General features: G+C 57.8%; 45 protein-coding genes. 29 read left to right on the top strand and 16 right to left on the bottom strand.

The window, feature by feature from the left end; all coding sequences use genetic code 11:
• Positions 1–111 precede the first annotated feature (111 nt).
• The 9 genes from BRAGE_RS57190 to BRAGE_RS0131260 all read right to left on the bottom strand — a co-directional run bounded on the left by BRAGE_RS57190 (position 112) and on the right by BRAGE_RS0131260 (position 10,544).
• The gene (locus BRAGE_RS57190; protein ID WP_231164221.1) at positions 112–297 is read right to left on the bottom strand and encodes a hypothetical protein; all 186 of its coding nucleotides are present in this window, start codon (positions 295–297) and stop codon (positions 112–114) included.
• 790 nt (positions 298–1,087) lie between these two features.
• Positions 1,088–1,633: a tetratricopeptide repeat protein gene (locus tag BRAGE_RS50360; RefSeq protein WP_051378206.1), complete on the bottom strand. Its 546-nt coding sequence runs from the start codon at positions 1,631–1,633 to the stop codon at positions 1,088–1,090.
• Between the two features lie 106 nt (positions 1,634–1,739).
• Positions 1,740–3,857: a type III secretion system export apparatus subunit SctV gene (sctV, locus tag BRAGE_RS0131295; RefSeq protein ID WP_027563365.1), complete on the bottom strand. Its 2,118-nt coding sequence runs from the start codon at positions 3,855–3,857 to the stop codon at positions 1,740–1,742.
• A gap of 8 nt (positions 3,858–3,865) precedes the next feature.
• Positions 3,866–4,288, bottom strand: a complete 423-nt coding sequence (locus BRAGE_RS0131290) for a histidine kinase (protein ID WP_027563366.1) — start codon at positions 4,286–4,288, stop codon at positions 3,866–3,868.
• 2 nt (positions 4,289–4,290) lie between these two features.
• Positions 4,291–4,830 (bottom strand): hypothetical protein, encoded by a 540-nt coding sequence (locus BRAGE_RS0131285; RefSeq protein ID WP_027563367.1) that lies wholly within the window; start codon positions 4,828–4,830, stop codon positions 4,291–4,293.
• A 32-nt stretch (positions 4,831–4,862) separates the two neighbouring features.
• Entirely contained in the window at positions 4,863–5,753 is an 891-nt protein-coding gene (locus tag BRAGE_RS0131280; RefSeq protein WP_027563368.1) for a SctD/MshK family protein, read from the bottom strand.
• A 418-nt stretch (positions 5,754–6,171) separates the two neighbouring features.
• The gene (locus BRAGE_RS55155; RefSeq protein ID WP_035730287.1) at positions 6,172–6,468 is read right to left on the bottom strand and encodes a hypothetical protein; all 297 of its coding nucleotides are present in this window, start codon (positions 6,466–6,468) and stop codon (positions 6,172–6,174) included.
• Between the two features lie 866 nt (positions 6,469–7,334).
• A complete protein-coding gene (locus tag BRAGE_RS0131265; RefSeq protein WP_028146449.1) occupies positions 7,335–9,134 on the bottom strand; it encodes an HrpF/NolX family T3SS translocon protein in 1,800 nt (599 codons plus the stop codon).
• Positions 9,135–9,842: 708 nt separating this feature from the next.
• On the bottom strand, positions 9,843–10,544 hold the full coding sequence (locus BRAGE_RS0131260) for a secretin N-terminal domain-containing protein (protein WP_027563371.1): 702 nt from the start codon (positions 10,542–10,544) through the stop codon (positions 9,843–9,845).
• Positions 10,545–10,735: 191 nt separating this feature from the next.
• Here BRAGE_RS0131260 and BRAGE_RS56125 point away from each other — a divergent pair, with 191 nt between their 5' ends.
• The 11 genes from BRAGE_RS56125 (at position 10,736) to BRAGE_RS0131210 (ending at position 19,829) form a co-directional block, all read left to right on the top strand.
• The gene (locus BRAGE_RS56125; protein ID WP_159073962.1) at positions 10,736–11,257 is read left to right on the top strand and encodes a nodulation protein NolB; all 522 of its coding nucleotides are present in this window, start codon (positions 10,736–10,738) and stop codon (positions 11,255–11,257) included.
• Between the two features lie 17 nt (positions 11,258–11,274).
• On the top strand, positions 11,275–12,129 hold the full coding sequence (sctJ, locus tag BRAGE_RS0131255; RefSeq protein ID WP_035731807.1) for a type III secretion system inner membrane ring lipoprotein SctJ: 855 nt from the start codon (positions 11,275–11,277) through the stop codon (positions 12,127–12,129).
• A 19-nt stretch (positions 12,130–12,148) separates the two neighbouring features.
• Positions 12,149–12,769, top strand: coding sequence for a hypothetical protein (locus BRAGE_RS0131250; RefSeq protein WP_027563373.1), 621 nt, complete (start codon positions 12,149–12,151; stop codon positions 12,767–12,769).
• On the top strand, positions 12,766–13,383 hold the full coding sequence (sctL, locus tag BRAGE_RS0131245) for a type III secretion system stator protein SctL (RefSeq protein ID WP_027563374.1): 618 nt from the start codon (positions 12,766–12,768) through the stop codon (positions 13,381–13,383). The genes BRAGE_RS0131250 and sctL overlap by 4 nt, the downstream gene beginning before the upstream one ends.
• Before the next feature lie 2 nt (positions 13,384–13,385).
• Positions 13,386–14,738, top strand: a complete 1,353-nt coding sequence (gene sctN / locus BRAGE_RS0131240; protein ID WP_027563444.1) for a type III secretion system ATPase SctN — start codon at positions 13,386–13,388, stop codon at positions 14,736–14,738.
• On the top strand, positions 14,714–15,250 hold the full coding sequence (locus BRAGE_RS0131235; protein ID WP_027563375.1) for a hypothetical protein: 537 nt from the start codon (positions 14,714–14,716) through the stop codon (positions 15,248–15,250). The genes sctN and BRAGE_RS0131235 overlap by 25 nt, the downstream gene beginning before the upstream one ends.
• A gap of 57 nt (positions 15,251–15,307) precedes the next feature.
• Positions 15,308–16,363 (top strand): type III secretion system cytoplasmic ring protein SctQ, encoded by a 1,056-nt coding sequence (sctQ, locus tag BRAGE_RS0131230; protein ID WP_035730284.1) that lies wholly within the window; start codon positions 15,308–15,310, stop codon positions 16,361–16,363.
• Complete coding sequence (sctR, locus tag BRAGE_RS0131225; RefSeq protein WP_027563377.1) at positions 16,356–17,021, top strand: type III secretion system export apparatus subunit SctR; 666 nt, start codon at positions 16,356–16,358, stop codon at positions 17,019–17,021. Before sctQ ends, sctR begins: the two co-directional genes overlap by 8 nt.
• Position 17,022: 1 nt before the next feature.
• Positions 17,023–17,298, top strand: coding sequence for an EscS/YscS/HrcS family type III secretion system export apparatus protein (locus BRAGE_RS0131220; RefSeq protein WP_027563378.1), 276 nt, complete (start codon positions 17,023–17,025; stop codon positions 17,296–17,298).
• 681 nt (positions 17,299–17,979) lie between these two features.
• Positions 17,980–18,795, top strand: coding sequence for a type III secretion system export apparatus subunit SctT (gene sctT, locus BRAGE_RS0131215; protein ID WP_027563379.1), 816 nt, complete (start codon positions 17,980–17,982; stop codon positions 18,793–18,795).
• On the top strand, positions 18,792–19,829 hold the full coding sequence (locus BRAGE_RS0131210) for an EscU/YscU/HrcU family type III secretion system export apparatus switch protein (RefSeq protein WP_027563380.1): 1,038 nt from the start codon (positions 18,792–18,794) through the stop codon (positions 19,827–19,829). Before sctT ends, BRAGE_RS0131210 begins: the two co-directional genes overlap by 4 nt.
• Positions 19,830–20,020: 191 nt before the next feature.
• On the opposite strand, the gene BRAGE_RS53545 is transcribed toward BRAGE_RS0131210, so the two are convergent.
• From BRAGE_RS53545 to BRAGE_RS57185, 4 genes are all read right to left on the bottom strand, one after another.
• A complete protein-coding gene (locus BRAGE_RS53545; protein ID WP_035730277.1) occupies positions 20,021–20,653 on the bottom strand; it encodes a CpaD family pilus assembly lipoprotein in 633 nt (210 codons plus the stop codon).
• 10 nt (positions 20,654–20,663) lie between these two features.
• Positions 20,664–22,076, bottom strand: coding sequence for a type II and III secretion system protein family protein (locus tag BRAGE_RS0131200; protein ID WP_051378561.1), 1,413 nt, complete (start codon positions 22,074–22,076; stop codon positions 20,664–20,666).
• 69 nt (positions 22,077–22,145) lie between these two features.
• Complete coding sequence (locus BRAGE_RS0131195; RefSeq protein WP_027563383.1) at positions 22,146–22,835, bottom strand: response regulator; 690 nt, start codon at positions 22,833–22,835, stop codon at positions 22,146–22,148.
• A gap of 1,957 nt (positions 22,836–24,792) precedes the next feature.
• Positions 24,793–24,957, bottom strand: coding sequence for a hypothetical protein (locus BRAGE_RS57185; protein ID WP_231164222.1), 165 nt, complete (start codon positions 24,955–24,957; stop codon positions 24,793–24,795).
• A 1,319-nt stretch (positions 24,958–26,276) separates the two neighbouring features.
• On the opposite strand from BRAGE_RS57185, the gene BRAGE_RS0131185 reads away from it, so the two are divergent.
• Positions 26,277–26,717 carry a VirK family protein gene (locus BRAGE_RS0131185; protein ID WP_027563384.1) on the top strand — a complete coding sequence of 147 codons (441 nt, stop codon included), beginning with the start codon at positions 26,277–26,279 and terminating at the stop codon, positions 26,715–26,717.
• 550 nt (positions 26,718–27,267) lie between these two features.
• Here BRAGE_RS0131185 and BRAGE_RS0131180 read toward each other — a convergent pair.
• The gene (locus BRAGE_RS0131180) at positions 27,268–29,523 is read right to left on the bottom strand and encodes a hypothetical protein (protein WP_027563385.1); all 2,256 of its coding nucleotides are present in this window, start codon (positions 29,521–29,523) and stop codon (positions 27,268–27,270) included.
• A gap of 2,326 nt (positions 29,524–31,849) precedes the next feature.
• Here BRAGE_RS0131180 and BRAGE_RS55150 point away from each other — a divergent pair.
• From BRAGE_RS55150 to BRAGE_RS0131120, 11 genes are all read left to right on the top strand, one after another.
• On the top strand, positions 31,850–32,242 hold the full coding sequence (locus BRAGE_RS55150; RefSeq protein ID WP_141263292.1) for a hypothetical protein: 393 nt from the start codon (positions 31,850–31,852) through the stop codon (positions 32,240–32,242).
• Between the two features lie 23 nt (positions 32,243–32,265).
• Positions 32,266–33,588, top strand: a complete 1,323-nt coding sequence (locus tag BRAGE_RS0131165; RefSeq protein ID WP_231164223.1) for an NtaA/DmoA family FMN-dependent monooxygenase — start codon at positions 32,266–32,268, stop codon at positions 33,586–33,588.
• A gap of 101 nt (positions 33,589–33,689) precedes the next feature.
• Positions 33,690–35,312 (top strand): ABC transporter substrate-binding protein, encoded by a 1,623-nt coding sequence (locus tag BRAGE_RS0131160; RefSeq protein ID WP_035730273.1) that lies wholly within the window; start codon positions 33,690–33,692, stop codon positions 35,310–35,312.
• Positions 35,284–36,273: an ABC transporter permease gene (locus BRAGE_RS0131155; RefSeq protein ID WP_027563388.1), complete on the top strand. Its 990-nt coding sequence runs from the start codon at positions 35,284–35,286 to the stop codon at positions 36,271–36,273. The genes BRAGE_RS0131160 and BRAGE_RS0131155 overlap by 29 nt, the downstream gene beginning before the upstream one ends.
• Positions 36,274–36,275: 2 nt before the next feature.
• Complete coding sequence (locus tag BRAGE_RS0131150) at positions 36,276–37,133, top strand: ABC transporter permease (protein ID WP_231164225.1); 858 nt, start codon at positions 36,276–36,278, stop codon at positions 37,131–37,133.
• On the top strand, positions 37,134–38,858 hold the full coding sequence (locus BRAGE_RS0131145) for a dipeptide ABC transporter ATP-binding protein (protein WP_027563390.1): 1,725 nt from the start codon (positions 37,134–37,136) through the stop codon (positions 38,856–38,858).
• Between the two features lie 885 nt (positions 38,859–39,743).
• A complete protein-coding gene (locus BRAGE_RS0131140; RefSeq protein WP_027563391.1) occupies positions 39,744–41,225 on the top strand; it encodes a pentapeptide repeat-containing protein in 1,482 nt (493 codons plus the stop codon).
• Between the two features lie 194 nt (positions 41,226–41,419).
• The gene (locus BRAGE_RS0131135) at positions 41,420–42,301 is read left to right on the top strand and encodes a pantoate--beta-alanine ligase (protein WP_027563392.1); all 882 of its coding nucleotides are present in this window, start codon (positions 41,420–41,422) and stop codon (positions 42,299–42,301) included.
• A 320-nt stretch (positions 42,302–42,621) separates the two neighbouring features.
• On the top strand, positions 42,622–43,863 hold the full coding sequence (locus BRAGE_RS0131130) for a cytochrome P450 (RefSeq protein WP_027563393.1): 1,242 nt from the start codon (positions 42,622–42,624) through the stop codon (positions 43,861–43,863).
• Positions 43,864–44,125: 262 nt separating this feature from the next.
• The gene (locus tag BRAGE_RS0131125) at positions 44,126–44,479 is read left to right on the top strand and encodes a hypothetical protein (protein WP_027563394.1); all 354 of its coding nucleotides are present in this window, start codon (positions 44,126–44,128) and stop codon (positions 44,477–44,479) included.
• Positions 44,480–45,055: 576 nt separating this feature from the next.
• Positions 45,056–47,308: a hypothetical protein gene (locus BRAGE_RS0131120; RefSeq protein ID WP_027563395.1), complete on the top strand. Its 2,253-nt coding sequence runs from the start codon at positions 45,056–45,058 to the stop codon at positions 47,306–47,308.
• Between the two features lie 1,897 nt (positions 47,309–49,205).
• On the opposite strand, the gene BRAGE_RS0131110 is transcribed toward BRAGE_RS0131120, so the two are convergent.
• Positions 49,206–50,543 (bottom strand): MFS transporter, encoded by a 1,338-nt coding sequence (locus tag BRAGE_RS0131110; protein ID WP_430642262.1) that lies wholly within the window; start codon positions 50,541–50,543, stop codon positions 49,206–49,208.
• Between the two features lie 424 nt (positions 50,544–50,967).
• Here BRAGE_RS0131110 and BRAGE_RS50315 point away from each other — a divergent pair, with 424 nt between their 5' ends.
• The 6 genes from BRAGE_RS50315 (at position 50,968) to BRAGE_RS57170 (ending at position 56,448) form a co-directional block, all read left to right on the top strand.
• The gene (locus BRAGE_RS50315) at positions 50,968–51,180 is read left to right on the top strand and encodes a hypothetical protein (RefSeq protein WP_141263290.1); all 213 of its coding nucleotides are present in this window, start codon (positions 50,968–50,970) and stop codon (positions 51,178–51,180) included.
• 423 nt (positions 51,181–51,603) lie between these two features.
• Positions 51,604–53,727, top strand: a complete 2,124-nt coding sequence (locus BRAGE_RS0131100; protein ID WP_027563397.1) for a prolyl oligopeptidase family serine peptidase — start codon at positions 51,604–51,606, stop codon at positions 53,725–53,727.
• An 865-nt stretch (positions 53,728–54,592) separates the two neighbouring features.
• Positions 54,593–54,892, top strand: coding sequence for a zincin-like metallopeptidase domain-containing protein (locus BRAGE_RS53535; protein ID WP_283808070.1), 300 nt, complete (start codon positions 54,593–54,595; stop codon positions 54,890–54,892).
• Positions 54,893–55,817: 925 nt separating this feature from the next.
• Positions 55,818–56,021, top strand: a complete 204-nt coding sequence (locus BRAGE_RS57180) for a HipA N-terminal domain-containing protein (protein ID WP_027563399.1) — start codon at positions 55,818–55,820, stop codon at positions 56,019–56,021.
• On the top strand, positions 55,973–56,326 hold the full coding sequence (locus BRAGE_RS57175; protein WP_245161737.1) for a HipA domain-containing protein: 354 nt from the start codon (positions 55,973–55,975) through the stop codon (positions 56,324–56,326). Before BRAGE_RS57180 ends, BRAGE_RS57175 begins: the two co-directional genes overlap by 49 nt.
• On the top strand, positions 56,326–56,448 hold the full coding sequence (locus tag BRAGE_RS57170) for a hypothetical protein (protein WP_433994935.1): 123 nt from the start codon (positions 56,326–56,328) through the stop codon (positions 56,446–56,448). The genes BRAGE_RS57175 and BRAGE_RS57170 overlap by 1 nt, the downstream gene beginning before the upstream one ends.
• A gap of 294 nt (positions 56,449–56,742) precedes the next feature.
• Here BRAGE_RS57170 and BRAGE_RS0131070 read toward each other — a convergent pair whose 3' ends face one another.
• Positions 56,743–57,420: a cyclic nucleotide-binding domain-containing protein gene (locus tag BRAGE_RS0131070; RefSeq protein ID WP_027563400.1), complete on the bottom strand. Its 678-nt coding sequence runs from the start codon at positions 57,418–57,420 to the stop codon at positions 56,743–56,745.
• Positions 57,421–57,671 lie beyond the last annotated feature (251 nt).

The raw sequence follows: 57,671 nt of genomic DNA, 5'->3' as shown, positions 1-57,671 counted from the left end.
AGAAATCATTGATCAAGAATTATATGGCGAAGGGCATGAGATGCGAGGCTGACCTCCCTAAAGTCGATTTGGCCAATGACATCGGTTATCTTCGTGTAGAGCCTGTGCGCTCTACATAAAGTCATATTCATCATCATGCGAATCGTTGGCGGGCTTTGCCGCACTCTCGGTACACCTGGCGTTGCCGCTATTGTCTTCAGTTGCGGCAGGATACAAAGGCGGTTTGCCCGCTCGTTGCCATTTGCATCCTTTGTTTTTCCATTTGTCCTCCTTCTTGGTGGGATCAAGCACCGTCATTGAGTCACTTACCTCAACAAGCCAAACGCTGCTGCGCGGGCTTTCGCTTCCGGATTGAAAGAGTGAGAGAGGACGAGCGGTTCGTTGCCGTCGATCCGGAGCTCATGTTCAAGCAAGATATCGCCCGCGTTATCGACAAGCGGATGAGTAGCCCGGAAACTCGTTTATTGAGGTGAGTCCGTCTCACCCGGGAAATTGTTCGCGCCGATCATTTTTTGCGCTTGAACAGCTCATTCGGGCGATCTCCGGCTTCCGTTCTCAGGAGCCCGGCGCTCGTGTTCACGAGCTGATAGGTGAAATATCGCGCTTTCACCGAACCAGACTTCGTGCCGAAGCAAAACGCAGTTCCATTGTGCGTTTAGCCTTTCAGGAACCCGAGCTAGACTATCGCTGCGGGTTCGCAGCCATATGCCCGATGTGTCCGCCATAAAACTCTGGCAGCTTGTTCCCGATTGAAGATCTTGATCTCAACCACTAGTGGCTCGTCGACCAGTGCGTATGGCGGGACTGCAGTCGAAAATGAACCAGAGGAGAAACTCGATGGCGCCGAATTCAGGAATGAGAGTATATCCGGCGAAATGTTGGCGATGCGCGTAGTACCGGTCATTAGTCGCGCGTTCTCATTTCATGGGCCTCGGAAGCGCATTTGATATCGGATAAATTTCTGGTGCGCTGAAACATGAAGCCTCCCATTTGTATCGACGAGTTCGCGGGGGCTGCTCGCCGATTGAGTGTTCCGCGTTGATGGTAAGCCTAGCTGTCGGCATGCTGATAGCTAAGCATCAAGACGTTACCATTCCGATCCGCTCCCGCATGGGCTCGTTCGAGATAGCGCCGCGAAGTGCGGGCCGTCCGCCTGCAGTGCTGGGTCGGCGCCGCCGGTCTCCGTCTTACCTTCAAGAGCGAGGGACAGTTTGAAGTTATTGCGCAGCATCGGGTTTGCGGGTTCCGCTGCGAGACCTTGGCGGTAAAGTTCTTGGGCCTCCCGATGTCGGCCCTCGTGATCGAGAACAACTGCTTTGGCATTCAATGCGCGCAGGTCGCCAGGGGCTGCCAATAAGATCCCGTCGAGCACCTCAAGCGCATCATTCGGGCATTTGCGTGCCAGCAAAGCCCGCGCAAGAGGAATCGCGGCATCAACATTATCCGGTCGTTGCTTCAGCGCATCGCGCAAAGCCTTCTCGTCAGCATCCCGACCGAGGGCGAGAGCGATGCGCTCGCGCATAGCTGGATCGACCTCCTTGGCCCCGACCAGCTCTGCCGCAGACGTCGGCTGCTGTGAAAGACCCGACTTGTGCGAGTCAGCGCAACCCGCGAGCAGCACAATGGCAAGCATGGGAAGAAAGGCCGAGCACGAATGGCGACGAATGTTACGCCAGCGCCGCAGAACGTTAATCTTACATGAATTCATAAGCGACCTTACGACCCCAAACCTGTGCTCGTCAGCCGGCCGTAGGGAGGAGGTCACGATGCCCTCCTGTAGGAGTCTTGTCCTTGCCAGGCGCAAGTTTGACGGAGCCAATCGGCTGGACGGTGAAATCCGAGGCGAGATCCTGATAGGAGAGAACAGGTAGGTCTATTCCATTGCGGGTGAGAAAGCCGCGGACGAAGCGCCGGATATCCATCGATCCCAGGATAACTGGCTGGTTCTGACTACGTGCGATGCTCGAATGGATCTGGCGAAATTGTGAAAGCAGCATCTCGCTTTGCCGATCCTCCAAAACGAGATAGGGACCGACAGCGGTCTCGCGCACGGCATTGCGCACGATATCCTCGGTCTCGCGCTCGACGATAAAAGCCGCCACAACACGATGGGCGTTGGCGTAGCGGTGACAGATCTGCCGCTTCAGAGCGGAGCGCACATATTCGGTGAGCAGTACGGCATTTTGTTCCCGTTCGCTCCATTCTGCAAGCGCCTCCAAAACCAAACGGGTGTTCCGGATCGGGATGCCCTCGTCCAACAAGCGACGTAGGACGTCCGCGATGCGAGGGATCGGTGTCGTGCGCAGAACCTCTTTCACCAGATCGGCATATTCCTGCTCCATCCGGCCAAGCAACTGACGCGTTTCCTGAATGCCCACCAGGCGCTGTGCATAGCGCGTCAACGTTGACTGGACGCGCAAGGCGATGATTTCGCTCGGACGGTGGTGCCCTATTCCGGCGGCGTGGAGAGCAGGCGCATGGACTTGTTTGATCCAGATCCGATTCGTGTCTGGGTCGTGCCAAAAGGGGATCCCGCTCAAATCAATGTTCGCCACGTCGTCATTAAGTAAGAGTTGTGTAGGGTCAATGGCGCCCTCTTCCACGGGCACTCCTTCGACATCCACCCGGAATTGCAATTGGGCCAGGTGCTTTGCGCTTTGGGCGGGAATGCGTGGAATTGTGATGCCAAGATCAGCTGAAACCAGTGCCGAAACCCGGGCGACGCACTGCTCGAGTTCCCCTACGTCGATTGCCTGCAACAGGCTCGGCGCTAGCAACAGCGTAATTGGAAGTGCCTCCGCGGGCACGGCTTGCTTCTGACCCTGTGCGGAAGCGGGAGCCGAACCGGTGGGACCGGCGCCGGCTTTGGGAGCGGTCTTGCCCTCTTGCACGCCAACCTTGACAAAGCTGGCGGCGGAGAAGAGCGCGGCCAGTATGACAAAGGGGGGCAAAGGGAAGCCAGGAACGAGCCCCATCACAAGCAAGACACAGGAGGATAAGCGTAGCGCTTGTGTGCTGGCCGTAAGTTGGTTGACGATATCGGCGCCGAGATTGAGTTTGGAAGGACCGTTGACACGAGTAACAATGGTTGCTGCCGTAATTGACAGCAGCAGAGCCGGAATCTGCGAAATGAGCGCATCACCGATCGTCAGGATGGTGTATTGATGCATCGCCTCCTCGAGGGACATGCCCTTGGAGAGTGATCCGATCGTGATGCCACCCAGCATGTTGATGCAGATGACTATAAGTCCGGCTATGGCGTCGCCCTTCACGAATTTCATAGCGCCGTCCATCGCGCCGTGCAGTTGGCTTTCTCGCTCCAGCGCGCCGCGCCGGCTGCGGGCTTCGTGCTGATCGATATGGCCGTTGCGCAGCTCCGCGTCGATTGCCATCTGCTTGCCCGGCAGCGCATCGAGCGTGAAGCGCGCCGATACCTCCGCCACCCGTTCGGCGCCCTTGGCGAGAACCATGAACTGCACCATGGTCACGATCAGGAATATGACAATGCCGACGGCGATGTTGCCGGATATGACGAAATCGCCGAACGTATGGATGATGCTGCCGGCATCGCCCTCGGCTAGGATCAGTCTCGTCGTTGCAACAGTAAGAGCGAGACGAAAGACGGTGGAGATCAGGATGACGCCCGGTAGGGACGAAAAGTCGAGCGGCGTGTTGAGATACAGGGCTACCATCAACAGCAATATGGCAAACCCTAGATTGAAGCCGATCAGCATATCGATCACGATGATCGGGATCGGCATGATCATCATTCCGATCGCCAGAAGAAGCATCATCGCGACCATCAAGTCCGGGTGAGCCGGCGCGCGCGTGATGAGATTTCGTAGAAGGTTGGCCATGAGAAGCCTTATTTTTGTTCGATTGCAGCTATGCGGCCCCGCAACAAAACATAGCGTTTGAAGACGGCTTGCGCTTCGGTCATGCGGCCAGCGTGACGCAGCGCGTGGCTGCGCATCAGCATCAAGGGCAGGCACGAAGACGGCTCGTCATCCAGTTTGTCTAGCTTGTCCAATACCGACAGTGCTTCGTCACCGCGACGCTCCGAGATGAGAGCGTAGGCCAGGATGCGGAGCAGGCCGATGTCTTGGGACTGTTCGTGAGCGACCAGCCGCAACAGAGCCAGGCTCTTGTCGCTCTGTCCGCACGCAAGGTAGACATAAGAAAGCACGCAGAGCAAATCTCGCTCCGGCCCGGAGATCAGCTCGACAGCGCCGGCTTCGGAAACGCGCTGTGTAGATGTGAAGTGTTGCGCTTTATCTGGCCCGACCATCGCTAGCCTTTGATCAAGCCGTTGTGACTCTGCCGGAGCAGGATTAATCGCTGCAGCTCCAGTTGTAGAAGCGCGGCCCCTTCACGTGACACCAAATCCTCTGGCGCGGCTGATAGCGTATCAGCCAAACGCTCCAGAAGAAGGCCGTGTTGCTCTGGACGCAGAACATGCGAATGACGTAAGCGCGGCGTCACGAAGGAGAGCAGACTGTGCGCGAGATTGGGCTCATTAAGCCAAGCGAGTTCCGAGCCTGGCTCGACCTGACCTGGCGGAGCGCGCGCCTCGTCGAGATTGACGCGCGAAACTGCATCGATCGAACTGAGCTCGAGCGCGCTCTCGATCGTGGCGTCCACCAACGGATCCAGCAAGTCGCTGTGACGAGAAATTGAGGTGTGGCTCTTGTTATCATTGCCACGCGTCCGATCAATCCCGATGGACTTACCTCGAGAACTAACCGGCGTGATGGCAGATGCATGATGATCGACGTTTGGCTCCTGAAATGAGGTGCCAGGCTTGACGGGATTCGGGGGCAGCCTAGTCATGGCACTTTGCTTCCTTACCTGCGGCCTAAACGCTAATAGGGTAGGGTGGCAAGCCGGCCATCCCGGCTCAGCAGAACACGCCCTTCCTCAATCCCGCAGACGGTCCATCCATTGCTCAAGAGCGCGCCGACGAAATACTTTTGACCAGCAATGACAATATAGGGTTCGCTCCCGCGCCAAACAGCTTGGACCTCAATTGCGAGGGGCGTCTTCTCATCCTTGATGGCGACCGCATTGACGAGCGTATAAGCGCCATTGCTATTTTGATCAAACCGCTGCTGGACGTCTCGCCATGTGGCGAGCGAGGCGGGCGTAACGGTGCCGTCGGCGGTGACAACGCCCACCCCAGAGCCGACCTTGATGCCGACAAGACCCGCTCTGTCAACTTCCTCTTGCAGCCGCTCGGCAGCTGCATCGGTGGCCAGAGCATCAGGAGCGCTGAGCGCCAGCTTGGGTGCAATGTCCGTAGCAGGGGACGACGGACTTGACGCCAAGGTGGTGTCGGTCTGGACAAAACTGGATGAGACTGCGGCAACCGCGGCAGAGCTGATCAGGACCAAAGTGAGAACGGCGAGCGATATACGCCGGCGGTTGATGGAGCCAGCTTGTTTGTAGTCCTCGATCGTCCAGCGAATGGACATCGCCCCGGCATGCAAAACGACAGGAAGAGAGACAACAATGGGCTCATTAGCTAAAACAGTCTCGTGCCCCTCGATCCTAACGTCCCTCGCAAGGGCCTCGATCTCGATTGAATTGAAATGCGGGGTAACACGAAGATGGTGCGGTTCGAGGCCTTGTTCGACGAAGATTAAGTCTGCATCGAGGCTGCTGCCAATCAGACACGATCCGCCCCCCACTTTACTTGTCAGCCCAGAATAACACCCGGACAGCACTTCGAAATGCAGGCAATTTGGTTCATTCACGGTCGGTTTCCTGAACAGTGAACGGGACCGTACGGCAAAACCGTACGGCCCTTGCGACTTCACAGACTAAGCAGCCGGGGAAAGTGGGGCGGCGACGCCGCCCCATCTCATCCCTTACTGCACCCGCTCATCGGCCGCTTTTTTGATAGTCGAAAGCTCAGTCGAGACAACGCGGAGTTCCACGTCCCTCTCAGCAGCCTTTGTGCTGGTCGCAGTCAGAGCGGCGATTTGCTTTTGGAATGCCGCCTCTCCAGCAACTTCAGCACCCGCGGAAGCGGCTGCAGCAGTAGCGGTGCCGGCTGCCCCACCTGCAGTCGAGGTACCAGACGCACCAACTCCTTTACCCATACTATTCTCCTGTTTGCTCGATTTCGCCGCCACGTGCGGCTCCTATTTCCTAACGTCGCAACATGCGACGTCAGGAATCCTCCTCTGTCTCGGCCATGACATCGTCGAAACGGCTCATTGCACTATTCGCAAATTGGAGAGCAATGGCTCCCAGAGCGACGTTGAACGCTTGCTGCATAGCGGCTTCATGCGAGTTACTGCCCGGATTGGACGCGCCGCCGTTTGCGGGAATGTTGGCATCAGGCGATCGGCCATGATCGTCGCGCTCGCCAGGCTTTTGAGATCCGTTTTTACCGCCGCCTTTGCCGCCAGCCGCATGGAGGTCAGCATCAACGTGTCCAGCGGCGCTAGAGCTCGCAACGCGCATGGAGTTCTCCTATGTCAATTCGATGTGCCAATGGAGGCAGTTTCCACCCTCCACTATGCAAGTATTAGCTTTCGACAAGCTGACGAGTCGTAGAAAACACAATGAGCCGATGGTGGGTCGTCATTAAACGTTTCACCAGCAGACCGTATTTGAAAGGTTGCCGGCCAAAGCTGGAGATCAGATGGTTAAGACAAACAATCGTTTGTGGAGCTTGATCGGGTGAGCACGTTGCTCATCGCTTCGAAAGCGTTCAATTGGCGAAATATCAAAGCCGCCACTAATAAAAGCGTTTTGGGCTCGACGTGCTGCAATCTCGGCTCATGTCTCTTGCGATGCCTCCGAGCTCTTTCGACAATTTGCTTGCGGTCAGGCGATGCGGCACGGAGCTTGACCTCGTCGGGAGCGAGGCTGAAGGCCAGAGTGACGGCCGATCCAGCGGCCAGAGCGGTCCATCGGACCTAGCTGGCCAGGGCAGATCCGTCAATCGCGACCCATTTCAGGGAGACCGAGCAGGAGCCCGCTGCTCGAGAAAGAGCCCTTCGGCTCTACCGCTCTGGACCAATGTGCTCTCGATCCTTGCGCAATCGGCTGGCTCCTCGGCTGTGGCCGCCTGTCGGGTATTGTTAATGCATCGCGATGTTGACAGGCGGCGTATGCAGTCAATGGAACGTCACAGCGACAGATTGGGTTTGAGGTCGGATTCGAACGATCGAGTGCGGCCAACATAGTTTGTGCGCAGCGAAGGGCCGAAATAAGTTCCTCGGATTCGGGAGCGGTCTCAAGTGTGCTGGTGGAGCTTGCGCGACGCGCGGAGGTCGCGCAAGCTCAGTTTCGAGCGTCATCCTGAGAGGATAGCGTCGCTCCGCCTAGGCGTAAGCGCCTGCAGCTTGCAAGCGCTCGGACTCGATGCGAGCCTTCAGGTTATTTAAATAATCCTCCGCGTAGGACTGGGCCACCGAAACCGGCAGGTTGATGCCTGCCGTCGCGGCTTCTTGAATGGCCTGCTTCACCAAGCCTTCTCGCATTGCCAATTTGACCTCAGGTCCGGCGATGCAGCCCACCGCCTGTGCCGCAAGGCTCAGCCCGGCTTCTTCCAGCGCTTGCTTTATGTTGCCGCCACTGATGGCAGTGTGAAGAAGATTTGCAGCTTGCGCCTCGGCTTCGAGCACCATTGACGCCAGATCGGCCAATTCACCCAAGCCTGGAATGAAGCCAAGTACACCGACTGCTGTTGCGGCCCAGTCGAATACCTTAGAGCCAACTTTGAGCACGTCGTTAAGTGCGTGCATGAAGGCGCCACCGTTCTTTTTGGGAGACTTGATGTCGGGCTGGTCTGCCATGCCCGTCGTCATGTCCGCGACCGCGTCCTGCTCGGCAGGCGTTCGGACGGCATGCGTCTTCACTTGGTGAACGGTGCGGTTCGCACCCGACATGTTGTTGAAGAACTGGTCGAAGTCGCTGTTGCTGATGTTGCCGGAATCGACCGTATGGCCGCCGCCGAAGTCGAAGAACTTGTGGTGGGTTTTGTAGCCCGTAATCGCGTTGTTCATCAACCCGAACAACACAGGATCGGAGAGCAGCTGGGAGGCCGCCTTTCGCACCTCGGGCGCGAGGCTCTTATCATCGACCATGCTCGCCAGCGTTTCCCGGGTCAGGTCACCCTTCCCGAAGAAAGCGTTTTGGTTCTTGCTGATCGTATTGAGCGTATCGAGCTCGGCTTGCGTGAGATTGATCGATGATGAAGCAACCTGCAGGAAGTCCTCTTTGTGGACCTTGTCTATCGAGCCACCGTACAACTGCTTCCATTCATCCGGGTGGTCGAGGAAGTATTGAGCGGCGGCGAGGACCTGTGGCGGGCATTTGCCGGTTTTGGCTTCGCCGTCGACGATCCGCTTGAAATCCGCAAGGCTCAGGTTCTTAGGCAGGTTGTCGGCATAGCGATAGAGCTCGCGCACTGCATCGGTCTGGGTCATAACCGATGGCTCGCCATTCCGGGTGCCGTCGGAAGGGATATAGTTCTGCGTATAGCTCTCTGCCCGCTGCTCCTGGAAAGCAGCAACCTGAGAGTGGTGATCGGAGAAGCCGGAGAGATCACCTGCTTTGATCTTCCCGCCGCAGCGGCCGTCACCTTGCGAGCCTATCGCATAGAAGAGCTCTGGGTCCTGTTGCAACGCCTCGATCGCCGCCTTTAGATCCGGCGGTGTGGAGGGATCGTTGGCCAGATCTCCGAGAGATTTCCAATCCAGCGGGCATTTGTCTTTGTGTCGGTTCAGCACCGACACAATCTCCAGCTCGGCATCAGTCAACGTGCCGCTGTTCCACGTGATCCTGGAGCTTTGTACGGGTGCCTCTGCAATCTTTGGGGCGCTCGCAGCGGAGGAGGACTCCGCGGAGGATGGCTCTGGGGCCTGCTGACATGCGTCCAGTGCGGCCTTGATCTCCGGCGGGAGGATGCTCCGCACCTCCTGCGTGAGTTCCTCCGTCAGCCGCTTGGCTGAGTCTGCAGCCGGCGGATTCTGTGGAGTGGAATGGTCATCGGCATTGTCTTTCAACGAGAAACTAGCCAGCATCGCCTCGAAATTTGAAAGATCCCGCACCGATGAGGGCCCAGGCGCCAGCCCTGACAAAGTGGAGCCCGCGGTTAGCGACAGGTTGTTGACTGACATTATACGTCCTCTGATTTGAGATCGCACCACAAGCGGGGCGTGTGGCGCAGCCCGAGAATCGCGACGAGCAACGAGCAATAAACGTCGATAGGAGTCGATGGCTCCTACCACTTGCTTCCGATTGCTCAGTGCGCCCCAGCGCTCAGTTCCGCTACAATCTATAGGCACATCGCCGTCTAGATATTCACGCCGTATGGTAGGTTCGATTAGCTTTCCAAAAGCTGACGGCGTTCAGAGGTTTCATAACGAAACGCGAAATGACAGTGTGAAAGGCGGTGATGGTTCTTGATATCGGGATCGGCTTGCCTGTTTTGTTTCGATCGCTCGCCGACCGGCGGGCGACGCGGACGAGTGGGACGCTGGGCTGTTGTCCGCCGGGCTTAGCGCGTTGAACTCCATGCTGTTCCTCCTTTTGGACAACGGAGGGGCTTTCATTCTTTTGCGACGAAGCTCATTTGCATGGCAGAGTTCGTAGAGTTGTTCAAAAAGCTCGCACGAGGCGCTAAAGCGGCAAAGCACGGTCACCGATGCTGCTGGCCAGGACTCTGGTTCGCATCGGTGGCTCCGGCCGGACGTTTAATGCGCCGCCCTGCGGCATCGGCCATCTACATATCCGCGCTCTGATAATGGCAGCAGTAGCCTTCGAAAAGCTGAGAGGGCATAAGCAGACGCATTGCACCTCTTCGTAGGCGATCTGTTGTCATCAGGTCATTTCTTACCTGCATCGGGTAGGTGGACCATGCCGTCTTGATGTGGTGCCTCCGGCGAAGGAGCGTCATTCGGTCGTCCTTCGCGAACGACCACGCTGGAGGATCCCCGAAACAGCATCAAAACCGACTCGTGCGGTGGCTTTTCGCCACCACTCGAGTTTCGCCGTGCCTGTGCCTCCGCCGCAAGTCCTTTGAGTGTTTGCTCCACAAGCGCGACAAAGCGGGGTGGACCAGAGGCGAAGACGAGGCCATCTCCCGGTACGGCTCTCACGATGTAACGCTCGTCGGAGATGTTGAGCGCATCGAGTGCCGCCTTGAACGCATCAAAGCTGATTGGACTCAAGACCAAAAGGCGGCTTTGCGCCTCATGCGCGGCGGATACATAGATTACCAGCCCATCGTAGTACCATTGAAGATTGTAGAGATTGATCAACCGTTCGAGGAACTCTCGCGGTGGGAGATCGGACATTCGCCCGCGAATCCGCCCCTTTACCCCGGCGCTGACATTGACTCTGATGTTTAGGTTGTTGCCGAATTCCTGCAGTGCGGCCGCGAGGTCCTGGTCCAGAACTGTGTAACTATAAGGCGTCGATGGCAGCGCCAGGGGAGCGCCGAGCGCCTCGACGACGCCCAAGAAAATGAAAACACCAGCATAGAGAAGTTTCTTCAAGATGTGCCGCCTTGTAGATGGAATGAGCATTCCTGCTATTTTTTCGCTTGAGAACAAGCACTGGAATTCGTCCCAAATTTTGGAAGCCGCTGCCTCGTCCAAAATTGGAAGCTGACCGTGATCATTAGATGACAGCTGCTCGTCAGTTTTTGGTCAGCTTGCTTCTCTAAGGTGCCGGCCCGTTCGTGTGAACTGATGGCTCACCTCACTACGTGACAGAAATGATTTCCTCCATGTTGTTTGGCATTGCGCCGACCCCTGTCAACTCCGTCGAGTGTGCCTCCAACGGCTGTTCGCCGGCACACGCCCAGTTTGATGAGAGTCTTGCGCAGGCGGCCTCGAACCAAGGTGGCGCCTCTTCTGTGACCGAGCGCGCGCCAGCTCCATTGCTGCCGGAAGTACCGCGCGCAGTCACTTCGCCGAGCCCGCTCGGCGATCGCGTCCTTCAGAGCATTTCTGCTATCCATCAGGGCAAACCAGTTCCGTCGGGTGCAGTTTCGCCGACGCTCGTCGGCGAGCCTGATCCTACCAAGGGTCTCCAGCTTGGGCCGGCAGCGCAACCAGTCTTGCGTGTGCAGCAAGTCGAGGTACATCCAGCGGGCAAACCGGAAGGTGCGGATCATTTCGATTCGGCGCTGGCGAATCTGCGGGATGTTTACAACGGCGTTATCCAGGTTTCGCTCCTCTCCAAGGGGACAGGTGCTGTCAGTTCATCTCTGAACAAGCTTCTATCGGCGGGCTGAGTGGGCCGTTGGCTGTCTTGACGAAAGACAAGATCGGTAACGGCTGCCCCGCAAGAAAGCGGCTCCATGCTCTTGTCTTGTTGCCGCTTTTGCTGACCCTCGCCGGTTGCAAAGCTGATCTGTATACCAAAGTTCAAGAACGCGAAGCCAACGAGATGCTTGGGCTGCTCCTGAGCAAGGGCGTCGATGCCATTCGTGTTGTCGGTAAGGATGGGACCAGCACAATTCAGGTGGAAGAAAAGCAGCTCGCCTACTCAATCGAGCTTCTGAATAACCAGGGCTTGCCGCGCCAACCCTTCAAGAGCCTTGGTGAGGTGTTCAAGGGGGCGGGCCTCGTTGCCTCTCCGGTTGAGGAGCGAGCCCGCTACGTCTATGCTCTCAGTGAAGAATTGTCGCGCACGATCAACGATATCGATGGGGTTCTCTCCGCCCGTGTTCATGTCGTTCTGCCGAAGAATGATCTTTTGCGACAGGATGCAACCCCGTCTTCGGCGTCGGTGTTCATTCGATACGCCTCGAATGCGAAGCTCTCAGCCTTGCTGCCGCAGATCAAGATGCTCGTCGCCAACAGCATCGAAGGTCTATCATACGACAAGGTGGCGGTCGTGTTCGTGCCGGTTGAGCGGGCTCAGCATGAGGTCTCCGTTGTGCCAGCGGCAGCTTCCACCGAACCAACCAAGTTCATTGCAACCCGCATTGCGATCGGTGCAGGAGGTGGGCTCGCCGCGTTGGGCATTCTATCTTACGTGCTGCTGAGCACACGTGGGCGACAGCTTCGTCAATCCTGGCTCAAAGTGACAAGTTTCGGCAGAGATGCCAGCAAACCAGCGGGCCAGTCCGCCGGCAAAAAGCTCTCCTCCGATCCGAAATAGCGGCAGCAGGTCCGTATCGATGGCATCCACTAACCCAACTTATTCACTCAACCCGCATTCCGATCGCCTGCGCGAGCTTGCCGCTTTGATCCATCCCAGCCGGTTTGCCGGCCATCTTGATGGGCTTCTGTCGGACGCCACAGTGCTGCAGTTGCAGAAGTCTCCAAGACTGCAGCAAAGACTGGTCGAATTGCTGCTAGGTAGTGAGCTGGTTTCGAGCGGAACCGACTGGGGTAGGGACGTTCTGCTCGGGCATGAGCCGCGTCGGGCGGCGCTGCTCGCTGGCAGTATCTGGCATGCCCGTTCGGTGCTGAAGCTTGTGTCAAGGCATGATGTAGCGATTCTGATCGAAAACATTGGTGCCGAAGCACATGCTTTCGCAATCCGACACTTATCCAGCGCCGTCGCAACCACATCGATTGACGATTCGCAGAAGCTCGCGAGCCAGATTGAAAATGACGGATTTGCCTGCCTTGGCGCTTGGCTCAAGGACGCATCAGAGCTTGACCGTGTGCGCGTTCTTCTCCGCTTACCTGTGGGGACCACCGCCGAATCTCCAGCAGCCGAACACCACAACTCAGCGGGTCAGTTACTGTCTTTGGTGGTGGCCCACTTGGCCACGCAGGAGCCAGCGGCATGACGGCCAATGAAACAGTCTTGCCATATAGCCCGCAGATACGGCCGCTCGGTCCGCTCATACCAGCCGCGGAACTTGGCATCTGGTACGATGCGGTGCAGACGCGCGCGCTAGCCGAGCGATACCTGCGGCAGGTTCGCAGTTGGGCAAGGAAGGTGTATCAGCAGGAGCGGGAGCGCGGGCACTGCGAGGGTCTAAGGTCAGGCTCGGACGAAATGGCACAGCTGATTGCCCGAGCTGCTTCCGATGTGGCCGGGCGAAAAGCCGTTCTGCAACAGGAGTTACCACAGCTCGTCATTGAGATATTGACCGATTTGTTGGGCTCCTTTGATCCGGGTGAGATGTTGGTAAGAACCGTTCGTCACGCTGTCGAGAAAAGATATGGCAGCGCAGAAATATGCCTTCACGTGTCTCCTGTGAACGCTGATGCACTAAGACATGAATTCCTGGCGTTCGATGGAATGAATGGTCGGCCGAAAGTCAGAATCGATCCGGACCCTTCCGTGGGGCCGGACCAGTGCGTTCTGTGGAGTGAGTTCGGCAGTGTCGATTTAGGACTTGCCGCGCAGCTCCGCACATTGCGTCTCGGCCTTGATCCATCTTCTCAGGAAAGCTAACCGTGACGACGCAACAATCAGGCCATGATCAAGCCGGCGAAGGAGATGTGCATGCGGCGATAGCATCTCTGAGATTCGCAGCAAAGGAGGTCGATACGCGTGCCGTGCGGGGACGGATCACGCGTGCGATCGGCACCTTGCTCCATGCCGTGTTGCCAGGGGCCCGTGTTGGAGAACTGTGCCTATTGCAGGATCACGCTTCCGGATGGTCACTTGAAGCGGAAGTCATCGGTTTGCTGCCGGACGGGGTTTTGCTGACGCCCATTGGCGATATGGTAGGCTTGTCCCACCGCGCGGAAGTGCTCCCGACAGGGCGCATGCAGGAAGTGTCAGTCGGGCCCGGCCTGCTCGGCCGCGTGATCGATAGCTTCGGCCGTCCACTCGATGGCAAGGGGCCGATAAGGACGGTCCACACTTGTCCGCTCCGCGGCAAGGCGCCCAACCCGATGAGGCGGCGTGGCATCGAGCAGCCGTTTCCGCTCGGCGTTCGCGTTCTGGATGGACTTCTGACGTGTGGCGAAGGTCAGCGCATCGGAATCTATGGAGATGCCGGTTGCGGTAAGTCGACGCTGATGTCGCAAATTGTAAAAGGCGCGGCCGCCGATGTCACCGTGGTTGCGCTCATAGGGGAGCGTGGGCGCGAGGTGCGTGAATTCATCGAACGTCATATTGGAGATGCCCTCGCTCGCACGATCGTTGTCGTTGAGACATCCGATCGATCGGCAATGGAGCGGGCGCAATGCGCTCATATGGCGACCGCACTCGCCGAGTATTTTCGTGATCAAGGGCTGCAGGTGGTTCTGATGATGGATTCGCTGACGCGCTTTAGCCGTGCGATGCGCGAAATCGGCCTTGCCGCCGGAGAACCTCCCACCCGGCGCGGCTTTCCTCCTTCCGTCTTTGCGCTGCTTCCTGGTCTGTTGGAGCGAGCCGGTATGGGCGAGCGGGGCTCGATCACGGCATTCTATACCGTGCTTGTCGAAGGTGACGGCACGGGCGATCCGATCGCTGAAGAGTCGCGCGGCATTCTCGATGGTCATATCATTCTTTCGCGCGCGCTGGCCTCCCGAGAGCATTTTCCCGCCATCGACGTGCTGTCGAGCCGAAGTCGTGTCATGGATGCGGTCGCCTCTGGTCCACATCGCAAGGCGGCATCCGCATTCCGCGATCTGCTCTCGCGCTACAATGAGGCTGAGTTCCTGATCAAGGTCGGTGAATACAAGCCGGGCAACGATCCACTGAGTGATCGGGCAATCGAGTCAATCGAGGAACTGCGCGCATTCTTGCGCCAGGGACAGGACGAGCCGTCTAGCTTTGAGGAGACCGTTTCATGGATGTCGCGTCTGACGGCCTGAATCTCGTGCAAGCGTCGAAATTGCGGCTGGTGAAAGACATGAGAGAGCGAAGCGCGCTTCGTGAATTGTCGAACATGGAAGCCAGGCGCCAAATTGCGGTCGCAGCGCTGCAGCGAGCGTCTGAGAATCTTAAATCCGCGGAGAATCGTCGCGCCAAGGCCGAAGCTGAGCTTTATCAGGAGCTGGCGTCGCTCGAGATGATGTCCGTGACCGAGCTCGATCGTCGCTGTCAACTCGTCCTTGGGCGGCTGGCAGCAGAGATCGAATCGGCACGCCAGGCGCGTGAGCAGGCGCGCATCGCGCATGAGCAGGCCCAGCGGGCGGTGAATGAGGCGCGGACCATATGGGCCAAGCGTTCGGCGGCCAGCCAGAAATGGCAGGAGATTGAGGGCGATGTCCAGCGCACTACCTCTGTCCGTTCGGAGTCTGCAGCCGAAATCGATGCCGACGATGAGGTTTTGCTCCGATATCACGGTGGTTCGCGCAGCCAGACGGTCGATGACTCGAACTAATGGCTGGTTCTCTTATCAACTCGCGAGCTGCGCCCGCGGAACCTGTCGATAAATGCCATGGGTGAACCCGCACTATATCAGCCAGCGGCAAAGCTGTCGCATGAAGTGGTCTCCTGGCTCAACGAGACCGCCGCACCGCGCACGGTTCTGCAGAGCCGCATTGGCGATAAGCCGCTATCGATCCGTGTGAGCCGGCTTGTTTGGCAGGCCGAGCCATATGCCACCTCGGTGCTCGACTGCGTATTTTGCGCCGAAGGCGAGACCGCTGTGTTGTCCTTGCCCCGCCTTCTCGTCGAGGCACTGATTTCAACGGTCCAGCATGGCCTTACTTTACCTTCCGACCCAACTCGCTCGCTCCTTCTCGAACTTGCACTGGGACCATGGCTCGCTGCATTAGAGATCGTGCTCGCGCGGAATTTGCAGCTGATCCGCGTCGAAGACACAACGGCCAAAGACCCCTATATTGAGTTCGACGTTACTTTCGGGTCGTTGGCGGCCAAGGCTCGCCTGTTCTTGTTCGCGCCTCTTGACGGTCTGGTTCCGTCTGCGTTTCGTGTCTTAGGCGAGTTGATCGGCCAATTACCGCGAGATTTAGGTAAGATTTCTTCGGAATTGCCGGTCGTAATTGCGAGAGAGATCGGCTCGCTGCGCGCGCCCATCAAGCTTCTTCGCCAAGCACAGCCCGGCGACGCACTGCTGCCCGAGGTCATTCCCTTTGCCCATGGCCAGCTCATCCTCGCTGCGGACAAGTTGTGGGCGCCGGCGCAGGTGGCGGGCGACAGACTTATCCTTCGGGGACCATTCCGCCTGCAGTCCCATCCTCTAAGGTATGCAAATATGACGGTACGCCCCCAAGCTGAACAAGCAATCCCGCCCTCGGAAGCCGACATCGACAGTGTTGAGATCACGCTTGTGTTCGAGTGCGGCCGCTGGCCCATCACGCTGGGTACGTTGAGAAGCATCAACGAGGGGCACGTGCTCGAGCTTGGCCGGCCGGTGGACGGTCCGGTCGACATTGTTGCCAATGGTCAATTGATCGGCCGCGGCGACATTGTACGTGTCGGTGAAGCGTTGGGCATCCGGTTACTGAGCAAGTTGGCGGTCAATGGTTGACATTCAACCGAGCATCCTTGCGCTTGTTGCGGCGACCGCCGGTCTTGGCCTGCTGGCGTTCGCAGTTGTCACAACAACGGCGTTCATCAAGGTTTCCGTCGTTCTCTTCCTGATCCGCAACGCGCTCGGCACTCAGTCCATACCACCGAACATCGTTTTGTATGGTGCTGCATTGATCCTTACCGTATTCATAGGCGCCCCCGTATTCGAGCAAACCTACAACCGCGTGACCGATACGCAACTTCGTTACCAAACCGCCGATGACTGGTTGACCGCCGCCAAGGAAGGCAGCGAGCCGCTGCGCGCCCATCTCAAAAAGTTCACCACTGAGGAGCAGCGCACGTTCTTCTTGTCGTCGACGGAACATATCTGGTCGGAGGAGATGCGCGCCAACGCAACAGCCGACGATTTTGCGATCCTCGTGCCGTCTTTTTTGATCTCGGAGCTTAAGCGTGCGTTTGAAATCGGTTTCCTTCTCTATCTTCCGTTCATCACGATCGACCTGATTGTGACGACAATTCTGATGGCCATGGGCATGTCAATGGTATCACCAACAATGATATCCGTTCCTTTCAAGCTCTTTCTGTTCGTCACAATCGACGGCTGGTCGCGGCTCATGCACGGATTGGTCTTAAGCTACGCATCCCCGGGGGGGTGAGATGGACGAGGCCAGCATTCTCACCCACCTGAGCCGATCATTAGTCCTGTTCATGATCTGGGTTCTACCGCCGCTTCTGGCAGCCCTCGTGGCCGGATTGGGCATTGGCATCGTGCAGGCAGCAACACAGCTCCAGGATCAAACCTTGCCGCTTACCGTGAAGCTCCTCGTCGTCGTCGCCGTGCTCGTTCTGTTTGCTCCGGTGCTGAGCGCGCCCCTGATCGAGCAAGCCCAGCGTATCTTTACTGAGTTCCCCGCGCTCACAGCGAGGTATTAGTGCGCGCGGAACGCAAGCCTGTCTACGTTTCAGCTATAGCGTCTCGTTTGTTGGCCTTCATTGCGAACCACAAAAGGGCGAGTTCGTCATCTTATCGAAAGCTCGCCTCACTATTATGAGACGGATAGACATCCGAACTGTCCTGTTCGGCTCTATGAGCCCGCCGTATTCGGAGGAAGGATGACTCCATTTGGAATTTCTATCCGTTCGATTCAGGTGTGCTTACGATGTGATGGAATTACCTGCTGAGACCTGGTCCTCGATGCACAGCCTGGCGAGTTGTCGACACAAGTGAACGGGCAACCGCTTTGATTGCAAGCGGCCCCAAGTTTCTGGCATTCTGGTGCATGAGCCTGCGAATGAAGGTGTTGCTCGAGACCGATCTCCATAGACTGCGAAATTGGCCCTCAGATCTCCAAACCGCGCTACGGCCGGTGAGAGCGGAAGAAGCGTGGCTTGTAGGCCGCGCGCGATTTCGCGGGTGCTCTCATCGAATGGCCATACCTCTGCGCCGGATGGCGGTAGTCATATGGATAGTTGAAGCCGAAGTCATCTGCCCTGGGAGGCCTGTCGCTCTGCAACCGCTGGGGACACGAGATCTGCCGAGTTCTTGACGTCTCACATCATGGCGACGTGAGTGCGACGGTTGCATTGGCTGAAGGCGCGACGAGCTGAGTTCAAATGGATGCCTTGTCACCCACCGAGACGCAAGCTCTGATTCAGAATGCTGTCGAGTTCGTCGTTGCGGCCGGTCTTGGCGCGGCCCGGGCCCTCGGCATTATGCTGGTTCTTCCGGTATTCACGCGACCGCACATTGGCGGGATTATCCGCGCAAGCGCGACGATTGTGATTGGATTGCCTTGCTTGATGCAGATCAGGAACGGCTTGCAGACACTAGATCCGGGCACCCGTATGGTTGCGGTCTCGCTCCTCGGTTTGAAGGAGATATTTATCGGCCTGCTGTTTGGTTTTCTGCTTAGTATACCACTTTGGAGCATCCAGGCCGTTGGTGACATCATTGATACCCAGCGCGGCATCTCCAGCCAGGTGGACGATCCTGCGACACGCAGTCAAACCGCCGCGATGGGGCTCTTTCTCGGGACAGCCGCGGCTACGATCTTCGTTGTATCAGGAGGTCTGCAGACCATGGTCAGATGCCTATATGGAAGTTATCTGATCTGGCCCGTGTATCGGCTGCTACCTCCGCTGACCCAGCAGGGGGCAATGGAATTTATCGGGCTTCTCGACCATATCATGCATACGACTCTCGTGGTCGCCGGGCCCGTGCTGGCTCTGCTGCTTCTGATTGACGTATCCCTCATGCTGCTCGGGCGCTTTGCGCCGCAAATCAAGCTGAACGATCTCTCTCCGACTATCAAGAATGCCGCCTTTGGAATCATTATGGTCAGCTACGCCGTCTTCCTGATCGAATATATGGGAGCAGAGATCATTCGGTTCAACGGCGTGCTGGATTGGCTCGAGAAGTTCTTGAAATGAGCGACACGAGCGAAGAGAAAAATCTTCCACCAAGTCACAAGAAGCTGAGGGACGCGCGTAAGAAAGGGCAGAGCCCGCGCAGCGCCGACTTTGTGACCGCGGTAAGCCTTTGCGCTGGTTTCGGCTGCCTGTGCTTCAGGGCGGGCGCGATCGAAGACGGATGGCGCGAAGCTGTGCGGCTCACCGACAAGCTGCAGGAACAGCCCTTCAACAGTGCGGCCCGGCAGGCGCTGGTCGGATTGATGGACCTTTCTATAACAGCCGCGGCTCCCATCCTAGGTGCGGCGGTTGTCGCGGCGATTCTGGCCGGTGTCTTGGCCGGCGGCGGGCTGACGATGTCGGTTGAGCCGCTTAAACCCAGCTTTGAGAAATTGGACCCCGTCAAAGGGCTGAAGCGGATTTTCTCCCAGCGGTCGGTTGTCGAGCTTGGAAAGTCTATCGTCAAAGTTTTGGTTCTTGGCGCCACGTTCGTTTTCACTGTGCTCGCAAGTTGGAGGGCACTGGTATACTTGCCCGTTTGCGATTTGAGCTGCTTTGGTTTTGTCTTTAAAGAGCTCAAAGTGCTGATCGCGATCGCTGCCGGTGCTCTTCTGATTGGCGGCTTGGCTGATCTGCTCATTCAGCGTTGGTTGTTCTTGCGCGACATGCGCATGACGCAGAGCGAAGCCAAGCGCGAGTCCAAGGAACAGGATGGTAATCCGCAGATCAGGGGTGAACACCGTAGGCTCCGCCGGGAGTCGGCGAACGAGTCTCCGCTTGGCGTCCATCGGGCGACAGTGATACTGACGGGGCGAGCGACGTTGATTGGGCTGCGCTACGTTCGGGGCGAGACTGGCGTCCCGGTATTGGTGTGTCGCGGTGAGGGCGAAACGGCTTCACAATTACTGGCGGAGGCGCGCGCCCAACGTCTGAGCATTGTCGAGGATCATGTGTTGGCGCGTCAGCTGATCCGAAAAGGTGCGATGGGCAAAGCCGTTCCGATGGAGTGTTTCGAGAGGGTTGCAAAGGCAGTCTTTGCCGCCGGCCTCGTTTAGCATCGCGCAAACATCGGCGCGCTCAAACCACTGGTCAATGACCGAACTGTCCCAGAACCTGATCTGCGAGCTGCACGATCCCCAAAACAGGACCGAGCAAAGATTGGAGTCCAGGAGGCTCGTCGACCGATTCCAAACCGATATGGACCAGAATGCCAACCGGTTCATGCTGTTCGGCTCTTACGAGCAGCTTATTGGGTTTCTGGCGCAGCCCTGTTATGGGTTTCACCCTCCAAATTGCTTCTATTGCCCACCGTCGTTGCCCCACGTGCGGTGATGGGAAGCACTGCACGATCACCACTGGTCGGCATGACAGCGTGATTGCCTAACAAGTCGCCAGGATCATTGATCATGACCGCGAGGTTATTCCGGACTGAGCAGCCAAGGGTAGGATTGAACGAATTCTCGTTCACCGTAGGACCGACGATGGAGAGCGAGGGGCAGACCGGTGGATGAGCTTCGAAAGTGATCGCTTCGATCCTCACCCCGGAACGAACCGGCAGATCCACACGAGAAGCGGACAGGAGGATGTTGTAGTTGGCAACACCCATGGCGCGAGCCTCGTCGGCCACCTGTGCGATGAGTCTGGGTGAGCCGATGACACTCACATGGAGGGCATCCCGCCGGCCGCGACTGGTCGCTGCAATAAAGCTTCGCAGCCGATGCCGTTCGGAGCCACGAAGGCTCCGCAGGAACAGCACGCTACTCTTCTGCTCGACCTGGATCTCTTGGTCAGCCGGCGCGGGCTGGATCGAAGCGGTATTTGCGCAGCCACCCATTGTTGCCGCAATAAAGATTGGGTAGCAGAGATGTCGCAATTTCATTTGACGACCCTCATTCGATAATAAAGCCGGCGCTGCCGGTCAGTCCTGGTGCGCTGGCGCGAGGCGCATCGCGCTCTCGTGGCGGTCGGGCCACCGTGTTCGTCAAAATTCGCCCCGCGTCTGAGGGCGGCGAGATGCGGTCGCTCGGCGCACTCATCCGGTTCGGATTCGGTCCGGGCCGCACGATGTAGGGCGTGACAATAATGACCAACTCAGTTTCACGTTTTTGAAACGATGAGGAGCGAAAAAGCGCGCCCAGGATCGGCACATCGCCGAGCCAGGGAAACTCGCCGATATCAGTGTTGAAGTTGCGCCTGATGAGGCCGCCGATTGCAAAGCTCTGACCGCTGGCGAGCTCGACCACGGTGCTCGCCCGCCGAGTGGAGAGGGCAGGGACCGCCATGCCATTGATTTTGACTTCGCCTTCGCTCGACAGTTCGCTGACTTCGGGCTTCACACGGATATTGATCTGATTATTGTTGAGAACCGTTGGAACGAACTCGAGGCTCACGCCGAACTGGCGAAATTGGACCGAAACCTGCCGGTTATCCTGCATCACCGGAATAGGGAATTCGCCGCCGGCGAGGAAGCTTGCGGCTTCGCCGGACATCGCCGTCAGATTCGGCTCAGCCAGGATTGAGGCGAGGTGCTCGCTTGCGAGAGCGTCCAGAACAGCGCTCAAGTTGGTGTTGCCGGCGCTAAATCCAATCCCGATCGTGCCGCCGCCGCCGGCTGCGCCGGACCCTCCCCCTTTGCCGGTGACAAGGAAAGCGCCGTTTGGGCTCGAGGCGGTGAAGTTGATGTTGAGATCCTTGGCGGCGATGCGGGAGACCTCTGCCACCCGTACGCTGAGATTCACCTGTAATGAGCCGGCGACCTGGATCTTGTTGACAACCAGCGCGCCAGCCCCAAGAAACTGCTCAGTGACCTTCCTGGCGGTCTCGACGACCTCGGCATTAGGCGCCGTACCGCTAAGGATCGCGCCGCGCGGGGTATAGCTGACCTGAATCGGATAGTCGCCGACCTCGGCCTTCAGCGCGGCCCGCAGATCCTCGATCGGTTGGGTGACGACAACACGCAGCTCGGCGAGAGCCTCTCCATTGTCGTTTAGGGCGAACAGGCTAGTCCGTCCCGACTTTTTGCCAAACACGAAAATCGTGGTGTTCGACGGCGCCTGATAATCCGCAATGGCAGGGTCGGCAATAAAAATGCTCGCAGCCGGTCCGGTCAGATGAACTGTCTTTCCCTGTGAGGAGGTAAGGTTGAGCGTGCCGGTGGTGCTGCCAGGCGCGGCCCGTGGCGGTTCTCCTTTGCCATCTCGCTTTGCCTGAGCCGCGGCAGCAAGCGGAAGTAGCAGAGCAACTGCGCACAGGGCGTAGCAGAGGCGGGGAAAAGCGGCATAATGCGAGCCGCTGGCGACCATCGACGGTCCATCAGGGCCGGCGTCATTGTTGACGAAGTTCAAGGGAGTGCTGCTTTCAAGTTCGATCGGCTAGGCAGCCGATGCTGCGCCAACGAGTTCAAGGGTGTAACCGACACCGCGCGCGGTCTTGATCCTGAGCGTTGCACCCGCCTGGCTCAAATGCGTGCGCAGGCGATAAATCCCGACTTCCAGCGCATTGGTCGAGACCTCGTCGTCAAATGCATACAAGCTTTCTTCGAGCGATGCGCGCGGCACGGTACGGCCCGCGCGGTTGAGCAAATGTTCAAGAATGCACACTTCGCGGCGCGCAATTCTCAGTACTCGTCCACCGACGGAGACTTGTCTCGCGATCGGATCGAAATGCAGATTCCCGAATGTCACCACCGGCGCCGTCATCTGCGTTGATCGTCGCAGAATAGCTCGCATGCGAGCAACGAGCTCGTCGATAGAAACGGGCTTGGGCAGAAAATCATCCGCTCCGGCGTTGAAGATCGCAATCCGCCGACTGAGATCATTGAGATTGCTCATCATCATAGTCGGCATTGATCGTCCTTCGCGCCGCAACTGCTTCAACCAGTCCAAACCATCTCCATCGGGCAAAAAGGAGTCGAGCAGTATCATGTGGTAGTTCGCGCAATCCAACGCGGCCGACGCCTCGTCCAGCGTCCGCGTCACGTCGACGGCGAACCCGCAATTCAGCAGCGTTTCCTTCACGGCGCGGCCAAAGTCCGCATGATGATCAACCAGGAGAATTCGCATTCATCGCCTCTCCTCCATCCTCGGTAGGACTTGAGCGTGTCACGCTTGACCATGACGATCGGCGGAACCCAGAGGATGCCGCTTTGGCGTGAATTCGAAAACCCGTGCGCGATACGCAAGAGCCTGTTGGCAGGCAGTGCACGTCCGCCGTCGGCGGATAGGCGGGGGCCTGCGGCGGATGGTTCCAGCCCGCGGCGGGGCTCAAAATCTCCTTAACGCCGGCAAGTGATCGGCAATCTCTCACGAGGACGAGAGCCCTGGCGATGTGCTGATTCATCTGCGGGCTAAACATAGCGATGGCTGCATGCATTACGCGAACGCCTGCAGTGGCGATCGCGCCAAACTCGCGGAGTGAAAGGAAAGCGCAGGCGAGAGCGGCTGTATTTGCCGCCGAACGGACTTGCGAAACCGACATTGGAACTCCCAAATCGTCTTGATCCGCGGTCAGTCCTGCAAGGCTGTTGAGCCCGTAGTGTCGTCAAGTCACTACGATACAAGTTTTCCGCGTTTAAGACAGTTTACGCGCTATGCGGCGGACGACAGGCTGTAAAAGGCCAAGATGCGATGAAACGCTCAACACGCCCATGGGCGGGTTAGACATTGTCTCGCCAGCCGGTGATAATGGCCAAACATGGTGTGAACCGTCCTGAAGCTCGGTTGCTTCCAAGATCTTCTCCGCGCCAGCCGAGCGAAGGCTGCCAAGGAAGGACAAATTGAGCCTGGCATTGCTGTCGCGCATTGTCTGAGGCAGTGAGGCCGGCTCAATTTCGTCAGACGGGTTGAACGGCGCAAGAACGATCTAGTCTCGAGCTTGGACCGAGCCTGTGATCGGTACGGCGATTGCTCGCCTTGTTCTCGCGCGCTGGATCTTCGCCTGACTGCGAAGAGCGCTGCAAGATCTGAATCGGAGCAGTCGAGCAGTGTCCCAAGCCGTATCGGCCGAGCATCGAGGTTCTGAGACGTTCGCAATTGTCGCTACCTGTCAGGAAGAGTTCACGCGAGTGGAGTCTGTCGCGAGACTGTCGTAAATCCTACAATCTGACGCTGGGTGAGATTCAAGTGCCTTTAAGGGCTCTTTGTATCGGCGCCATCAACATCGGACTCCTTGTGAGGCAATGACGACACAGTGGGGCCATGCTGTCGAGCTGTGCGAAGGTCAATCGCGCTCTGTCCAAGGTCGTGAGCATTTGTCTGTCCAATCAAGCGTAGCGCCATAACGCCTTGAAGCGCGCGAAGAGGCAGTCTTTCGGCTATGACGCTAAAGATCGGCCAATCCGATCTGCCTCATACTCGGCAATTTAGTGGGAAAATCGGGGCGGGCGCGGGACGTCGATGTGACGCGAGACTGCCGATCGCTCGAGCCAAGTTGTTCGGTAGGGGACTGAGGAGAGAATCGATTGCCAGACGTCATCTTGAATGCGGTCTCCATACATTGCGATCGACTATGAGGGCTTTAGGCATGCTCGGCAAAATCGATTGTTTTGATGGAACGCATCCAGGTTGCGGATCGGCTCTAATGCCATAGCGCCGCTTGTTACGGGTGAGTGAATGTATGATGCCATCGCGGCCGAACACTGTTGGTTGACGCGCGATCATTGTCAGAAAGAGTTAGCTAACGCGAGGGATGCTGCGCTTTCAGCGGCTTACCTCGCCAAATCCGCCTGCCAACCCCTGAAGCCGGCTGATAAATTCCTGCCTCGCGACACAATGCACCCAAGATGCCACGATGCTTCAACGAGCGGAAAGGGATGAGGGGACAACATCGGTGTCCTCCTGACCTTCCGTCGGAACTGTCAACCGCTGTACGGCTCGATCGGCGCCTTCATCGGGCCGTCGGTCGCCCCCCTTACGCTTAATCTGTTGTGCATGAGGCGGAGCTGATGCGCCGCTTTTCTTCGTTGCAGGGTGTTGTGGCGCTTGGTCGCCAACGAACCTGCCAAATGGCGCGATCGACCATCTACTCATTACTCTCGCGCTTGTAGGGATTTGCTTCACTACTGGTGCGGTAGCTTTCCAAATTACCTCCAAGGAACAGGCGCTCGGTTTCCCGGGTCGGCGTTCTGCCCAGTGAGCACATCAAATCGACGTCTCCATCGATGGTGTCCTGATCCTCGGCGTTCATTGCAAGCCCAATGCTACTCAGCACGTCGTCGGGCGTCCAGATTGTGGTCTTCGGTATGGTGTAGGTGTGTAGCCGTCCGCATTGTTGGCAATCGCTCTCGCCTACGGATCGCGAGAGACGACGAGTTTTGACGGATCCTCGACTAACGATACGAAGGCTGAGGCTGTAGTCTTCCCCCGCATATGCCAACCAGCCTGGCGGGCTCGGTCCAGGGGATACCGCTCCAGAGGATCTCCAACGGAATAATGATCTCGAGCCGTGTTGCGGAAGCCGCACACGGAAGAAAACACGAGTGCAATATCTTATGTGCAATCAGTGTCCTGATTCTGAAAACGCCGCAGTGTGACATATGACGACCTCGCCACGTCGTCGAATACGCGATCTCGATCAATGGCAGCGTCGAAAGCCGATGACCAACGTGCTGCTTGTTGCGCGGCAAGTTCGATCTCGTTCCGAAGTGCTTCAAGAGTGGCACCCGTCAGTGTTGCGGCAAGCTGAGCGCGCCCACTGACGTATGATGAGGCTGGATAGCGACTGGGTTCCGAGATCGCTTCGTTTGGCGCAGATGAGGGCGCGGCGCTCGCAGAATCTGCCGCTAAGGAGACTGGCGCTGCGGTGGGGTTAGACCGAATCCAAGTCATCTAGAGCCAAGTCATTCAGCTTTGCTCAAGGTTTGCTTGGTCTTCTGAACTTGTCGGTGCGATGGTTTGGGCGCTAAGCTCGTCCTGCTGTCGACCGACGTGGTGCGGCAGCTGAACCTCAAACGAATTGTCTGCGGCATTCCGTGGATCAACATTCATCTCTCTACTCCCTTCGAAGTGCCGCCTATCGGCGTGATTGTTGCAGGTGCAGCTTTCGAGAAGCTGACATCGATTAGGCTGAGACCGGGTTCCTCGACCGCCGCGCTGCGTTCGCTTCACCTGTCGCCTAGGGCGGACAGTCCTTGCAGACTAAGAGGGACACGCAAGCGCATGCGGCTGATCGAGTGCTCCCTTGGTAGATCGTCTGCTCCTGCAGATGGGACGGCTGCATGTCCTCGCTCATTACGCCCGAGTGGACCAGCGCGACCGCTCGTCGTTTGTGGTTTCCAAGCGGCCGACCATCGAACAAATCGTTGTCGACGCCCGCGAGACGAACCCTCCCAGAACCTGACCTACGAGGTTGTGATGTTGGAATAGCCGTCGCAACTACTTGCGCCTGATTGCGGCAGGCTGTTTTTGTACAGGTGCGAGCGCGCTTGCTGAATGAAAGCCAAGCAACGCGCGAGCACGACATCTTGAAAAACGTAAGCTGTAGTACTTATCGAGGGAGAAGAGCATATGAAAATTACCGGCAAAGGACTGACGATCCTGTTGTCCTTGCTTTCGGTCGCAAGCGCTAGCGCTCTGGCGAGAGCCGATGAGCCCTCGCCGAAATACACCGAGGTGCTCAATGCCCTGCAGGCGGGGAAGAATGTGAAGCTCATACTGGACATGAGCCACTGTAGCCCCGCGGAGGTCGGCAAACCTGCATCGGCGACGCAGGCCGGTCTGGTTATCAATGCATTCAGGGTGACGGTCCAGAATGGAATCAGCTTCTCCAATGCTCACCAAACGGTCGACAGCTCTGGACATGCCGTGACCGAGTACATCCGCCATAGCCTTAGCCGCGAAGGCAAGCTGACGGTGCGAGCCTCGAAGCTTGTTGTCGGAACCGCCGAGCTTGTGAACCAAGGCGAATTCATCTGCGAACTGCCGGATGGCGCAAAGTTCATCTGGTAACGAAGAGCACAGAGAAGAGGGGCGCTCCGAAGAGTTGATCCGAATCGTGAAGGATCCGAGTTGCGCCAAGTTGCTGCTGTTTGACCAACGTTGGGCGTGAGGGCCGTCGATCTCCATTCGTCTCAGCGATTGGAGGATCGGCGGTTCGGGATGTCATCATATGGGTTGGAGCCCCGGCTTCTCAGTCGAACGCTCCAGATGAGCGGGGCAAGGTACGTCCCCGCGCCCTCCGCGGTTCTGTTGGGAGTGTATTTACAAGCCGATCAAGCGGCGGGCTCGCGATGATTTCGCTCGACCCTCGGCCCGCCCAGGATGAGCTGGTATCTTTCATGCCGCGTCTTTTGGGGTTCTTCACTTGAACCTTCCGTGCTGCCGGATGCAGCCGCAGGGTGATTGAACCACCCCGCTTAAGATCATGCTGTGAATGGCGGCTACGTGGTTTACTCGCCGTCTCAATTGTCGTTCGGACGCGGTTCTGATTTCCGAAAATAGGCGATTCGAGTGGATTCGGGAGCTTGTGGGGCTGCCCGAGGTGCCGACAGCATATCGCTCAGCCAAATTGCGGCCGATGGAAGAGAAGAACGCGGCCACCGGGTAGGCTTTCAGCCGTGTAGGGCTCGCCATGGATCAAAAAGCGGGTCATGGGGACGCCCTGGCTCGGCAGAAGGCCCAGGTTTTGAAGCATGTCAATCACGAGAGTCGAAGCTTCTCGCGGGCCGTGCCTCCAGTCTAGGCCGAACCACTCTCCGAGTTCAGGAACTTGCGGGAGCGGGTGGTGGCCCGAGGGGGGCGCGGCGGACGGCGGTTGGAGGTTCGCCGCCTGCAATTCGAACCCGGAGGGCCGATCAAGCCCAGATGCGAGGCCGTCGTAGGTATGCGGGGAAGCCATCGGAGTCACCGACGCAGCTTCACTCCCCAGAGCGAACCTTGGGTGATGGATGAGTTGAACGTCATTGGATCCTCTCGGCCCCAGCACGGCCGTATAGCGTTCCCCACCAATCTCATAGTTCATGAGCGGATATTGCGCATTAGGCAAGAAGTCCCACTTGCCCAGCTTGAAAAGCATCATGTCGGGAGCGAGCTGGGTGCGATGAGAAAAATCGTTGGGCACTGCGAATGAAACGTCAAATGTATCGCCAACAGCAGGAGAGCGCAGATGGATGAGCTGAAGATCGCTACCCCCACGCGGTCCTAACACGCCGGTATAGCGTTCACCGTGAATGTTGTAGGTCTTAACCCGCTGTGCTGCATCCGGCATCTGACCCCAGCGGCTGAGCCGGGAACGCATCATGTCCGTCGCGGGCTGGTTGCCATGGGAAAAACCTTCGGTAACGGCCATGGAGGCGTCAAAGCTCTCGCCGGCTCTCTCCCCATCTTGATTCATCATCCGTCCAAAGTCTTTTTCAGAAGCTGGACCCTGCGGCCGTGAGCTGGGCTGCCAAATCACGGCATCGAAAGGGTCCGCCCCGCAGGCGCTATGGGTTGTCGCCTCCGTTGCCCCCCATAATTTCGATGCCTGAAGATCGAAAGCAGGCGCAAACTGGTCTCGATCCGCGGCATCGAAAAGCTCTTGCTGGATGACACTTTGCACGTGCGAATGGGTGACTGAACCGGCAGTTGGCCAGCGCACCGGCGCATCGTAGAGCGTCGTCGGCAAGCCCTCGCGATCAGCTGCACCTAAAAGCTGTTCCTGGGCGACATCTTGCACGGGTGAGTAGGCGACCGAACTCATGCTCGGCCAAAGCACCGGTGCATTGACTGGCGGCAGGCCCTCGCGATCGGCCGCATCGAAAAGCGCTTCCTGAGCGAAACTCTGCAGGGGCGAGGGGGCGACACGCATTCCCTGCCAAAGTGCCGGCTCATCGACGCTGGAAGGTGGAGGCACATTGTTTTGGCGCACAGCGTCGCAAAGCCTATTCTGGGCGACACGTTGCGCGGGAGAACGAGCGGTTAAACCCGTTCCCTCCCAAAACTGCTGAGCATTGAAGCCGCCCGCCGGCAATGAGCCGTCCGCGTTCCCTAAAGGCTGCTCACGTTCGAAAAGCTGGACCGGCAAATCGGCGGCCGGCTGCATTGACCGGCGCGAATCGCCCACGTAACTCGGCGAGTTGTCCCGCCCGGCGGTTCGGCGGTAGTCGTTCAGCCTGTTCAACGCGTAGATGAGCTTCTTGTCGTTCGGAAACAAAGCATCGGCATAGCCGAGCAGCGCTTTGTGGCTGAGCTTGGCAATCGACAAGGGGCGCAGTGCTGCCGCTAGCTTGCGGAGACCGCTAGCGTAATTTCCAGCGGTTTTTGCGTCCATTGCTCGACCAAAGGCCGCCTCGGTCGCCTCTCTGATGAGATTGGTATCTTCCTTAGACGGACGATAATGTGTTCTGAGCGGCGGAGCGGTATCGCTGGGCTCCCGGTACCTACTCACCATTGACAATGCAGAGAAGATCACCTTGTCTTTTGGCAGTAGCGTCTTGGAGCGCTCGAGCAACGTGTCGTCATCGAGCTCAGCAATCGAGTGACCAGACTGCTTCAGCAGCTCTGCCAATTTGCGAAGCCGACGGTCATAGATTTCAATGGTAATCGCATTTGGCGGTGGGCCTCGGTGAAGGGCGGCACCAGACGCTGCTTGGATGAGGCGATCGTCTTGTTCGGTGATGTCATAAAGCCCGCTATGGGAATATACCGGGCCAAGCTGTCGCACCTCTCGCAAGTGTTGCTCGAACACCGCTTGCGGTTCTTTGGGTTGTTCAACCGTGGTATCTGACGTAGCGGAATCTTTATACGCTGGGTTGATCGCGTTGTTTCGATCCATGCTGCAGTCCGCTCGCTTCGTTTCCTCGTTCTTTCGCTACCCACGTTAGCTTTCCAAAACCTGATCTGGCCGGGCGGAAAGTACGATGCGCTCGCGGTCCGATAGTCCTCCAGATTCCCGCCCAAAAACAGTACCTCGCGCTCCTCAGTTGTGGTATCACTCACCCAGGCCAGATTGGGTTCATCATCCTCAGTCCCGTCCTCAAGAATACTGACGATCTCGTCAGCCGTCCAAGCGGTGATCCTTGGCACCGTGTACGTGTGCAACTCATTCGCATTTTCCGCGATCACTTTGGCGCCATACTCGTTGTCGTCGTCTGGCGAGAGGAGCAATTGGGAGGCCTCCTCGGACAGCGACACAAAGGGCGAAGAAGTGGTGTCGCCCCTCATGTGCTCTGCCGCTGCGCGACCCAGATCGAGTCGTTGGCCTCCCCAGATATTCCAGGGGGCGGCGTCGAAACGCGAAGCCGCCATGGAACGCAAATGGGCCATTGCACTCTGATTGGCGAACCCGCGCGGCTTGGATGGCTAGCGTGGTTTTGGAAGCGCTGCAGCTCCAAGTATGAGGATGCCACCACGTCGTCGTGAACGCGGCTACCATCCACGCCGCCGGTCGACGGTCCAGTCGCTCCTGACCATGGCGTTGACGTCTACGCGGCGAGTTCGATTTCCCTTCTGAGTTCCGCAAGGCTCGCGCAGGTCAGCGTTACGGCGAGTTGAGCGCGCGCTTTTACAAAGGATGCGGCTGTACACCGTTCGTTCTTCGGGATAAGGTCCGCTCTCCTATTGCCATCCGTTGCAGTTCGGGTCGATCCAGCGCCGGCTGAAGCTGGTGCTGGAGGACTGGCCGATGCTCTCTAAGCCGCAGCTCAAAGTCTGCTTGCCGCGCGGTCTCTTCCTGTTGCGGCTCGACGCAACTGATGCGAGCCGCGGACGGGTTCACCTTGTCAAATGGGTCCATTCCATTCTCACTGGTTGCCTTGTCAATATCATCGAGCAAAGTTGGTCCGATGAGGATCAGAGGCTGAGCCGGGCGCAACTCTCGATAAAATTGCAGCGGACGGTATGTTGAGGGCGTGCGGAACGGGCTGAGCCAGGATCCAGGTCCTTCTCCTCCAGGACTTGAGCCATCAAGTGGGCCTGCTAGTCCGATAGAGATGTTACTATGCTAAAGGGCTTAGCTGTCGAATAGCTGACCAGGCCCATTGGTTGAAGTAAAGTCCGGGCCCTTGCCAGCTGTGCTGGCGGGCCTGTTGTTCATTGCAGAGTTGAGTTTGGCGAGATGGACCCTTCGCCCCTGTCCAGCTCCACGGCAGCGCGGTGTGAATGGTCTGGGAGAAGCGGTGCGCGAAAGAGCTGCAATCGGTGAGCTTGCGCTGGGTGGATAAGTTTATCTGCGTCAGCTTGCATTGTGCGCAAGTCGATGTCGTTGAAAGGCTCGTCCAGGGGCTAGCTCTGATCCGAGTAGCCGATGCCGCAGCCATCGGGCTCGTGATTGCGCCGGTCTGGCCTGAAGCTCATTGTGCTTTGTTGGGACTGCTGTTTGGGGCGGCAGTTGCGCGGGCGCGGCGAAAGCTGGTCGCAAAACACGACCCGCTCGATGCAATTCAATCCAGACATCCGCCACGAGACGTTGGATTGCCAACCAGACGTGACAAGACCACGAACGATCCATCCCGAGGCGTCCCACTGCCATGTGCCGGTAAGTGAGGCGATCCGATATCAGCTGGGTGATTTCGTCGACGTTGATGCGCCGCGATTCTTGATGCTCAAAGGCGGCTGTGTCCAAGGTAGCTGAGTCCCGTGCACATATCGGCGCGCTCGTGGGGCCGTGAAGACGGGCCTTTTTGGCAAATTGGCGGTGCGTCATCACACGCGTAGATTACGCGAGGACATGCGCCGCGCGCGCAAGAGTTAACGACGCTCCAGCATCCTCGAGTCCAGCGCAGCTTCGAAGCGTTGCCGTAACGCGGCATCTATAATCTCGAATGGTTCATCGCATTATTTGATGCTGGGCTTGGCGACGCCTTATTGATGGGATGTCACTTTGCAGCGCGGCAGCAAGCGGTCGACCAATCATGTCGCGTCCAAAATTGCCGTGTGTTCTCGATCGCATCGCGGTTATCTTTTTCGCGGCGCCGCCGGCGCTCCCAATTGCAGCTGCTGCAATTACGCAGCGCGTGTTCGGTGAGCCTGATCAGAGAACGTTTGGGATTACGCGAGGGAAGGTTAGAAACGGCAATAGAAGAGGATGCCAAGGGACGATAGTAGATTGAAATACTCAACTATTGCGTTTGCATGGTCTGGACCTCTAAAGATCCTCTAGCATGATCATTAGCTCGCTCGGTCGGGAGTCCAAACGTTTCGATCGCGAATCCCATCCAAACATCTTCCTGAAAAGGAGCTGGCTTCTTGATGAATTCTGGAGAGCCGATGTGAATGTACTCGTGTGGAAGCAACCCGCCGCTGGAGACAAGCTGTCACGTCGGTGTCAATCGGCAACCAGCGTGGTCGAAGCTCTTCTTGGCCGCGCCCGCTCGGAGAAGATCGCAAGACCTACCAAAAGCTTCTTTGGTGACATTCTTCTCACATCAGCCGGCTGTTTGTTGTCTATCCCTCAAATTGGCTGCCCGGAGCACATGCAAGGTGCGCTTGCGCGAAAGCGCACCCTGGCTGTCCACAAGGCCCGCCAAGCAGCTCAGATGCCGCCGCATGAGTGACGGTTATGTCTTCGGGTAACTCCATGCTTCATCTTGGCTTAAATCTTCATGGTGCCGGTGGTCATTCCGCCGCATGGCGCTGGCCGGGCACGAATCCAAGCGCCTTTTTCGACATCGAGCACTACGTCCGCGCTGCGAAGATTGCGGAGCATGGTCTGATGGATGCTGTATTCCTCGCCGACACCCCCGCGATAAGTTCCGACATCACGCACCAGCCGCCGCTTAATGGGCTCGAACCGACGATGGTTCTCGCTGTGATTGCACGTGAAACGGATCGGATTGGTCTGATTGCGACGGCGTCGACTACCTACAACGAACCATACAATCTTGCCCGGCGCTTCCAATCGCTCGATGTCATCAGCCGCGGGCGCGTTGCGTGGAATGCGGTCACGACGTCGAGTCCGGCGACGGTTGCGAACTTTGGCGGCCGAGAGGTTGGGCGAGCGGATCGCTACAGACGTGCGGAGGACTTCGTTGAAACGGTCCGTGCTCTCTGGCTGAGCTGGAGCGGCGAGATAGTCATCGCCGATCAGGCTGCGGGCGTTTACGCAGATCAGAGCCAATTTCGCCTGCTCGATCCCGCTACCAATAGTTTCGGCATCCGGGGCCCACTTACGCATCCCGCTTCGCCTCAAGGCCACCCAGTCATCGTTCAGGCTGGCGGTTCGGATCCCGGATTACGGCTTGGCGCCCGCAGTGCAGATGTCGTGTTTGCGGCAGCCGGGGACTTGTCAACGGCGATGCAGGAGGCAGAGCGCCTGCGCGCGCTTTCTCGGCAATTCGGCCGCCCTGCGGCCCCGCTCATCCTGCCAGGCCTTGTCACCTGTATCGGGGGTACCGAGGAAGAAGCGGTTCGTCGCAAGAAAAACCTTGACGGACTCCTCGATATGGAGCGCGCCATCGCTGCTCTTGCACGAAGCATGGGCGTGGCAGTCGAGAAGCTCAGCCTCGAAAGGCCAATCCCGGAGGAGATCTTGCCTGCTGCAGATGATGTTCCGTTTTCTGTCGGTCACCATCGCACGATTGAGACTCTGGCGCGTCAAGGTCGGACGGTTCGCGAAATCGTTAGCAGCGTTCAAGCGTTTGGCCACCGCGTGCTCGTGGGTGCGCCCGAGCAGATCGCAAACTCGATTGAGGCATGGTTTCGCGCTGGCGCGGTTGATGGTTTCAACATCATTCCGGACGTGCTGCAAGATGGCACTTCGGCGTTTGTCGACAATGTGGTCCCCATCCTGCAGAAGCGCGGGCTCTTTCGCAAAGAATATCGTGGGCAGACGCTGCGAGAGCATTTCGGGCTTTCCATTCCTTTCGGGCCGGCACGAGCCACAGCTAGCCCACCGCTATGACGCTTCCTCAACATCAAATGATTTGGAGACTGGATATGCATTTGTCGAATGCGCGGTCAACGAGGCGATTCACTGGAAAGTCGGACTATCCAGCAAGAACCGTGAAGGCGGCCCTCCTCGTGCTCTTGGGCCTGTCGCAACTGCCGTCAAGTATTCATGCTCAAGAAGGGGTAGCCGGGAGCGTAAAGCGAGGAGGCGTTATTCGTTACGGGCACTTTCAGGAGCCGGCGTGCCTCTTCGGAGGATGGGTGCAGCAATGGTATCTGCAACGCCAATACAGCGATAATCTGGTCGCCCGCAGCGAGGATGGCAAGATTATGCCATGGCTGGCCGAGTCATGGACAATTTCCGATGACAAGAAGATATACACATTCGAGATAAAGCCGAATGTGAAGTTCACGGATGGCACTTCTCTGGATGCGCAGGCCATTGCGGACAACATCAACGGATGGCTCAGCAACGACCCTGATCTGCGTAATCCGACTGCTGCTCCGTATCTTAGCGATAGCTTCGAATCGGCAACAGCAATCGCTCCTCTGAGGTTACAGGTAACCTTGAAGGTGCCATTTCAACCCTTGCTGAACGTGTTTGCTCAATCCTCGCAAGGCATTCTCTCACCTTCCGCGCTCAAACGCGGACTTGCGGTAAACTGCGAGAACCCAGTCGGCTCAGGTCCATTCATTGTCGACAAATGGCGTCATGGACGGGAGGTCACCTTCCGCCGCAATCCCGACTACAACTCGGCGCCGGCCACCGCCAAACATCAAGGGCCGGCTTACATTGACGGAATCAGCTGGAAGTTCCTGCCAGATCAGACCGTGCGGTATGGCTCGTTCATCGCGGGCGAGACCGACGCCATATACGATATCCCAGCTATCGCATGGAAGGAGGCCAATTCCCGTTTTCCAATATTGCGGCACATTACTGGCGGTACCCCTCTGCGCCTGGCGTTGTATACGGCACGGCCCCCATTTGACGATGTGCTCGTCCGCAAGGCGTTTGCCTATTCTACCGACCGGAAGGCCGCAGTCGACACATCATTCCTTGGCTCTTTGCCATTTGAAGGCAACGGTGCGCTGAGTCAGAGCTCGCCGGAATACCTGCCTGAGCTCGGGCAATCGTATACGTACGATATTCGGAAAGCCAATCAATTGCTTGACCAGGCGGGTTGGACCGAGCGTAATCCTAGCGGCGTTCGTGTTAAGAATGGCAACCCGCTCATCGTGCGCGTGTCCTATTCGAACGCTTTTCTGAAGCCAGATGGCGAGCAAGCCTTGCAAGTTATCCAGCAGCAGGCAAGAGCGGCCGGTTTTGACGTACGTCTTCAGCCTACCAATCCAGCTGATTTCTTCGCAGGAAAAAACCTCGGACCCGATGATTATGAGATTGTTCTCCTCTATTGGGTTGCCCCCGGCGCGGAGATATTCCGGATCTCGTGGAAGCCCGATCAGAAGGGCGAGACTAATCGCTTCAATCCCTCACGCTATCAAGATCTGACGCTTTGGGACATCATTCAAAGGGCGGAGCAGGAACTCAATGGGGCGCAACGTGCCGCCCTCTATCAGCAGGCGGAACGGAAGATCGTGGATGAGGCTCCTGTGATTGGCCTCACGGTGCTGGACGTAACGTTGGCGACCAAGCCAAACCTCAAAGACGTTTGGCTGGACCGCGGCTCGGTCGGCGAACCCGTTTTCTATGACGCTCATTTCGATGATGGGAAGTGACGCCGTGAAAATAGCAGCCCATCATCCCATTGTTTGGTTCGCGCGCCGGATATTCTCCGGTGTGGTCGTGGTGTGGGCTGCCGCAACCTTCGCGTTTTTGATCCAATGTGTGCTCCCTGGGGACCGCGCCCAGATCATCATCAATGCGACAAGCGGCAACGTCGGAGTCGCGTCCTCGGCGGAACTTGCGGCGATCAATGCGAAATACGGATTTGATCAACCGCTCGCGGTTCAATACGGAAAATACATACTGCGAATCCCGCATGGAGACTTTGGCGAGTCGTACCAGCAGCATCGGCCTGTCGCAGGGATCATCGCGGAACAGATTGGCCCTACCATTATTCTGGCGGTCACCGCGCTGCTGTTCGCATGGATTATCGCAGTCCTGACGACCTTGTTCATCGCCGGCAGAGACAACATGTGGGCGAAGTTGCTCAATGACACGCAGGTCTTTTTTGCGACCGCGCCGCCCTATTGGCTGGCCACAATTCTGCTGGTTGTTTTTGCGGTAAAGCTGCGCATTTTTCCGGTCATCGGTGGAAGTTCTCCGGCCGGGCTCATTCTGTCGGCACTTGCGTTGGCTCTTGAATTATCGGGCTTTTTCGGACAAGTCGTTCAGAATGAGTTCACGCGCGTGCTCGAGCAGCCGTTCGTTACGTCCGCGCGGGCCCGAGGCATGAGTGATTTCGGCGTCAGGCTTCGCCACGTCCTCCGCCATGCCGCATTGCCTGGCATTAGTTTATCAGGTTGGGCGCTCGGCAAACTGCTTTCGGGCGCGATTTTGATCGAGGTGGTTTTCGCCCGTCAAGGCCTAGGTGGAGTCCTTGTTGCTGCAACGTCCTCGCGAGACGTTCCGATTGTCTCGGGAGCTGTTCTGGTCTCTGCGGGCCTGTTCGTTCTTGTTAGTTTGATTGTCGATCTGACTTACCGGGTGGTCGATCCGAGGATCAGGTTGACATAAGCATGTTCGCCGAAGCCACCGTGTCTCGTTCGCTCAAAGAGGTCCTGACAATCGTCGGCCATGTTCCGTTCCGAGTTGCCGCCTGTCTTATCATCATTGGCCTCTTTGCCCTCGCGGCTGTGGCGCCAAAGGTGCTGCAGACGCACGATCCGCTCGCTATTGATTTGAGATCGTCATTGCAGTCTCCGTCGATCGCCCATTGGTTGGGAACTGATCAATTGGGTCGAGATGTTTACTCTCGAGTAGTCGAGGGCGCAGGCCAATCGCTGGCTATTGGACTAGGCGCGACGGCGCTGAGCATGTCCATTGCGATCGTTTTCGGCGTCGCCGCCGCACTTTCTGGTGGCGTATGCGACAGCATCCTGAGCCGGCTTGTCGATATGCTCTTCGCAATTCCCACGCTCCTGCTCGCCCTTGTGTTCGTGACCGTTTTTGGGCCGTCGGTATTGACTGAGGTCATAGCTGTCGGAATCAGCACAGCGCCGGGCTATGCGCGCATGATCAGGGGCCAGGTGCTTGCCATCAAGGGGACAGGGTATGTGGAGGCCGCTAAGGTGCTGGGCCATCCATTTCCCCGTATCATCTGGAGGCATATTCTTCCCAACGCCATGAACCCGCTGACGGCAATGATGACGATCGGCGTAGGTCAGGCGATTATATGGGCCTCCGCTCTTGCTTTTCTTGGACTCGGCGTCGCTCCCCCGGCGCCTGAATGGGGCGCGCTGCTCAATGCCGGGCGCAATTATGTAATCTACGCCTGGTGGCTGGAGATCATACCCGGTTTGGCAGTTACGGCGTTTGCCCTCAGCCTCACCATCATCGGGCGCCATCTACAGGACCGTCTGGAAGGAAAAACGTGAATGTCACAGGGTCGGCTACAGCCTGTCCCGCAGCAGCCAGACCTCCTCACGGTCGATTCGCTGCGTGTTTCCTTCGGTCGCGCCACCGACGAGAAAGCGGTTGTGCGCAGCATATCCTTCTCCCTCCGACCGGGACGGTGTCTTGCGATTGTCGGTGAATCCGGCTCGGGCAAGAGCGTGACTGCGCGGGCTCTCATAGGCCTCGCTGGTCGCTACGCCAATGTTCATGCACGCCAGCTAAGCTTCGACGGAACGAGCCTGATGGGTCTTAGCGATCGTGCCTGGCGGCGCATCCGCGGCAACGAGATTGGCTTTGTATTACAAGATGCACTCGTCTCACTTGATCCGCTTCGCCGGATCGGCAAAGAGATCGGTGAAGGCTTGCTCCTCCACGGCGCGGTATCATCGCGCAAGGAACTCGCGCAGCGCGTCATTGCTCTTCTTAAGCTCGTCGGTGTCCCCGACCCCGAGACCAAGGCCGAGCAGCTGCCGCATCAGTTATCCGGCGGCCAGCGTCAACGGGCTCTCATCGCTTCGGCACTTGCGCTCGATCCCCGCATCCTGATCGCCGACGAGCCGACGACCGCTCTCGATGTGACGGCGCAAGCTCATGTGCTGTCGCTCCTTGAGGAGACCAAAACGAGGGGCAAGGCTCTGATCCTGATCAGTCACGATCTGGCAGTGGTCTCCCGCGTGGCGGATGAGATCCTCGTCATGCGAGAAGGCGAGGTCGTCGAACGCGGTAACGCCGACCAAATATTCAAAGATCCGGAGCACCCCTATACTAAGCAGCTGCTGGACGCCGTGCCATCAGGCCGGCCGCGCGGCTCACGCCTCTCACCATCCACTATTGTGCGTGCGCCTGCCCGGCAAACGCAGCCAGAAGTGCAATCCCCACCGAAATCTCGTCCCATCCTGCTCGAAGCGACAAGTCTGGTGAAGCGCTTCAAGGGCCCGGACGGCACTTTACAGACGGCTGTGGACGGCGTCTCGTTCGAACTGCGATCCGGCGAGACTTTGGGCATCGTAGGTGAGTCCGGATCAGGAAAGTCAACGATGGCGCGCATGGTCCTGGCGCTCGAGGAGCCTGACGAGGGAGCCGTTCAGTTTGCAGGCCGGCCTTGGACCGCGCTCGCCGAGCGCGAACGGCGGGCTCGGCGGCGGTCACTATCGACCATTTACCAGGATCCTCTTGGCTCGTTTGATCCACGTTGGACGGTCGGACGCATCCTAGCCGACAGCCTTTCGAGCGACGTTGAGACACGGCGCAAGCGGCAGGAGCGCGTTATCGAGCTGCTCGACCTGGTCGGGCTATCCCAGGCCTTGCTGGACCGACGACCGCTCGAGCTCTCGGGCGGTCAGCGCCAGCGCGTTGCGATCGCCCGCGCGATTGCGCCAAATCCTGCCGTCATCGTCTGCGATGAGCCGGTCTCGGCGCTCGACGTCTCGATCCAGGCCCAGGTCTTGGACCTGCTCGGCTATCTGAAGGACCGCGTCGGCGTAAGTTATCTCTTCATCTCGCATGATCTCAGTGTTGTTCGTCACATCAGCGATCGCGTCATAGTTATGCGCCGGGGGAGAATCGTCGATAGTGGCGCCACTGAAGAGATATTTCGCAATTCAGCGTCTGAATATACCAAGAGCCTTATCGCCGCCATGCCGCGTCTTGTGCGCGACCACCAGATAGGTCATTCAGCTACGATCCTCGAAGAAGGCATCGCATGAACGCCTTCGAATCCGATTCTTTATCATAAAATCATTATCCATCTCCGATCGCGGGGCATTCGCCTTTGCGCGCCGAGTTGGTCACGATTACGCGCTCGTTCACCGCTCGAACAGGACAGTCTGTGGCACGGGTTCCCATTAGATGGACCGGTCGGCGCGCGGGAGCAGGGCGAGCCGAGTTCTAACCCTGAGCTCGGCGATCCGCAATTGTCGGATTGCAAGTCATCGATTGCGTGCTCGCAAAGGACAGGCGGCTCTTGCGCCCGTGCAAGCGAGCTCGCAATCTTCGCTTTCACGATAGCCTTGCCATCATGGTGCGGTCCCTGACAACGAGAGTGTGTTTGTCAGGTTCAAAACATTCGGCGTCAATATTGATTTCATGACGCCTATTCAGCCGTTAATTGCAACTGATGCGGCTGGCACGGTCATTGCTATCAGAAATGAGGTAACGCCAAGTAGGGGCCCACTTCAGCCCTGCGAACGATCACTTTTTCGCCCGGAAGCCGTGGGTCCATTCTGAAAAAACAAGCAAGGCCCTGAAGTTTTCGCATTCGGTTTGATGGAGAGCGAAGTGGATTTGCCTAAAAGAGCCGACGAGACAAATCGCAACGACTGGACGGCAATGTCAAAAGACGGTTGCGTTGTCGACGTTGCCGGACTCGGTGAACAACGTCAGCGCGCGGCAGTGGGGGGCGCATGACTAGAATTCGGATGACGTGCTCAAGCGTGCCCGCTGCGGAGGTCACCGACACAATAGGCGCCTCATCGAGGCATCGTGTCGTCATTTCGCCGACGAGTTCGCCACAGGTCGCATAGCTTACCTTCAAGGCGGAGCAAGAGAGGTCGATAACAGGCCCCCCGTAATCCGGGCAATACGGAATCGTCATGTCGCAAACGATCGGCCCTGATAGTGAGTGCACCGCGAATGAAGGGGCAGAGCACTGGTCAGATCCGAAGCACAATCTATCATCAGATGGCGACTTTGTTCGGTACTGGAGCCGAGCTGCCGATCGGCTGCGCGCGGTGGCCGCGGTTGGGAGGCGAACCGAAGAGGCGATCGGAAGGACCGGGATTGGCTTGCAGCTATCGTCCGAGAACTTTAACGGCCACGACCTGTCAGACTTCCCGTTGCGACGCTGTACCCTCAATCGTGCGCAGCTCTACGGAGCAAAGTTGGATCGGGCAGACCTTTCTGGGGCGAATCTTATCTGTCCGGGGCTAGAGAGGGCAAGTTTCCGTGGGGCCAAGCTCGATTTTGCGTATATGCATGCGATTGCAGCGCAGGTGTGCAACTTCGACGATGCCAGTCTGCGCAATGTAATTGATGCAACAGGCAGCCTGTTTCACGGTTGCAGCATGAAAAAGACACGCTTCGATAACGCCATGCTCAGCGGACTTCTCGCTTACCAATGCGACGCGAGTGATGCTGTATTCGATGGCGCGGAGCTACAGGGTTCGACCATTAATGAATGTTTCCTTCCTTCCGCTTCCTTCCGCTTTGCCAAGCTGAGTCAACTCACGATCACGAAATCACATCTGGCGTCTTGCTCGTTCTTCCAGTCAAAGGGGAACTGTTTATCGATTGTGCGTCCCACCTCGGTCGACGGTCTTGTCCTCGAAGGCGCTCATCTTCCGTATCTGAGATTCTCAAAGGTAAGCGGCCGCATCGCAGCGAGAGGCATGTGCGCACCATTTGCTGATATTCACTTGTCAAATCTTCCAAATGCGGAGCTTGAGCAGACGGACCTGACCGAGGCACGGCTTTTGTCCGTAAGCTTGTCCAACGCAAACCTCGTCGGTGCCGTGCTTAACGGTGCATCCATTCATTCCTGCGAGCTCGACGGAGCGGACCTGTCTCTGGCATCAGGCGAATGCATTTCTATAACAGAGAGCACAATGCGAGCCGCCAAATTATCGGGCTTTCGTGGCCGCTCTACCGTTGTGCGCGACTGCGATCTCGAACGCGCAGACCTATCCAATGCTTACCTTTACAGGTCGATGATCACCGGTGATCCCCCGCAATCGATGGCGCTGGATGAGGCAAATCTCGAAGGATCGAATCTCGTTCAGGCATATCTGGCCGCAGGAATGACGAGAACCAATCTGGAGGCAACGCGGGCCGCGTACGTTCGCATGAACCAATCGTCCTTGCGCGAGGCGAACCTGAGTGGGATGTCGCCGTTCCAGGCAAGCTTTGTAAAGGTGGACTTTTCGGGCGCTAAGATAACCACATTCGAGCCACCGTTCTTTGCAGACCGATGTCCGGGCCTACAGGCCGCTCTGAAGGGGGATCAGCCGCGCGCGTCATCAAGCTATCTGACTGAATTCTCATCCTTGATCAGACGAGGTCGAGAAGGGTCTACCTGACGGATTCGGAGACTGCAAAATAGAAGGCATGCAGTGTCGGCGAGCTTAGGACAGGTCTGGGCGGTCGTTCGTGCTGTGAGCGAGCGCTTAAGCGCTATGGGCCTCCCTGGCATCGTCGGATACGAGAGGCAGGGCAGACCTTCTGTGCGATCCGACCGACGCTCTTTTGGCATTCAAAGAGACTGGAGTAGAAAATGCATCTGGCATGTCTTTCCGCAGGTAAAGCGTTCATCCGGGAGGTGGCGAGAACAGGGCAGACTATCGGGACGGTACATACTCTCGGAGCCCTGCATCTTGGGCATGCAGAACTGATCAAAAGGGCGGCATCGGAAAATGACGTCGCGATCGTCACAGTCTACCCGAACAAGATCCAGCTTAGACCGGGTGGGAGCTACGACTTCAATTTGGACGACGATATTGGACTTGCATTGCGTTCGGGAGCAACTGCCGTAATTTCCTCAAACGACACCGAAATGTTCCCGCCTGGCTATCGAACCTTTGTATCGCAAGGCGACTGTCATTTGCGTCTAGGGGGACCCGAGGCCTATTTGCAGGAAGCCGTTACCGGGGCAGTCCGCTGGATCTGCTATGCAAAGCCGACCCGCAGCTACTTCGGCCTGAAAGACATCGGTCAGGCGATCCTGGTGAAGCGCGCCGTCGCAGATCTCCTTCTGGATTGCGAGATAAGGTTTGTGCCGACCGTGAGATACAAGAACGGAGTGCCCATTTCGTCGCGTCTGAGACGATTTAGCCGTTCCGAACTTGATGAGCTGTCCTGCCTTTTCACGGCACTCAACCATTCGAGGAAAGAGATCGCCCAAGGGGCATCTAGTGTGAAGGATCTGGTCGCGTCCGCCACATCTCAGATCAAGTTCCGGCACTTTAAACTCGAGTTTGTTCGAGTCGTCGACGCTAACAACTTCGAAGACCTGGAGCAAGTCGAGCTCCCTTTCATAATTTTGGGAGCGGCAACGGCTCATGGTCTCAGGATCTTCGATAATATCTACGTTCCAGATCAAGATACTCTCGTGAAGGGTCCTTCGGATATCTGGATCGGTCTGCCTGAACAGTCCTAGCCAGGCGACTATCCATCCATGACCTTGAGAAAGCTATCCGTATCCCAAAGCGAGGGTCACCTTATGAAGGTGTACTCGGCTTGATGTTGGCTCCAGCGCACGCCATCTCTAACCAGCGCTGAGAGCTCTCGCCGATCCTTTGAGTAGATCGACTTGGAAAGTCAACGCGATCCTTACTGCCCGACATGGTAGGGCGAGGCTAGCTGCACTGTGAGGTAGCCTGGTCGAGCGGCCCGTCGCAGCCGAGCGCTGCGGCAGCTCGAAGGCGACGAATCGCACCACGCCGTAAACTCTCGAGAGCAGAATCTGCAGAGATGATCATGACAAGGCGATCGGAAGATTATGGGGCCAAGGATCCGTGTGTTATCCCGCTGAGCAAGCTGGATGTAAGCGATGGTAAGCGCTTTCGAGACGACAGCATGTGGGCTTGCTTTGAGCGGCTACGAAAGGAAGATCCCGTTCACTACTGTCAAGACAGCGCTCATGGTCCATATTGGTCCGTGACGAAATACCGGGATATCGTAGCCGTCGACACAAACCACAAAGCGTTCTCGTCCGAACAAGGTGTCACTATTGTCGACGTGCCTGGCGAGCACTGGACCCCGAGCTTCATCAAGATGGGGCCTCCCAAGCACGCCGAGCAGCGCAATACCGTGAGCCCGATCGTCGGACCGGAAAGCTTGACGAAGCTCGAAAGCTTGATCCGGTCGCGGGTCAGGGTGATTCTCGCGGGCTTGCCGCGCAATGAGGCCTTCAACTGGGTGGACATGGTGTCCATAGAGTTGACGACGCAAATGCTCGCCACGCTGTTCGACTTTCCATTTGAGGATCGGCGACTGCTGACCTATTGGTCAGACGTTGCTGTTACAGCTCCGAAAGCAGGCCATGCAATCGACAGCTGGGACAAGCGAAGCACCATCTTGTCCGAGTGCCTGGAGTATTTCACCCGGCTTTGGAACGAGCGCATCGATGCCGAGCCGCGCCTCGACTTGATTTCCCTGATGGCGCATTCGCCCGCCACACGCCAGATGGAGCCGAGCGAGTTTCTCGGAAATCTGATTCTGCTGGTCGTTGGGGGAAACGACACCACGCGCAACTCAATTACCGGGGGCATCCTGTTCATGAGTCAATATCCCTCCGAGCTGCGAAAGCTAATTGACAATCCCAAGCTAATCTCAAGCGCCGTGTCCGAGATTATTCGGTACCAGACGCCAATCGCACATATGCGCCGTACCGCCGCGATCGACAGCATCATAGGCGGAAAACAGATCAGGAAAGGCGACAAGGTCGTCATGTGGTACATCTCCGGTAACAGGGACGAAGAGATCATTGAGGACGCCGACAATTTCGTGATCGACCGCAAAAATGTGAGGCAGCATCTCTCGTTCGGATTCGGCATCCATCGCTGTCTTGGTCGACATCTTGCGGAACTGCAGTTGAGAGTCCTCTGGGAAGAGATTTTGTCTGCGCAATTGGGGTTCGAGGTTGTCGGCGAACCCGAGCGGATTGCGTCTAACTTCGTGCACGGCTATTCCGCTCTTCCCGTGCAGATTGCAGCCTAGGCAAAAGTTGTTCTGCTCACGCCCGGCGGAGCGGGCTTGCCCTGAACCATCTTTGCTTTCTGCAAGGAGCGCAGTTGCGGTGATCGACGGAAACAATGCTGCATGTCGGAAGCTAATTACCGGCCCGGCAAACGCTTGGAAAGGCCTGCGAGAAGCGAGGCGCGCGTCTCCGCAAGCGCTTGGCATGCCGAAAATTGAACTCAACGGCTACTCCGATGCAGGTCTCCGGGCCACCCTCGAATAGCCGAAACTATAGAGGGCAATGACCTTGATATTGAAAATTGTAGCTGTGGCAGCAATTTTCCTTGGAGAAGCTCTTTCGATATTCGCCGAGTTAATTGCCTCAAGGCAATTCAGAAGGGCCGGTGGCGATCTGGCGATGCTTTGGCCGATGTTTCTCCTTGTATGCTTGGGTGGCATCCTGCTCGTTCTCGGATACGCGCTAGGCTACATGCATCTGAAGAATATTTGGATCATTGTAGCGATATCGGTGGGAGCGATCCTGGTCGTGGAACCGATACTCACGGTTCTGCTCTTCAGAGACGTGCCGACCGTCGGTTCGCTGATTGGGCTGGTTCTCGGTGCGTTTGGTGTGCTCGCTGCAATGTTTCTATGAAGGTGATCTCACCGGACCCGGATGGGCGCCGCACTTTTGCGAAATGCAGCGTGAGGATCTGCGAAAGATCGATTCAGCCGGTTCGAACGAGGAAAATATCGATTCTGGATCGACCTTCTGCATCTCGTCGTCATCGGTGTACGGCCGCCAGGTTGTTAAGCTCTTCTGTCAAAGTCGCCTTGCCGTTAGCAGCAGGTCTGCCAATCTATATAGGCTGGCCATTTCTGCTTGACCATCATTAGCCGATTGGGCTGCGAGTGTTCTCCCGGCTACCTGCGAACCTGTGGGACGAGTTGACCCAGTTGGCGTAGACGGAGCCGCCGGCAAAGGGGCAGGATTCGTACCGGATCGCGTCACAGCCAGGGAAGCCTCAGCCGCGGTCACGTCTCGGCTGCTTACACCGACGCGGTTACCCGCATCGCTCTGTTCAGCAACATCAGAGCTCCGGCGGAAATGGAACTTCAGGTGACATCGGCTTTCTTGTGCATGCGCAAGACCGCTTTTGGTCAGCTAGTCGTCAGTCAGGCGGTCTATCCAGACAGGCTGCACATTCGCGACTTTTATTGGAGACGAACCATGACAGGCATTGGCCGACCCGGCGCATCGGAAGTTGGGGCCGTAGGAGCCGGCAACACCGAAGACGTGAGCGGTTCGAGCGTGGAGCCCAGCCTCTTCCCGGGAGCACGCAGTCAATCTTTCGATGCCGTCTTGGAGCGGATGCGCTCTGGACCTCAAGACAGAATCGCGGCGCTTGGCAACTCAACTTCGGATGTGGCGGCGCCAACGCGGGACGAGATCAAGGCAGCAAGGCAAAAAATGGGCAGCCTGCTTGAGGAGCTTGAAGCTAGTCGTCGAGCGGCCACGCGCGCCCAGAACTTGCAAGAGGCGCAAGAGCTGATCGATCAAGTCGTCAAAGCAGGCTCAACGCTTCTGGAGTACTACGCGGATCTGCCTGCCAATTTGGCGCGTCGCATTCTGCCCGACGACCGGGCTCGCCGCCTACGCGACGACACGCTGGACGCGGCCGAAGAATGTAACGCAGTCGCCACCCAGATTGTCTACGAGCTGGAGAAGAAAAGAAAGGAAGCATTAGGCTGGCTCGAGAGGATCAAAGGCGCCGGTACGCCCGTCCAGGTGAGCGGCTCGTATAAAAGCGTGGCGAACCACTATGCAGCCCACATGGAATGGTGGGGAAAGAAGGTGTTGCGCCTGGAGCGGATACAGTCTGTCTGTGCGGCTACTGCCCACTTGCCAAGCAGCACGCCCGAGATGCGCAAGGCCGAAGAGGCTGCACTGAGACTGCATACTGGCTGGGCTCTCAATACGAGGTGCGTGTATCTGCAAACGCGGATCGCTCTCGCGAAGCTCTTGATTGACTCGCGAGCGAGCACGCTCGACCCAGACGTGCGTGATGCCCTGATGGACGAGAGCGGGCGGGTGCGTCTGCTCGAGACCTTCGTCGGGGATGTTTTTCCGGCATTCGTCTCCACGTGCGACGCCGTTCTGCACCGCGATGGAGCAGTGCTCGACGCGGAGCATCGCGCCGTTCTGGAAGGAGTCATGGAGCGGCTTTCGGAATTTGCATCTGGGCTGAGCGGCATGGTTGCCAGCCTGAGGCAGGTCGGAACGGGAGCTGAAGTTCCCCTGCAGTTGCTGGACGAGATCGAGGAAGGGGCGTGGGTGACCGCGAACGAGGTCATGCGGCTGCTTGCATTGCAGCCAACTACGCCAGCCACGATTGAACCGCCGGCTTGGGCTGCGCTGCCGGAAAATACTGCCGGGGTGAGCCAAGGCAATTCAGGCAGAAAAGGAAAAGGAAAAGCAAAAGCAAAAGGAAGGCGCGCGGCGGCTGCAGGCGAGGGGAGTTCAACGGCCAGCTCATCCGAGCCGCAACTCGCCAGGCCCGATACCGCTACGGCTCCGACGCGCAAGGTTATCGTGCGCTCAGATCTCGGTACCAAGAAGCTCGCCACCATGGAGGAAGCACGCGCCTCATCCGCTGCAACCGAGCACCTCCAGATGTGGCAGGCGCCGCCGTCCAAGGAAGCCCTGGCGGGATTACTTGAGCGATTGGACAAGCTGCTGCAGTTCGATCTGCCGGCTCAGCAGAGCGCGGTCTCGCAGGCGCGCCAGATGAAGCCCGAGGATGCCGAACACGTCTTGGGTCGGGTTATTACGCGCTTGCAGACGCAGGCCGACGAAAGTGAGGCCTGCGTTACCGCGCTGCAGGAGCCTCGCCGACGTGGCCTGCTCACGCCTTCGCAAGTTCCCGAAGTGCACGACAAAATAGTCCGGCTCAATGGGATGTTGTCCGAGCTGCAGGGACAGGCAAGATCATTGAAAGCGCAGAAGGCAGCGATCCCGAGTGATTGCATGAAGACCTACCCGTTTCCATCGCAAAAGTACCTCGAACAGCTGCGCGCGGCGGGGGAACTGGAGTCAGTGGATCCGCCGCGCGCCTTGAAGGGAGAGCCAGGGAAGCTATTCGAGATCAAGCTGCAGCCCAGGGCGCTGCGCAGCGGCGCGATGCCAAGGCCGATGTGGGGGCACATACATACCGAGCGGCCGGTTCATGCCTCGCAATTGGCAACGCTTAGCGATCGCGAATTCGCCGCCTGCCACGTGAAGTCCGACGAACAGCGCGGATACAATCAGCATTGGCAGAACGCGCGAGCCGCCGAGGGTCACGAGAATGTCGTGATCCACCGCGGCAAGCTCACTCCTGCGTTCTGTAGGTCCTTGTTGAGCACCGCCGCTGGCCAGCGGTGGCAGCCGCTTCCCGATCCGCAGCACGTTTCAGCGCAGCTGGCTCAACTGCGGATCGAGTGAGCTGGTTGTCTTGCGGCGGTGAGCCGTTCGGTGGCAGCGTTCATGCCTTAGAATCGGCTCGGCGCATTGCCTGAGCAGCGCCTTGGTCCTTCAGCTCCATCTTGGAGAAGAACGGAGCCTGGGAGAGAGCACACCTCACGGCACGGTTACCAGCCGGCGGCCCGGAGGATTGTTGGTTGTTCCGGAAGCAAGCTGCCATTCCGGGCAGTAGCGAACATCGGCGCCGATGCGGGAAGTTAGGCCGCCGAGTATTGCAGATGGAGAACATGTACCTGATGCCGGCGGCCCGCCGGATGTAACAGTGCTTTCACCTGCCTGGCCGCGGCAAACTGGCGCTCAAACCGTCGGCAGAGCTTCAACAGATCGCGGATGGTCCGGGTGCAGGGGAGCTGACTATCCGGGCCGCTTTGACGAATCAAACCGGGCGGTGCACAACAACGCTGCCTGTTTGCTACTCTTGCAAAAGGCTACGACGGCCCCAGCATCACGCCTCCTTGGCCCCCAAAAGATGCTGGGGCTCGTCGTTCTTCCTTGAGCGTCTCGAGCCGAGTGACGTCAAAGGTGCTTTGCTTCAACTGCAATGGCGCGCCGAGCCGCCCCCCAATCCCAATACATGAACGCATGGTCAGTGATGTCGCTGCTTGTTCAGTCGCCGTCACGAGCGACCGACCGGCGGCATCGCCCGAAGAGGGCCTCCACCGCCCGATCAGCTTGGCGGAGACTGTCCATTGAGTCAGGGTCCGAGCTCACGACAGCGATATAGGTCTGACCGTCTTTTACAGCTCGATGCCATGCGCCCTAAGCACCCGGTGCATCACCGCGCCTTTGATCTCGCGGGCGATCTCGCTAACGACTTGAGGTCCTAACGTTCGCTCGGCATCGGTGTCGCCCCGTTAGGCCTGCTTCGGCGAGCCGTTGGTTAAGCCGCGTGTGAAACTCGTCGCCCATCGCCTCGACGATCTTCGCACTCCTCCCACGCGCTGAGGAGCAATCGTGCGTCCAACCGTGACGCAAGTGAGTTTGGGGAAGCGCACGTTCGCAACCATGAAAAATGGCTATGGTCTCGCTCGGACGTTGAAAAGAATGATCCAAGAAAACGCTCTGCTCGAGCACCACGAGACATACATCGACGGCTCCGAGGCTCGTCGAGCGTTCGATCACGAAGCAGATTTGCAGGTTCCGAGCGGGTTAAGATTGAGCCACGCGGTGATGTCCGAGCTTATCCATTCCGTAGATAGATCTGATCAAGAAAATCAATTTTACCGCTTACAGGGTCGTCATATAGACCCTTGAGGACGGTTGGGGCTAACCTAGGGAAGCGATTTCTCGAATGAAAAAGTCTGTGTTAGTGACGGCGAGCGCCCTCGCGCTTGCAACGGCGGCGGTGCCTCCTTTTGCTGCAAAAGTTGCCGCGCAACCCGTTGCCGGCAGGGTGGGGGTAGCCGATACATCATATCCTCAGTGCGCGGACGACCCGTTGGAAGGTATCTGCGACCTGTTCTTTTGTTTGACCGATCCCTCGTGCGTGCGACACTGAGGACGGAAAACAAATCAAGCAGAGAACGAGGATCGAGCCTCGTGCGGCCGCTTGCTCCGACTGCGGCCGCGTCCTCGTACCGTACGGTTACGCTGGCAGATGGTGCAAGTGGCGCCATCTTAATTCTCTTAAGTTGATCAAAGCGATTGCTCACTTTCAACCAATCGTTGACCACCGCCAATCGCGCAGCCGCCGCATCGGCGTAGGTTGGGTAAACGGGAAAGTCGTTTTAGATCCCGATGCTGTGTTCCGATGCGAGCCGCAGCTCGATCTAAAACTAGTCGAATTTCTATAGCTATTCCATGTCACGCCCGTAGCGCCCTTCGGTTCGATGGTTCGCATTTCGGACGTCATGGATGTCTATTCTTCCCGGCTATGCCGAGGTAGCCGTCGTGGCGTTAGGAAGGTTCGTTTATGGTCGGGCGTCAAATTGAGTGGCGCCGTCTCCGGCATCATAAGCATGGCAAAGAGCCCGGCCGCGGCAGCGAAAAGCATGTACCAGGCGGGCACGAGTGGGCTCCCGGTGAGGTGGATCAGCCAGGTGACGATCGGTTGAGCTGTGCCTCCGAAAATCGCGATCGCAAAAGCGTAAATCGTCGCGAAGGCGCCGCCACGAATGTTCCCGGGCAAACCTTCGGCCATGCTCACGTAGAAGGCGCTATACGGCATCGTTCCGATCAGGGTGAGGGCGCCGAGACCTCCTAGAAGGGCGAAGGCACTGCGGCTCTCTGCAATCCACAAGAATACCGGATAGGTCATCAGCAATGCGGTGACCTGCGGCCATATCATGATGCGACGACGGCCTGCGCGGTCGGCGAGCAGGCCGCCCAGCAGTGCTGCAGCAATTCCGACCGCATTGCTGATGAGCGTGGTAGCAAAGGCAAGTGGCGCGGAAACGTGGAGGGTGTTCATCGCGTAGGTGGTCATATATCCCGTCATATAAGTCGTGATCGTGCAGCTGGCCAAGATGACAAATCCCAAGCTCATGATGCGGCGATCGGCACGCGATTGGCCTCCAGGCTGGGTGAACAGAACGTGCGCCTCGGGCCGATGCAACGTTTCGGGTAAGCCGCTCCGCAGCCAAAGTCCAAACGGCAACGTAGCGGCGCCGAGCAACAGCGCGATCCGCCATCCGTACGCATTGAGCGCTTCGCTTGTCATGGTGAGCGAGAGTATTTCTCCAACCAACGCTCCGGCCGTCGCCGCTATCTGTTGGCTCGCGGGCTGAAAGGAGACAGCAAGACCGCGGGCCTCAGCGGGGGCCGCTTCCATCAAGTAGGCGGTCGTCGGACCCACTTCACCTCCGAGAGCAAAGCCTTGCAGCAAGCGTGCGAAGACGACCAGTGACGGAGCGGCAAGTCCTATTGTCCCATACGATGGCGTGATAGCTAACAATAGGACCGCGGCACCCATCATGGTAAAGCTGGCGGTCATCGCGGGCCGTCGGCCGGCCCGATCCGAATACGAGCCGAGCACGATGGCCCCGATCGGTCTGGTTACAAAACCTGCGCCGAAGGTTGCGAGTGAAAGCATGAGGCTAGCGAACGAGTCGGTTGCCGGGAAGAACGCTTGGCCGATCTGTATTGCGAAGAAGCTGTAGGTCCCGAAGTCGTAGAATTCGAGAATATTGCCGATGGTTGCGCCCAACACGGCGCGGCTCGTCAAGCGTTCCTCTGCGGGATCGAGGACCGGCTCCAGTCTCTCTCGAGTAGATTGCCTCGACACCCTCGACCTAATCTGAAGCGCGATTCCGACCCAAGATTTTGGCCAGACAGGACGCTCCGTTGCATTGCGCTGCCCGCTCCCGTCCCTCACGGCCATTTCGCCAGGCAATAGGCTGAAGCGTGTCACGACGAAGCTCACCGTAACGTCTGCAATAAAAATGCCGGCCTCTCCGCCACCAGTTAGCCCTTGATCTGATCGCTGGCCTGGACGGCAAAGACAAATATGCGAACCTGCTGCATTCGTCAGGTGGCTGCAGACTTCTGCGCTCTGTGGCGAGTGTGCGACAAAATCGACGGGCGTCGCATACCACTGACGACTCGAGCCATTCCGCCTCGGGCCAGGTTGCGTCCGCTCGATGCTACGACGCTGCGTGGATAAGCTCCGGCAGGAGCCGAAATTGGCGGCGTGGCGCCCCATGCATGCGCCGCTAATGTCGGCGAACCAGGCTTCGGAGATCGCCCGCCTGCGCCAGGAAAACGAACAGCTGCGCATGGAGCGCTACCTCTCAAGAAAATCGACCGCGATCTTTGCCGGAACCGGAACGGTCATTTCGGACGGCTCCAGAGGCCTTGTCGAGAGCTTCGCCGATTCCTGCTCGATGCGCGTCTAAAACGCTACATGGTTTAATTTTACCGAATGCTTTCAGCGATACCCCTTCCAACGTTTGCGAGGTGAGCCACATGCTCAAGGCAATTTACGCCTAGCAGAGTTGTGAGTGGCCGAACGGACGGCGCAAGCGATCCTCGAGGATCTACGCACTGCGACGATGAGCAAGGCGGCCGCTGCGCAACATGCCGCCTTACTAATAACCGACTGTCAGGTTTGAGACGGACGTCCAAAAGTCGACACTTACATGGGGCGGAAACGCCTGGAGAATCTCCAATATTCAAGCGGCACGCTGCTTGCTCCATCAACAGCCAGCGGACGCAATTCCCGCATGCCCGCGCTTTGACGCCGAGTATGCATCTTCCGAATTCTTCCCCTCACCTAGCAAGACACTTAAGCCCGGCTGGCTAACTTCAGGACAACTCCCATGAAAAGTTCGCTTTTTCTCGCAGCGTCGCTATCCATGAGCTGTTTGATGGCCGCAGGATTGTCCCAGACGCTAGCGCCTGCGACCGGCACCGAGGATCCTTTTCTTTGGCTTGAGGAGATCGAAGGGCCGCGCGCACTGGCTTGGGTTCACACCGAGAACGCCAAGACACTCAGTGCGCTCCAATCCGATCTACGTTACCAGCGCTTCTACGGCGAAGCCCTCTACGTTCTTCAGGCCAAGGACCGGATTCCGTACGTCTCATTGGGACGGCGCGGTCTCGATAATTTCTGGCAGGACGAGAACCAGGTGCGCGGCGTCTTGCGGCGTACGACGCTTGAAAGCTATCGCACCCAGAGCCCTCGATGGGAGACCATCCTCGACGTCGATGCTCTCGCTGACGCGGACAAGAAGAACTGGGTTCTTAAAGGGGTGAGCTGCCTTCCGCCTGAAGAGCGCCTATGCTTGCTCAACCTGTCCGAGGGCGGAAAAGACGCTGTGTTCGTCCGGGAGTTCGACGCAGTCGCCAAAACCTTCGTCACGAACGGATTCGAATTTCCCGAGGGAAAACAGGAGGTCACTTGGGTAAACCGTGACACGGTCCTAATTGCACGAGATTGGGGCGAAGGGACCATGACGCAAGCTGGTTACCCTTTCGTTGTGAAGGAGCTCAAGCGCGCTCAGTCGCTCGTGGAAGCGCACGAGGTCTTCCGTGGGGAGCCGACCGATGTCGAGGCCACACCATTCGTGCTGCGCGACAGTGAAGGCACGATCCATGCGACCGGCGCCATCCGCAGCATCAGTGCGTTCGAGCATGAGTATGTTCTCTTTGGGTCCAAGCCGACTAAGCTCAATCTGCCAAAGAAGGCGACCATCGGGGGCATCGCGAGTGGTCGCCTGCTGGTGACGCTAAACGAAGACTGGATGCCACCGTCCGGAGACACCCCCTTCTCAGCCGGCTCGATCATCTCGTATGACCTGACCGAATGGAAGCAGGATCCGCTGCACGCCAGACCCACGCTCGTTTTCAAGCCTGGGCCTCGACAAGCGCTCAGCGGATTCACGGCCACAAGAAACTTGTTAATCCTAACGATTCTCGACAATGTTCAGAGTAGGGCGTTCGTCTACAAGTACCATCAGGGCGCCTGGCAGGTCACGCCTATCCCGCTTCCAGAGAATGCGACTGTCGGTCTGGCTGCGGCATCGCATGAAACGGACGAGGCGATGTTCACCGTCTCCAGCTTTCTTAGCCCGACGATGCTCTGGTACTTCGACGCTGCAACCGAGCGCCTTGAGACACTGAAGGCGACACCTCCTAGGTTCGACGCCTCGAGACTTGTCGTCGAACAGTTCGAGGCAATCTCGCGCGATGGCACCCGCATTCCTTACTTTCTGATACGCCCCAAGAGCGCAAGGTTTGACGGATCAACTCCAACGCTTCTCTATGGCTATGGTGGGTTTCAGATTCCGCTCTGCCCCTCTTACGCGGGCCTCACGGGACGACTTTGGCTCGAGCAGGGAAACGCGTATGTTGTCGCGAACCTGCGCGGTGGCGGTGAGTTCGGGCCCCAATGGCACCAGACTGCTCAAGGCGCAACGAAGCAGCGCACATGGGATGATTTTATCGCCGTCGCGGAGGACTTGATCCGTCGCAAGATCACTTCTCCCCGCCGGCTGGGCGTCGTCGGCGGTAGCCAAGGAGGCCTCCTGGTAGGGACCGCAATCACCCAACGACCCGAGCTCTTCAATGCGGCCATCTTACAGGTTCCGCTGTTCGACATGGTTCGGTTCACCAAGCTGGGCGCCGGAGCCTCCTGGATCGGCGAGTATGGCGATCCCACCATTCCCGAACAGCGCAAGTGGCTCGAGGCCTACTCGCCCTATCACAGGTTGGTGCCAGGAAAGATCTACCCGGCTCCCTTCATTCTCACGTCCACCAAGGACGACCGCGTGCATCCAGCGCATGCCCGCAAGGCAGCGGCGAGGCTCGCTGCGTTGGACCAACCGTACCTCTATTATGAGAATACCGATGGGGGGCATAGCGCCGCCGCCAACCTCATTGAACAGGCACGCCGGATCGCTTTAGAATATACCTATGCATCCCGGCGGCTTGTCGATGAGTGATGTCGAGGACTAGGACTCCTTCAATGATGACGCTCGGCGGACGACGTTATCGGCCGGGGCGTCGGCGAGCCCGTCTTTGCTCATTCTCCGCAAACTGTGGTATCTGCCTGGGGATGAATTCGAGCGATCAGCTACGCCTCAGTCTCGCCTATCTGTCTCGCTTTTCGTTAATCCGCAGTCTCCCAGATTGAGGCTTGCTGGAATTCCACAAACGCACCGCGACAGTCGACCGATACACAGACTGCGACGAACATGGCAGTACAATATGCAGGCCGAGGTATGGGCGCGCGCAAAGCACCGAATTCGCAATTTGACGCACGGGAAACCCACCCTCTAGCGGGGGCGGAGTATCTTGGATGGTATGGTCCGCAACCGACAATGTCTTACGGATCAGCAGCCTGAACCGTCCGGGTAATCCTGAATTCGTGACGGCTGAGGACCGAGAGCATGTCTGAGTGGTTGCAGGAGTTTGCGTGGCAGATTGAGCCAGTATTGATAGCCCAGACGTACGATTGACCGACTGCGCAAAGGCCTGTCAGCTTGCGGTAAGCTATCAGAGATACAAACCCTTTGGGGTTAACGGAATGTGGCAGGGACAGCGCTATTGCTCCAGATCGATCAGCGCCGAGTCAACTGTCCGCTAGTCTCAACGGCAGTGCGGATGTGGTAGGGGCTAGTTGGCCTGGTTTCAGCCCCCGGGTCGGTTAGGGCCGAGCCCCGCCCGCACTGTTTTACATCTCGCTCCAAACGATCGCGGTGGCCATCTCGACAAGCTTCGCAGGTACTCTGGCGAAAGTCGGTACACCACCTGAAAAGGTGAGGGGCACGTAATCCATTTCTGCCGCGACGCGCGCAATGATTGGCGTTGGACACATACCGCGACGAGAGCCGCCTGAATCGCGAGTTCGGCCGCGATGAAGCCTATGCCATGGAAGAGTTGGTCGCAGAGCTTGGCGCGGTCTTCCTGTCCGCCGATCACGGCCTGAAACCGGAGGTGAGAGGATCACGCCTCCTATATCACCTCTTGGATCAAGGTGCTGAAGAACGAAAAACGCGCGATCGTCAAGACCGCGTCCACTGCCCAACGGGCCGCGGACTTTCTGTATCGGTTTCAGGCCAAAAATTCCGTCGCGGCCTGAGCCACGGCGCGCCTTTTTCTCCCTGAGACCGGCATCGCGAGTAAGGGGTGACTTTGAATATCGAAGTAGTTGTGCGCCTTATCCACGGGCCAGGGTTGTGGGGTCTGCTTGGCCGGTAGAGGTGAATGACCGAAGCATGGTTGCTGCCACGCATCGAACTCGCAAGGGCAGCATAGCTCGCAATGTCATCATCTTCTCAGACCCGCAAAAGCGGTGAAGAAGCCGCGCAAGTTATCGAGCGGCCAAAGGGCTGTTCATGCCGGTTGATCCGACGCACATGAGCGCGGGCGGCTCACGAGGCGAGAGAAGCCGCCATTCCGTGTCACATCCGGCCACGGAGGCACCGAACAGGCTGGAACTTGCTGCAGCCGGGAGCGGGTGCTTGGTTAATGTGAGGTTATCTTCCTTATGTCTCTGAAAGGGTTGTAGTTTCCGACCGAGAAGATGTCGACGATCGATGACATATTGAAATGTTAACGAAAGGCGACATTCTGTTGTCAGAGACGGCGACTTAGACCGATGTGAGCGATCGCTGACATTTGATTATCCTCACACCGGTCGCCGTCGGCGCCTTCATTCGCGACAGACGCAAACGTCTCAAGCTTGACCAGGCGACACTGGCCAAGCGGATCGGCGTTAGTCGTCAATTGGGTATGAGGTTGAGCACGGTCATCCCCGCGCAGAGTTGGCCCTTGTCCTCCGTGCTCTCGACGTTCTCGGCAACCCGCTGGACGCCAACAGTGGAGCGCCCACCAGCCGCGGGTCTACCTCCGCAGTTGATCTCAACGCCATCGTCACCAAGGCCAAAAAGGAAAGCCTTAATGGCCGAGCTCATCGCACTTTTAGATGGCACCGAAGCCGGTCGTGTCCGAAGTGATGCACGCGGCCGGCTGGCCTTCTCTATGACAATGCATGGCGCAACGCTGAGGAGCCTATCCTCTCTCGCTTTCGATGCCGCTCGCCGCTGAGGAGCATGGTCCAGCCGCCAGTCAGGCCTGCCTGTGGGGGCTGCTTCCCGACAATAAGCAGGTGCTCGAGCGTTTGGCCAAGAAATTTCAGGTATCAGCGCGCAACGTGTTTGCTCTCATCTCGAACGTCGGTCAGGATTGCGAGGCGCCGTTCAGTTTGTCCCGCCCGATCGACTGGAGGCGCTGAAAACGGGCCGAGATGACAAGATCGAATGGCTTGACGAGCCGGAAATAGCAAACCGGCTTCAAGCCTTACGGGAGGATCATGCTGCCTGGCGTCTGCCCGGCGATACGGGTCAATTCAGCCTTGCGGGCGCCCAGCCTAAAACTGCTCTTGTCCTCAGAGACAGCAAATGGGGCATTCCGTCCGGCCGCATACCGACCACCCACATTTTGAAACCGCCGACAGGCCACTTCGATGGTCACGCCGAGAACGAGCATATCTGCCTGCAGCTCGCGCGAGACGGGCTTCGGCCGCTGAAACCAAGGTGATGCGCTTCGAAAAGGAGATCGCAATCATCGTTGAACGCTACGACCGGCAAGTTAGTGGGAACGACATCACTCGGATTCACCAGGAAGATATTTGCCAGGCCGTGGGCAATCCTGCCGACTAAGAAATATCAGGACGAGGGAGGACCAACGTCTGTCGATATTGTCGAACTCTTGCGTACCTACTCGACAGACCGCGAGGCTGACCTTCAGGGTACGCGAGCCAAGTATTGCGAATATGCTCTGAGAGGGTATCTAGGATACGGATCATCCATGAGTTGAACGGAGTCGAGCGGAACCACGAGCTCATTCCATTCCGATATCGGCGCGCTCACCGAATGGTTGCCTGATAGGCCGTTGCTGCGCCGTCTCATGCTAGTCCGAGCTACGGTTTGCACGCACTCGGCTGGCGCTCAACTTTACAACTCGAAGCTAGCGAGCCGCTGCCGGTCTAGAATTATAATCTCGCGTTGAGTATTGCCAATGAAACCAAGAACGCCATCGCTATGCAATTGTGACACTGAGCGTGAGACGGTCTCGAGGCTCAAGCCCAGGTAGTCCGCGATGTCTCGCCGAGACATTGGCAGTGACATAACATCAACAGCCATGAGCCGCACATCCATCTCATGCAAGAAGGCGGCAACGCGCTCGAGAGCAGTCTTACGTCCAAGCAGCAGCATATGGTTCTCCGCATGCTGCAATTTCATCGTAGTCATGCTGAGCAAGGTGCGCCAGACGACTGCGTCAGTCTGAGCGATCGCATCAAGAGTGTGCCTCTTGATCAGGCAAACAGTGCTCTGCGTAACGGCTTCCGCGGTAAATCGGTGTACCCCACCGTTCTCGAATGCAAAAATGTCACCTGGTAAATGAAATGCGCCAATCTGGCGTCGCCCATCGGACAGCAGTTTGTAGGTCCGTACCGCCCCTTTCATGATCTGATAGACGTACTCGGCGGGGTCGCCCTCGATGTAGATCGTCCTACCCTTCTTGTAAGTGAATTCACTCAAGCTGACGATCGGATTTGATAGGCTCGATATGCCGAGCTCATCGAGCGCATTATGGCAAGGTCTTTGGTTTGTGGTGATACTTACAAACATAATCCTGCACTCCTGAACAACTGAAAGACTATAGTGACAGAATCGATCGTTGTTCAATGTCGGGCGCAATCTGCGCGGGCGGCGAGTGTTGTAACAAGGTCGTACGAAAAAGTCGTATCGTGGTGAGGCAGTGCCGCGCACGAGCGTGGCGCCATAAGTTCAGCCGTTTGTCCAAGCATACGTTATGTGCGCTGAGAGCAGGCGGTGCGCTGCAACAGAAGCGGTGTGAGCCCTCGTTCAGCTTTCGTCAT

Source organism: Bradyrhizobium genosp. SA-4 str. CB756 (assembly GCF_000473125.1).
Classification (GTDB): Bacteria; Pseudomonadota; Alphaproteobacteria; order Rhizobiales; family Xanthobacteraceae; genus Bradyrhizobium; species Bradyrhizobium arachidis.
Note: the sequence above shows the minus strand (reverse complement) of the source record. Positions and strands in the feature narration are given on the sequence as shown.

Excerpts from the sequence above, each read along its gene's own strand:
- sctV (WP_027563365.1), bottom strand. The coding sequence starts at position 3,857 with ATGGCCAACCTTCTACGAAATCTCATCACGCGCGCGCCGGCTCACCCG.
- BRAGE_RS53545 (WP_035730277.1), bottom strand. The coding sequence starts at position 20,653 with ATGAAATTGCGACATCTCTGCTACCCAATCTTTATTGCGGCAACAATG.
- BRAGE_RS0131250 (WP_027563373.1), top strand. The coding sequence starts at position 12,149 with ATGGCATCCACTAACCCAACTTATTCACTCAACCCGCATTCCGATCGC.
- BRAGE_RS0131130 (WP_027563393.1), top strand. The coding sequence starts at position 42,622 with ATGACAAGGCGATCGGAAGATTATGGGGCCAAGGATCCGTGTGTTATC.
- BRAGE_RS0131145 (WP_027563390.1), top strand. The coding sequence starts at position 37,134 with ATGTCACAGGGTCGGCTACAGCCTGTCCCGCAGCAGCCAGACCTCCTC.
- BRAGE_RS57190 (WP_231164221.1), bottom strand. The coding sequence starts at position 297 with ATGACGGTGCTTGATCCCACCAAGAAGGAGGACAAATGGAAAAACAAA.
- BRAGE_RS50360 (WP_051378206.1), bottom strand. The coding sequence starts at position 1,633 with ATGCTTGCCATTGTGCTGCTCGCGGGTTGCGCTGACTCGCACAAGTCG.
- BRAGE_RS0131290 (WP_027563366.1), bottom strand. The coding sequence starts at position 4,288 with ATGGTCGGGCCAGATAAAGCGCAACACTTCACATCTACACAGCGCGTT.
- sctR (WP_027563377.1), top strand. The coding sequence starts at position 16,356 with ATGGTTGACATTCAACCGAGCATCCTTGCGCTTGTTGCGGCGACCGCC.
- BRAGE_RS57185 (WP_231164222.1), bottom strand. The coding sequence starts at position 24,957 with ATGAACGCCGAGGATCAGGACACCATCGATGGAGACGTCGATTTGATG.
- BRAGE_RS0131260 (WP_027563371.1), bottom strand. The coding sequence starts at position 10,544 with ATGCTCATTCCATCTACAAGGCGGCACATCTTGAAGAAACTTCTCTAT.
- BRAGE_RS0131210 (WP_027563380.1), top strand. The coding sequence starts at position 18,792 with ATGAGCGACACGAGCGAAGAGAAAAATCTTCCACCAAGTCACAAGAAG.
- sctL (WP_027563374.1), top strand. The coding sequence starts at position 12,766 with ATGACGGCCAATGAAACAGTCTTGCCATATAGCCCGCAGATACGGCCG.
- BRAGE_RS0131185 (WP_027563384.1), top strand. The coding sequence starts at position 26,277 with ATGAAAATTACCGGCAAAGGACTGACGATCCTGTTGTCCTTGCTTTCG.
- BRAGE_RS55150 (WP_141263292.1), top strand. The coding sequence starts at position 31,850 with ATGATCATTAGCTCGCTCGGTCGGGAGTCCAAACGTTTCGATCGCGAA.
- BRAGE_RS0131180 (WP_027563385.1), bottom strand. The coding sequence starts at position 29,523 with ATGGATCGAAACAACGCGATCAACCCAGCGTATAAAGATTCCGCTACG.
- BRAGE_RS0131150 (WP_231164225.1), top strand. The coding sequence starts at position 36,276 with ATGTTCGCCGAAGCCACCGTGTCTCGTTCGCTCAAAGAGGTCCTGACA.
- BRAGE_RS57170 (WP_433994935.1), top strand. The coding sequence starts at position 56,326 with ATGCGCTTCGAAAAGGAGATCGCAATCATCGTTGAACGCTACGACCGG.
- BRAGE_RS0131285 (WP_027563367.1), bottom strand. The coding sequence starts at position 4,830 with ATGACTAGGCTGCCCCCGAATCCCGTCAAGCCTGGCACCTCATTTCAG.
- BRAGE_RS0131265 (WP_028146449.1), bottom strand. The coding sequence starts at position 9,134 with ATGTCAGTCAACAACCTGTCGCTAACCGCGGGCTCCACTTTGTCAGGG.
- BRAGE_RS0131165 (WP_231164223.1), top strand. The coding sequence starts at position 32,266 with ATGCTTCATCTTGGCTTAAATCTTCATGGTGCCGGTGGTCATTCCGCC.
- BRAGE_RS0131155 (WP_027563388.1), top strand. The coding sequence starts at position 35,284 with ATGACGCTCATTTCGATGATGGGAAGTGACGCCGTGAAAATAGCAGCC.
- BRAGE_RS0131195 (WP_027563383.1), bottom strand. The coding sequence starts at position 22,835 with ATGCGAATTCTCCTGGTTGATCATCATGCGGACTTTGGCCGCGCCGTG.
- BRAGE_RS57180 (WP_027563399.1), top strand. The coding sequence starts at position 55,818 with ATGCCGCTCGCCGCTGAGGAGCATGGTCCAGCCGCCAGTCAGGCCTGC.
- BRAGE_RS0131120 (WP_027563395.1), top strand. The coding sequence starts at position 45,056 with ATGACAGGCATTGGCCGACCCGGCGCATCGGAAGTTGGGGCCGTAGGA.
- sctT (WP_027563379.1), top strand. The coding sequence starts at position 17,980 with ATGGATGCCTTGTCACCCACCGAGACGCAAGCTCTGATTCAGAATGCT.
- BRAGE_RS0131235 (WP_027563375.1), top strand. The coding sequence starts at position 14,714 with ATGGATGTCGCGTCTGACGGCCTGAATCTCGTGCAAGCGTCGAAATTG.
- BRAGE_RS0131100 (WP_027563397.1), top strand. The coding sequence starts at position 51,604 with ATGAAAAGTTCGCTTTTTCTCGCAGCGTCGCTATCCATGAGCTGTTTG.
- BRAGE_RS0131220 (WP_027563378.1), top strand. The coding sequence starts at position 17,023 with ATGGACGAGGCCAGCATTCTCACCCACCTGAGCCGATCATTAGTCCTG.
- BRAGE_RS0131200 (WP_051378561.1), bottom strand. The coding sequence starts at position 22,076 with ATGGTCGCCAGCGGCTCGCATTATGCCGCTTTTCCCCGCCTCTGCTAC.
- BRAGE_RS56125 (WP_159073962.1), top strand. The coding sequence starts at position 10,736 with ATGATTTCCTCCATGTTGTTTGGCATTGCGCCGACCCCTGTCAACTCC.
- BRAGE_RS0131070 (WP_027563400.1), bottom strand. The coding sequence starts at position 57,420 with ATGTTTGTAAGTATCACCACAAACCAAAGACCTTGCCATAATGCGCTC.
- BRAGE_RS0131140 (WP_027563391.1), top strand. The coding sequence starts at position 39,744 with ATGTCGCAAACGATCGGCCCTGATAGTGAGTGCACCGCGAATGAAGGG.
- sctQ (WP_035730284.1), top strand. The coding sequence starts at position 15,308 with ATGGGTGAACCCGCACTATATCAGCCAGCGGCAAAGCTGTCGCATGAA.
- BRAGE_RS0131135 (WP_027563392.1), top strand. The coding sequence starts at position 41,420 with ATGCATCTGGCATGTCTTTCCGCAGGTAAAGCGTTCATCCGGGAGGTG.
- BRAGE_RS0131125 (WP_027563394.1), top strand. The coding sequence starts at position 44,126 with ATGACCTTGATATTGAAAATTGTAGCTGTGGCAGCAATTTTCCTTGGA.
- BRAGE_RS55155 (WP_035730287.1), bottom strand. The coding sequence starts at position 6,468 with ATGCGCGTTGCGAGCTCTAGCGCCGCTGGACACGTTGATGCTGACCTC.